We start from the raw sequence: 56,619 nt of genomic DNA, 5'->3' as shown, positions 1-56,619 counted from the left end.
ATCAACCAGAACCACATGGATGACTCCTTACGCTGCGGCTTTGGAGGCGTGCAGACGTTCCTGGTAGCGGGCGACAAAACCGGCGCTCTGCTCTTCCAGCACCTGGATCAGACGACGGCTCTGGGTCTGTACGATGGTGTAGAGGAACAGCATGGGCACGGCGACCACCAGACCCTGCATGGTGGTGACCAGGGCTTCGGAGATACCGCCTGCCATCAGCTTGGGATCGCCGGTACCGAACAGGGTGATGGCCTGGAAGGTGGCGATCATGCCGACCACGGTACCCAGCAGACCCAGCAGCGGCGCGACCGAGGCGATCAGCTTGATGATGCTGATGCCCTTCTCGAACTTGGGCACGTTGCGCAGGATGATCTCGTCGAGCTTGGACTCCAGATCCTCGATGTTGTCGCCACGATGGCTCTGGTAGGCCCCCAGCATCTCGCCGATGGGGTTGCCCTTGATAATCTGATCGGATTTCAGCTGCTTGCGCATGGATCCGCCGATGAGGGAGAGGCGAGCGCCGCAGAACAACGCCAGCAGGGTACCGAGCACACCGAGTACCATGATGACGTAACCCACTTCACCACCCTGATCGATCCGCTCCTTCAGGGTCGGCGACTGCACCAGCAGGGAGAGGATCACGCCGCGGGACGGGTCGACGAAGATCGGCTTGACGCCGCCGCCACCCTGTTCAAAGTAGGCGATGGGTTCCAGCACCCCCTTGTCGGGTTGGCGGGGCAGCTGTTCGAACTTGCCGGTCTCCGGCACGAAGGTCAGGTACTTGCCTTCGGAGACGGTGTTGAACTCGCCGATCTGGGTGACGGTCTTCTCGGCCTGGTTGCCCTCGCCATAGACCACGGTGGCCGGGATCTGGCTGACCTTGCCACCGTCGACCATGCGGCTGAGGGTGGTGGTCCAGAAGGCGGTCAGGTCATCGCTGGAGGGCAGCTCTTTGCTCTCGGCCAGGCGGGTCAGCAGGGCGGTCTGCTCCGGATGCTCGACCCGGCGGGCAGAGGCGTTGAAGATCCCCTTGAACTCGCCGGCGAACTGGCGCAGCACCCCGAACATCTCGCCCATGTTGCCGGCACGCTGGCGCAGGGTCTCTGTCAGCTCGGTCAGCTGCTTGTCGTTGGCATCGAAGGTGGCCTTGAGCCGCTCACCCTTGGCCGTTTCGGCGGCCAGTTCTGCCTTGGCCTTGACCAGCAGGGCGGCCTGCTCGTTCTTGTCGGCCAGGAAGCGGGCTTCCCGCTCCTTGTTGAGCTGGGATTCGGTGGTGCTGGCGGCTTTGACCTGATTGAGCAGGGCGTTCAGGTCCACCGGTTTCTCGGCGGCGGTCACCGGCAGGGTGAGCAGGGTCGCGCCCGCGATCAGCGAGGCGATGGCAAGTTTGATTCCTTTCATGATGCTTTCTCCGCAGTTTGAACCGGCAGCTTGATGAGGGCGGGGGGCGCCTGCTTCTTGGCGATGCGAAGGCCCTGTTCCACTGCACTGCGATACTCCTGGGGCAACTCTTCCCACTGACGGGTCTTCTTGTTCCACATGCCGGTCTCATTGCCGTCCGGGGACTGGTAGAGCAGGGCGATGCGGCCGACGCGCAGGAACTCGTAGGTCTTCTCGCCGCCATCCTTGGCCAGGCTGGCCTTGTAGGATTCGATGGTGCGGCTGAAGCCCTCCTCGATCTGGTAGGCCTCCAGGATCTTGCGGTACTTCTCGGAGATGGTGACGTCGGCCCGGTTCATCAGGTCGGTCAGGGCCGCGACGCGATCCTCCCGCTCGACCTTCTGGAACGGCAGATCCAGCGCCACGAACTGCTCGAGGGAGTCGATCATCTTGAGCATCAGCGGCACCACTTCGGTGCTGGTCTGATCGATCTGGGCGATCTGGCGCTGCATCGAGGCCAGTTCGCTGCTCTGGGAGTCGACCATCTTGCCCACCTGCTCGTTGTAGGTACGCAGGCTGTCGACCTGACGCAGGGCGGCCTTGTACTGGGCGAGGGCGGATTCGGCAGAGTCGGCGTAGCTGTCGATCTTCTGCTGGGACACTTTGGATGCATTGTCGGTGGCGGCTTGAGCGTCCACTGCCTGGCTGGCAGAGGCGGCACTCAGATTGAAGCTGGTCAGCAAGGCAGCAGAAACCAGGCTGCCGAGGAGCGCTTTCTTCATTGTAATTGTCCTTGTTTTCATAGGATTACCCTATCTCCGTAACTTCCTTGGACGTTGGGCAAAGCCGGCCCGACCGGGCCGGCTTGGGTTTATATCTCAACGGGAGTGGATTAAAACTTCTGGGTGTAGTCGAGGTAGTAGATACGACCATCGATGCTGTACACATCTTCGTCGTAGGTGAAACCATCGCTCTCAAGAGACGGACCTACGTTGAACATGTTCTTCACACCGACCTGGATCTTGCCGTCCCAGGGGGCATCCACACCGACGTTCAGGTTCCAGGTGGTCTGGGAGGCGATATGACCCACTTCCTCACCGGTATCGGCAATGTAGTCCTGGCTCTGGGAGTCGATGTAGCTGGCGCTCAGGTAGGTGTCCATGTTCCACCACTGCGGCACATTGACCCCGACACCGGAGTTGAAGCGCAGCTGCGGCTTGCCGTTCTGGCCAATCTTGTCTACAACCGGCCCACCGGCATAAAGACCTTCCTTGTATTCCAGGATGTAGGTACCACCGAAGTCATAACGAATGGTTGCCACGTTCAGGTCGTACTTGTAGTCAGCCTTGAAATCCAGGCCGCTGGTGTTCAGTTCACCCAAGTTGACCATGGGAGCGATAGCGCCCTTGATCTTGCCTTGGCTGTTACGAGTGATGTTGCTGGAGCTGCCGTTGTTCAGTTCGTCATAGATGATGGACTGCAGAGAGTTCAGCTGGATGACGTCGGTGATTTTGACCGTGTAGTAGTCCAGTGACAGGTTCAGGTCATCCAGCGGGCTGTAGGCCACGCCGAAGTTCCAGGTGTCTGCGGTCTCTTCCTTCAGCTTTTCGTTTGAAGTCCGCGTGGTATCGTACTGTTTGTTGGGGCAAGCAGCAGCCGAGATACCGTTTGCTTCGCAATAGACATAGTCCTTGGCCCAGTCGGCCGAGAAGGAGTCTGCAGAGTAGAGATCACTCAGACTGGGAGCCCGGAACGAACGAGACCAGGAAGTGCGCAGCATCAGGTTGTCCAGCGGCTGGTAGCGCAGACTGGTCTTGGGTGAGAAGGCACTGCCGAAGTCGCTGTATTTGTCGAAGCGACCGGCGACGTTGAGCTCAATCTGATCGGTGATGGGTACCAGGGACTCGATGTAGGCAGCAGTCACGTCACGAACACCACCAGAGGAGTTACCGGCGGAGCCTATGATGTTGCCAGCTTCCGATTGGGCATCGTATTTGTCGGCATAGACCCAGTCGTTGTATTCGGCACCTGCGTACCAGCTGACCGGCCCTGCCGGCAGTTCTCCCATGTCCCACTGGACACCGGCATACCACTGGTAGAAGTCCATGGTGGAACGGCGGCTGGTGTCGGCGGCCATGGAGGCCGTGGTGGAGGAATCAAATTCACCACCGACAAACTTGCCATCCTCAATAGCCTTTTGGGCGGCAGACTTCAGCACATAGCCAGTGCCGTTTTCCTTGTTGTCTGTCTTGGAGTACATGTAGCCGGCATTCCACTGCATGTCACCAACGCTTTCAGTTGTGATGGTGCCCTCAAAGCCGAGGTTCATACTGCCAGTAGTGTCTGTGACCAAGTTGTCACGGGTACCGACGTTGTTGAAACGGTAGTAGGCGTAAGCAGCTTCGCCCAGTCCTTGGGTTGCCGCGGCATCCAGGCCGTTGTCGGTGAAAAATTGCGCATTTTTCGGGTTGGCAGGATCTATGGCAAAGGCGCCTGCAGCAGGTGCAAAGCGGCTAAAGCTCTCGACCCGGGAACCAATGATCTGGGGTACGAAATCGACGTTGTCATTGATGTGATAGCGGCCATTTACATAGAGGGTGTCACGGCTGCGGGAGGCAGTCTTGGCAGCAACCTGGCCGTAGTTGAAGTTACAGCCACCATCAGCGTTTACAAAGGGGTCTTTACAGGTGCCATCAGGATTGGTGGAACCTGCCAGCGGGCCATATGTCCAGATAGGATCGCCATTGCCGTCCAGGCCTGTGATGCCTTCCACGTTGCGACCGTAAACGCTGGGTGATTCGTTACCTTGTTTGGCGAGGTAGTCACGGTCACGGCTGTAGATGATGTCCTTCTTGTCGTGCTCATAGACAGTCATCAGGGAGCCTTTTTCACCGGTAATACCGGCTACGATGGAACCGCTCTTTTCGTCACCGCCGTTTTCGCTTGGGCTACCAATTCGCCCTTGGAAGGTCAGACCTTCGTAACCCTCTTTCAGCACCACGTTGATGACGCCACCGATGGCGTCAGAACCATAGATGGCTGAGCCGCCATCCAGGTTCACTTCCACCCGCTCAACAGCCGCCATGGGGATGGTGTTGAGGTTGATGGAGGTACCACCCATGGTAGGAGAACCGGCGACGCGCTTGCCGTTGAGCAACACCAGAGTGCGCTCTGAGCCGAGACCGCGCAGACCAACAGTAGACTGGGACTGGAAGGAGCTGCCGGAGGAGGGGGATACGCCGCCGAAGGAGTTGTAGGAGGCCTGTTTCAGGTAATCTGCCACGGTCTGCTGACCGGATTGTTCGATCTTGGCTTTGGTGACAGAGACAACCGGGGTGGCACCTTCCACGTCGACGCGCGAGATACGGGAGCCGGTGACCTTGATCTTCTGGAGTTTTTCGACGTTTTGACCCTCTTCGGCCAAAACAGGGGTGGCTACTACTGCCGCGCTCGCCAAGGCAAACGCTACGGCAGCAGAGAGTCTGCTTTTCCTAAGCATCGCTTATATCCTTCCTGGTTGTTTTTTTGTTTGCTTCCATACCGCCCTCGTTGGAGCGATGCGTAAGGCTTATCAAGCTTTGACGGTTGACGTCAATTGAGGCGGTGTGGATGGGGAAGGGGGGCGCAATAAGCTGACTATGTTTTAATACTTCCGGTTTCGCAGCGGTTTATTCTGACTTGATGATATTTTACGATGTGAAATCGATGTTAAAATGAGTGGTTTCCATTTTATTGATTAATTTTGAACTTATCGATAAGGGGGATGTCCCGCTAGTTTTTATATTGCTAACCAAGACTTTTTTAGCATTATTTTCTGTTTTGGTAGCGTGTTCGGCTGAGGTTCAGATTGCATTGTCGAGCCGGATTTCAGCTTGCCCATTATAGAGATGGGTGATTTAATTCTGATTTATCATATCCTGTTGTTTTATATGTAAAAGATGTTTTAGTGAGGCTGTTTTTGTAGGTTTGATTGAAAATTTAAACGTTATTTAAATTGTTCATCTCGCAGTTTTTTATCTTGAAGTTGGCTTTTTCATAAAAAACTCACAGTAAATTCCACAGTTTGCCAAAGGGGCATGTCATGCCCTTCGTTCTACTTGATTTTTGTTGCAGAGCTTTTACAGTGACCGAGCGGATAGTCTGTCAATAACTGGCTATCCAGTGAGTAATGCCAGGAAGGACAGGCCTGTCACCGGATGTGACTGGCCATAAAAGAACAACAAGGACGAGGTTCCACCATGCTGTCGTATTTCTTACGTCGGATGCTTTTGATCATCCCGACGTTTCTCGGTATCACCCTGCTCGTCTTCACCATCACCCGTTTCGTGCCGGGCGGCCCGGTCGAACGCATGCTGCTGCAAGCCCAGGTTTCTCAGAACGAATCTGGCCGCTCCAGCGGCAGCAAGGGGGCGCAGGCGCTCTCCGACGAGCAGATCGAGGAGCTCAAGGCCTTTTACGGGCTCGACAAGCCCATGCTGGTCGCCTATTGGGAGTGGCTGCAGAAGCTGGCGGTGCTGGATCTTGGCGAATCGACCCGCTATTACGAACCGGTGTGGGGCCTCATCAAGGACAGGTTGCCGGTGACCGCCTTCTTCGGGCTGGCGACCTTTCTGCTCAGTTATGCCGTTTCCATTCCGCTCGGGGTGGCCAAGGCGCTCAGGCACAACAGCCGCTTCGACTCGCTCAGCTCCATGCTCATCTACATGGCCTATGCGCTGCCCGCCTACGTGGTGGGCATCTTCCTCATCACAGTGTTCGCGTTTCATCTGGAGTGGCTGCCCATGGGGGGCTTCCCAGGGGACGAGTTTGACGGCATGGAGAGCAGCTGGGATCAGATCCGTACCGTGTTCGCCCATGCCCTGCTGCCGCTCATCGCCTACGCCATCGGTGATTTCGCCATCCTCACCATGACCATGAAGAACAGCCTGATGGAGAACCTGTCGGCGGATTACGTGCGCACCGCCGTGGCCAAGGGGCTGCCGTTTCGCAAGGCGGTGACCGATCATGCGATGCGCAACAGCCTGATCCCCATCGCCAGTCACCTAGGGTCGGTGCTCACCGTCTTCTTCGGCGGCTCCTTTCTCATCGAGACCATCTTCAACATCGACGGCATCGGTCTGCTCGGTTACGAGGCCATCGTCGAGCGGGATTACCCCACCGTGATGGGCATTCTGGCCATCACCTCCATGCTGATGCTGGTGGGCAATATCGTCTCCGACATCTGCGTTGCCCTGGTCGATCCCCGCGTGCGGTTCGGAGAGTGAACATGAACCCTGTCACCTTAAAAAAACTCAAGCGTTTCAAATCGATCAAGCGCGGTTACTACTCCTTCATCATCTTCACCACCCTGGTGCTGCTCTCCCTGCTGGCGGAGCTCTTGGTCAACAGTCGGGCACTGATGGTGAGCTATCAGGGGGAGCTCTATTTTCCCACCTATGGCGACGTGATCCCGGGTCAGCAGTTCGGGCTCGATTACGAGTACGAGACCAATTATCGCCAGCTCAAAGACAAATTCGCTGCCGATGGCAAGGGGGATTGGGTGGTGTTGCCGCCGGTGCCCTGGAACCCCTATGAGCAGGATTTCAAGCAGGATGCCTACCCACCCTATGCGCCGAGCCTGGCCGAGCGCCACCTGCTTGGCACCGACACCAGCGGCCGCGACGTGCTGGCGCGTCTGGTCTACGGCTTTCGCATCGCCATCGGCTTTGCCTTCATCGCGCTGGTGGCCAGCTATGCCATCGGGGTCACCATCGGCTGCATGATGGGCTTCCTCGGTGGGCGGTTTGACCTGGTGCTGCAGCGCTTTATCGAGATCTGGTCCCAGGTGCCGTTTCTCTACGTCATCATGATCCTGGTGTCGCTGGCCAAGCCCAACTTCGGCCTGTTCGTGGCCATCAACGTGCTGTTTGGCTGGATGGGCATCACCTGGTACATGCGCACCCTCACCTACAAGGAGCGGGCGCGGGACTACGTGATGGCGGCGCGGGCCCAGGGGGCCGGCACCGGGCGGATCATCTTCCACCACATTCTGCCCAACACCCTGATGATGATCGTCACCCTGGCGCCGTTTGCCGTGGTGGGCAACATCTCCACCCTGACGGCACTGGACTATCTGGGCTTCGGCCTGGCTCCGCCCACCCCGAGCTGGGGGGAGCTGCTCTCCCAGGGCATCAACAACCTGGATGCCATCTGGATCGTGAGCTCTGTGGTGGCAGCGGTGAGTCTGGTGCTGATCATGGTCTCCTTCATCGGCGAGGCGATCCGCGAGGCGTTCGATCCGCGCAAATTTACCCGTTATCAGTGACCTGGGGCGGGCTTGTGGCCCCGGTTGCTCACCCTTGAATCGACAAGCCCCCAGTGCAGGGGTATGACCTGGAAGTCAAACATGAAAAATAAAATGAAATGGATAGGTGCTCTCTTTGTGCTGGTGAACGGATCCTGGGTGTGGGCGGCCAGCCTGCCTGCAGATCTCAAATGGGAGACCAACGACACCGACCCCGTGTTCGCCTCGCCCAAGGCGCTGCCGGGTGGCAGCATCACCATGTTCGTGGACAGTTTCCCACTGACGTTTCGCACTGTGGGGCCGGACTCCAACGGCGCGTTCCGCTCCTTCATCATGGATAACCAGCTGAGGCTCATCAGCTTCCACCCCAATACCGGCAACCCCATTCCGTCGCTCGCGACCCACTGGGCCATCGCGCCGGACAACCAGACCGTCTACTTCAAGCTGGATCCGCGCGCCAAGTGGTCGGACGGCAAGCCGGTGGTTGCCGATGACTACACCTTCGGCTACGAGATGATGCGCTCCAAGGACATCAAGGGGCCCTGGTTCAACAACTACTACACCACCGAAGTGGTGGCAGTGGAGAAGGTTGACGACCACACCATTCTGGTCAAGGCAGGTACCCGCAAGGCCAAGCTGGACCTGCTCAACACCACCGAGCTGTGGCCCCAGCCCAAGCACTACTACAAGCTCACCCCCAACTGGGTGAAGCAGTACAACTGGGCCGTGGTGCCCACCACCGGCCCCTACGTGATGAGCGACGTGAAGAAGGGCAAGTCCATCACCTTCAGCAAGCAGAAGGAGTGGTGGGCAAAGGACGATCGCTACAACCAGCACAGGTTCAACCTCGACACCATCAAGGTGCAGGTGATCCGCGATCACAACATCGCTTTTCGTCACTTCCTGAAAGGGGAGCTGGATACCTTCGAGATGATCCTGCCCAACTGGTGGCATGAAAAAGCGGTTACCCCCGAATACAAGCAGGGATATGTGCAGAAGGTGATGGCCATGACCGACACCAAGCAGGGCGGTCAAGGGCTGCATCTCAATATCGCCACTCCCAAGCTGGCGGACCTCAACGTGCGGCTCGGCATCCAGTATGCCCTCAACATCGACAAGATGATTAAAACCGTGCTGCGTGGCGACTACGACAGAGCCACCACCTTCGGCTCGGGTTTTGGCGAGTTCACCGACATGCAGCTGCCGGAGCGGGCCTACGACATCGCCAAGGCGCGCGACTACTTTGCCAAGGCGGGTTACAGCAAACCGGGGCCGGACGGCATCCTGCAGAACGACAAGGGGGAGCGGCTGACCCTGGCGCTCACCTACACCAGCCAGGAGCACTCCAAGCGGTTGACCGTGCTCAAAGAAGAGGCCAAGAAGGCGGGGCTGGATCTGGAGCTCAACCTGGTGGACGGCGCCACCGGCTTCAAGGCGATGCTGGAGAAGAAACACGAGGCTGCCTGGATGGGCTGGGCCGGCGGCGGCCTCTATCCGCAGTATTGGGAGTCGTTCCACTCGGCCAACGCCAACAAGCCGCAGACCAACAATTTGTTCAACGTGGCTGACAAAGAGCTCGATGGGCTGATCGACGCCTACAACGTCGAGTTCGACATGGCCAAGCGGGCCGAGCTCTCTCGCCAGATCCAGCAGCGTATCTATGATCTCGCCATCTTCGTGCCCGGGGTGCAGCTCAACTACGTGCGGGCCAGCAGCTGGCGCTACGTGATGCTGCCCGAGGTGCCCGCCACCAAGAACACGCCGGATCTGCTCTACTGGCCCATGGATGGCTACCCTCACAGCAGCGGCGGCTTGCTCTGGCTCGATCCCAAGGTGAAGGAAGAGACCCTGAAGGCCAAGGAGGCAGGGGAGGCGCTGACGCCCATCAACCTGCTCGACAAGACTTATGCGCGTCATTGATATGGCACAGAAGGGAGCAGCAGTCATGTCCAACACACAGGCTCCTCACCCCGAAACCCGGGATCATGGGGGCGATGACAAGAGCAAGGCCCCCATTCTGGAGGTGAGCGATCTGGCGGTGGAGTTTGCCGTCGACGACGGCAAGATCAAGGTGCTCGACGGGGTCAGCTTCAAGGTGGCCCCGGGTCAGACACTGGGGGTGGTCGGTGAGTCCGGCTGTGGCAAGAGCGTCACCTCGCTTGCCATCATGGGGCTGTTGCCCAAGCCCCATGGTCAGGTGGTGGCGGGCTCCATCCGCTTTCAGGGGGAGGAGCTGCTGTCGCTTGCGCCGGATCAGATGTACAAGGTGCGCGGCAACCGCATCTCGATGATCTTTCAGGAGCCGATGACGGCGCTCAACCCGGTGCAGACAGTCGGTGATCAGCTGATGGAGGTGTTCCGCCTCCACCGTCCCGACTACAGCAAGGCCCAGCGCAGGGAGGCAGCCATCGCCATGCTGCAGAAGGTGGGGATCCCCGAACCTGCCCAGCGTTTTGCCGTTTATCCCCACAACCTCTCCGGCGGCATGCGCCAGCGGGTGATGATCGCCATGGCGCTTGCCTGCGAGCCGGCGCTGCTCATCTGCGACGAGCCGACCACGGCGCTCGATGTGACCATTCAGGCCCAGATCCTGGAGTTGATGAAGGAGCTGCAGGCCCAGACCGGCATGGCCATCATCTTCATCACCCATGATCTCGGGGTGGTGGCGGAGCTGTGCGACGAGGTGGTGGTGATGTATGCCGGCCGGGCGGTGGAGCAGGCCGACGTGTTCGAGCTGTTTGACCACCCGCGCCATCCCTATACTCATGGTCTGATGAGCTCGATCCCACGGCTCGAAGATGAGCCCAAGAGCCTGCTCAAGACCATCAAGGGGCAGGTGCCCGCCCTGCACGAGATGCCGGCCGGATGCCGTTTCTCCAACCGTTGTCCCCATGCCACCGAGATCTGCGTGAGCGCCATTCCGGCCACCGAGCAGCTCGCCGAGCGGCATGGAGTGGCCTGCCACCACTGGAGGGAGCTAGCCGTATGAAGACGCTTTTATCGGTGCGCGACGTGAAGCAGCACTTCCAGCTGGGCGGCGGCTTGTTGCGCAAGAAGTATCATGTCTACGCGGTGGACGGCATCAGCTTCGATCTCAAGCAGGGGGAGACGCTGGGGCTGGTGGGCGAGTCCGGCTGCGGCAAGTCGACCCTGGGGCGCACCCTGCTCAAGTTGTTCGAGCCGACCGCCGGCACCATCACCTTCGAGGGGCGTGACATCACCCACCTCCCGCCCAAGGAGATGCGATCTTTGCGCCAGGAGATGCAGATCGTGTTTCAGGATCCTGCGGAATCCCTCAACAGCCGCCACACGGTGGGGCAGATCCTGGAGGAGCCCTTCGTCATCCACGGCAAGGGCAACGCCGAACAGCGGCGGGTCTGGGTGCAGGAGCTGCTGGAGAAGGTGGGGCTGCCGGGCAGCGCGGTGGATCGCTATCCCCATGAGTTTTCGGGCGGCCAGCGCCAGCGCATCGGCATTGCCCGGGCCATCGCCCTCAAGCCCAAGCTGCTGGTCTGTGACGAGGCGGTGTCGGCACTGGATGTGTCGGTGCAGTCCCAAATAGTCAACCTGCTGCTCACTCTGCAGCGGGAGATGAACCTCGCCATCATCTTCATCGCCCACGATCTGTCGGTGGTCAAGCACATCTCGGATCGGATTGCGGTCATGTATCTGGGCCGGATCGTCGAGCTGGCCGAGGCCCAGTCGCTCTATCTGGCACCCCGCCACCCCTATACCCAGGCGCTTATTTCGGCCATTCCGGTGCCGGACCCGCGTCGGCGCAGCCAGCGCATCCTGCTGACGGGGGATGTGCCGTCTCCCATCTCGCCGCCGAGCGGCTGCCACTTTCATCAACGCTGCCCTTATGCCGGCGAGCTGTGCCGCACCAAGTCGCCGAGCCTGCAGCCGTGCGACGGGGCCGATCATCAGGTGGCCTGCCACACGCCGTTGCCGCTGGCCGAGGCGATCCCCCTGGGAAAGGCGGTATGATGCCGGTGCCCGCATCGCAGCAAGATGGCACGGGAAACAGCGAATAAAAAATGGGGCCTGCGGGCCCCATCTTCATGGTTGGAGTTCAGGTTTGGCCGTGGAACATCTGGCCAGGGCAGGACAGCTCCCCCGCAAGGGGATGGCTGCTGTGTGGATTGCTGTTTTTGTAATTTTATTACTTAAATGTTCGATCACGCTTTCACGAAATTGCCCGCTGGCGGCATCAGGCGCCATAGCGGAAGTAGTAGTTGCGGGTTGCCGGCGCATAGGTATCTTTCTCTACGACGCCTTTCTTGCTGGTTACACCCTTCAGGTGGAACAGAACTGCCAGATTCTCAAACATATATTCACCTCATTGCTCTGTCGTTGATTTGTTATCTGTGACCTGGGTCACGCTTTGATCCTATGGTCTTCTGTGAGCTGGATCAACTTTTTGTGTTGTAAATTTACATAAATCATAGAAAGGGTTTTCAAATCCAAGGTTGCTTATGGAGACGGTTTCAGCAGGCTCTCAGATTGACACCTGATGGTCTGGCTGACGGGTCTGGATGAGCCACGGATGGGGGCGGCAGAGCCGTCCGGCGGTTTCGAGGGGAAACATGCCAAGGGTGGGAGCAGGCAAAAAAATACCCCGCACCTGGCGGGGTATGTGGTGTGGCCGGTCGGCCTTGGCCTGCGGGTTTATTTGGCCGGGATCTGTTCCAGCACGTGAACCAGCAGTTGCCAGAACCGCTCGACCGCCGGAATGTGCACCTTCTCACCCGGGGCGTGGGCGCCGCGGATGGTCGGGCCGAAGGAGACCATGTCCCACTCCGGGTAGGCGCTCTTGAACAGACCGCACTCGAGGCCGGCGTGGATCACCATGACGTTCGGCATCTTGCCAAACAGGGTCTGGTAGCTGTTGCGTACCAGCGCCATTACCGGGGAGTCCACGTTCGGTGCCCAGCCCGGGTAGGCGCCGGTAAACTCGCAGCTGGCGCCAGCCAGATTGAACAGGGAGCGGGTCATCTGTTCGACGCTCTCGCGACCGGAGTCGATGAGGGAGCGGATCAGGCACTGTACGTACACTTCGCCATCCTGGGTCTTGATGACGCCCAAGTTGGTGGAGGTCTCGGTCACGCCCGGGATGGCATCGCTCATGCGGATGACGCCGTTCGGGCAGGCCATCAGGGAGTCCAGCAGGCGGGCCTGCAGGGACTCGCTCATCAGCTGGGCCGGTTTTTCCTGGGATGTGAGCAGCACGGTCAGGTTGGCTTCGGTGGCGGCCAGCTCGCTCTGGTAGATGCCGGTATAACGGTCAACCAGGGCCTTGAATTCGTTGACGCTGGCGGCGGGCACCAGCAGCTTGGCCCGGGCCTCGCGCGGGATGGCGTTGCGCAGGGTGCCGCCATGGATCTCGGCCAGACGCAGGCCCAGCGGCTCGGCGGCCTTGAGCAGACGCACCAGCAGCTTGTTGGCGTTGCCGCGGCCGCGATGAATGTCGACCCCGGAGTGGCCGCCGCGCAGGCCCTTGACCAGCAGCTCGAAACCTTCACCCTCGGTGGCGGCGACCAGCTCCAGCGGGAAGCGGATATTGGCATCCACCCCGCCGGCGCAGCCCATGTAGACCTCGCCATCCTCTTCGGAGTCGGTGTTGAGCAGGATCTCGCCCTCCAGCCAGCCCGCTTCAAGGCCGAAGGCACCGGTCATGCCGGTCTCTTCGTCGGTGGTCAGCAGCACTTCCAGCGGACCGTGCTTGATGGTCTTGTCGGCCAGCACGGCCAGGCAGCCCGCCATGCCCATGCCGTTGTCGGCGCCCAGGGTGGTGCCGCGGGCAGTGACCCATTCACCGTCGATGTAGGCATCGATGGGATCCTTGGTGAAGTCGTGCTGGGTGTCGGCGTTGGCCTGCGGCACCATGTCGATGTGCGCCTGCAGCACCACGGCCTTGCGGTTTTCCATCCCCGGCGTGGCCGGTTTCTTGATGATGATGTTGCCGACGGCATCTTGCTTGACCGCCAGACCTTCCCCTTGTGCCCATTGGACGATCCAGGCGCTCAGCTGGGCTTCGTGCTTGGAAGGGTGGGGGATGGAGCAGATCTGTTCGAAGAAATGCCAAATCAGTTTGGGAGAGAGAGAACTAAGCTGTGCCACGTCGGGACTCCTTACCAGCACGGAAGATGACAGGGCCCCGGTAGCGGGGCGAGCAAGAGGATAACGATAATACAGTCAATCACACAAAAATGTGAGCGATCAGCGCAAATTGCGGGCGGCTTGTGCTGGCAAGCGGGGGAATGGCAGCGTACAGCTCCGGTATGGACGAAGCGAACCAGCACAAAAGAAAATTTGTGACTCGCATCACAAAAATATTGAGTTTATGGCGCCGGCTGGTAAATTAACGACCGTGGTTCGCCACCCGTCAGGATGACGATGAATGCCTCCAGGGAACCGAAGCAAAGCAAGTGCGCCTCCATGGAACCGAGTGTCCGTTCAAGGATCTGAACCCGCATTAAGGTACGTAACTTGTTAAGCAATCAGGAGTTTATGATGTCAGGCAGCAATTCAACCTATTGGTTCGCCCAGTCTCTTTATACCCAGGGTTTCAACTATCCGAACCCCTACGCCAGCCGCCGTTAAGGCCGGTTGCCGGCCAGGCTGACAGGCGGATCGAAAACAGCAGGCGAGTGAGGAATCCATCCTCCCCCTGCTATTTTTTTATCTGCTGCTCGGCGAGCGTCGCCCGGGAGAGGGAAAAGAGGGAGTCAGCCGGACTTGCTTCGATTTTTTTCCTGCATTTCGCATACGTTTGCCAGTCAATTTATCCGCAAACGATGGTATCATGCCCGCCCAACAGCCTGTCTGCGGTCCTGCCCCCTCTGTGACATGACCGCCAGCTCTGCCCATCCTGCTTCCATTGCATCTGTTTTCGCTGCCGAGGGTCTTCTCCCGAGGCGGTCGTGGTGCAAGCCGAATTTGGGAAAAAGGGCCGTCAGCATTAACGAAATCACGTGCGTCTGCACGGGTTTTCAAGTCTTAAGTGATTGTTTTTATAACTCGTTGAGATCGATTGTATGCCGAAAAAGTTTTATGTGTCGTGGGACAACCTGCAACGTGAAGCGCGCCGTCTGGCCCGTCGTCAACTGCCCGTCAGCCAATGGAAAGGGATCATCGCGGTCAGCCGCGGCGGCTTGGTTCCGGCTGCACTGATGGCGCGTGAACTTGGCATCCGCAACGTCGAAACCCTGTGCATCTCCAGCTATGACCACAACAGCCAGCGTGATCTGGTGGTCGTGAAGGCCGCCACCACCGCGGGTGACGGCGAAGGCTGGCTGGTGGTGGAAGATCTGGTGGACACTGGCACCACCGCCAAGGCGATCCGCGAGCTCTACCCCAAGGCCAAGTTCATCGCGATCTTCGCCAAGCCGATGGGTGAGCAACTGCTGGATGACTTCGAAGTCGCCATCCCGCAAGACACCTGGATCGAACAGCCGTGGGATATGGCGCTGGAGTTTGCCACGCCGATCTGCGACGAAGAGTAAGCAGCGAATCAGCTTCACAGGGCTCCTATATGGAGCCCTGTTTTTTTGTGGTGCAACTGGCTGCCGGGCGGGAAAAGTGGTTAAGATGGAGCCATTGCATGACAGTATGAGTAATAGCTTTGGACTTGAACGACGACCTTAACCTGACCGAGAAGCTCTTTACCCGGGTAAAAAAGGTGCTGGAGACCTCGGAAGTCTCCAACTCCAGCCCGGTCGCGGAGCAGGATGACAATGTCGATGAGACCTTCATCGACGGTTCCATGTCATCGCGCTGGTATCGTCTGCTGCGCCGGCCGACCTGGGCCTGGCAGGGGGCGGACCCGGTCGAGGTGGAGCAGACCCTGGCCTGCATCGCCATGGGAGAGGGCGAGCGTACCCACGAGCGCTTCCTGGATACCATCAAGGGTTATGTGCCCGGCAACTGGGTCTATGAGTGGAGCCAGCTGGCCGGCCGCTACTTCAACCGGGGTCGCGAGCTGGTGGCACAGGGCGAACGAGCCGCGGCCCTGAAAAGTCTGCTCAAGGCGGTGCGCTACTACTCCATCGCCAGCTACCCCCATCTGAAGAATGACGAGCTGGCGGATCAGGCCCAGCTGCTCGGCAACATGGCCTACCGCGAGGCGGGACGCCTGTTCAAGGTGCCGCTCAAGGAGCTGCAGGTGCCGTTTCGCGGCAAGCACATTCAGGGCTACCTGCACCTGCCGACCACCGACAAGCCGGTGCCTCTGGTCATCGTCAGCGGCGGCATCGACTCGCTGCAGGTCGACTTTCTCAATTTCTATCTCAAGTGCCTGGAGCCCAACGGCATCGGCATGTTGTCGCTCGATATGCCGGGCATTGGCTATGCCGAGCATTGGCCGCTGGTGCAGGACACCAGCCGGCTGCACCAGGCGGTATTGAATCATCTGTCTGAAGTGGCCTGGGTCGATCACCAGCGCATCGCCATGGTGGGTTTTCGCCTGGCGGGCAATGTGGCGGCACGGCTCGCCTTCATCGAGCCGTTCAAGCTCAGGACCGTGGTTTGCATCGGCGCTGGCGTCAATCAGGTGTTTACCAATCAAGAGATGTTTGCCCGCTGCCCGCGCATGATGCGGGACGGGCTGGCCAACCGGCTGGGGGCTGATGCGGCCCAGTGGGAGTCGCTGCGTACCAAGTGCCAGGTATTTTCACTCAAGACGCAAGGATTGCTGGGGACTCGCACTTCCGTGCCGATATTGAGTATTGGACACAAGAAAGATTTTATTTGTCCCGAGCAGGATGTCCGGGCATTGGCGTCCGCCAGCCGCAACGGCAAGGCGGTGGTGTTCGACAAACAACCCTTGCTGGAGGTATACGACGAGGCGTTGAAAGAGATGGTCGACTGGCTCAAGAAGCACCTATGTACATGATATAGCGCTAAAATATAACGTCATCCCAGGGTGATGTGGCTTGTTCAACAGGGAGGTTAACATGTCAGAAAGAGTGACCTACAAGCGACTGCTGAGGTAGTTTGCCGCGATTGGCCCCTATTTACGTGAGGACCTGTGTGAAGAGGGGCGTTACCGTTTCGACTGCCTTTCCGTCTGTGTCAGCGCCAAGCCGGCGCCGGACAAACGGGAATTCTGGGGCTGGTGGCTGGTGCTGGAGCAGCAGGATCACAGCTTCAGCTATCACTATCAGGTCGGCTTCTACAACGCCGAAGGGGAGTGGCTCAACAAGCCGCTGCCCAAGAAGCATCAGGCTGAAGTCGAACGTACCCTCAACCACTTCTACAAGCTCATCAGTGACAAGCTGCACCAGCTTGGTTGCCAGCTCGCTCCCGCCGAGCAGGTCACCAACGAGCTGACCGTCACCGCCGCCTGATGACCCGCCGCCCCGCCAGCCACCCATCGGCTGGCGGGGCGTTTCTTTGCCGCTTGCTCCGCTTTGCCTGCACCCGCCGCTGCCCTGGTGTTAATTGCCTTGCAGGGCAACAGGGCCGTGGGTATAAAGGGATTCCTTATATTTCAGCCTTTTTGCTCCCATGGAAAACAGAACCATAGTCGTCAAACTGGGCACCAGCGTGCTCACCGGGGGATCTTCCCAGCTCAATCGTGCCCACATGGTCGAGCTGGTCAGACAGTGTGCAGCCTTGCACCGTCACGGCCACAGGGTCGTGGTGGTCACCTCGGGGGCCATCGCCGCCGGCCGTGAGCATCTGGGCCACCCCCCATTGGCGCCAACCCTGCCCAACAAGCAGATGCTGGCGGCCGTCGGCCAGACCCAGCTGATCCGGGTATGGCAGGATCTGTTCAACCTCTATGGGTTGCACATCGGTCAGATGCTGCTGACCCGCGCCGATCTGGAGGACAGGGAGCGTTACCTCAATGCCCGCGACACCCTGCGCACCCTGCTCGATCACCGCATCATCCCGGTCATCAACGAGAACGACGCGGTGGCGACTGCCGAGATCAAGGTGGGGGACAACGACAACCTCTCCGCTCGCGCCGCCATCCTGGCCGATGCGGATCTGCTGATCCTGCTGACCGATCAGAAGGGGCTGTTTACCGCCGATCCCCGTACCAACCCGGATGCCCAGCTCATCGAAGAGGTGCAGACCATCGACGACACCCTGCGCAAGCTGGCGGGTGACAGCGTCAGCGGGCTCGGTACCGGCGGCATGGCCACCAAGTTGCAGGCCGCTGACGTGGCGCGCCGCGCCGGCGTCAACGTGGTGATCGCCACCGGCCAGATGCCGGAAGTGGTCGGCCGTCTCGCCAAGGGCGAGCGCATCGGCACCCTGTTCCCGGCGCTGGCTTCGCCGCTGGAAGGGCGCAAGAGCTGGATCCTGGCAGGCCCGCCCCCCCACGGCGAAGTGCAGGTGGATCAGGGCGCCGTGGCTGCCATGCAGGAGAAGGGCTCCAGCCTGCTGCCCAAGGGCATAGTGGCGGTGAAGGGCGATTTCGTGCGTGGCGACGTGGTGCGCATTCTCGATCCCAAGGGGGCCGAGCTGGCGCGCGGCATCTGCCGTTACAATCATCTGGAGCTGGACAAGCTGCGCGGCGTCCATTCGGACAACATCGAACAGGTGCTGGGTTACGGCTATGGCGCCGTGGCCATCCACCGCGACGACATGGTGCTGCTGTGAGTCGCCAGCCGCTGCCACGCAAGGGCAGCGACACATCAAGATAAGGGGGGACGCCGCCATCGGGCGGCCCCGCAAGAACCAAAGGGAAGAGAGATGAGTCTGGAGAAAATGGGGCAGGCGGCCCGTGAAGCCGCCTATCAGCTGGCCACCGTCAGCACGGCGCAGAAGAACCGGGCGCTGGCCGCCATCGCCGACGAGCTGGAGGCGCGCAGCCACCAGATCCTGGCCGCCAACGAGAAAGACATCGCCGCCGGCCGTGCGGCGGGCTTGTCAGACGCCATGCTGGATCGGCTGTTGCTCAACCCGGCCCGGCTGGCCGGTATCGTGGCGGACGTGCGCAAGGTGATCTCTCTGGACGATCCGGTCGGGGCCGAAATCGACAGCCGGATGCTGGAGAACGGCCTGCGCCTCTCCCGCCGCCGGGTGCCCATCGGGGTCATCGGCGTCATCTACGAGGCGCGTCCCAACGTCACCATCGATATCGCCAGCCTCTGCCTCAAGACCGGCAACGCCAGCATACTGCGCGGAGGCCGCGAGACCTTCCACTCCAACCTGGAGCTGGTACGGGTGATCCAGAGTGCGCTGGCGGCCTCCGGCCTGCCGCGCGATGCGGTGCAATACATCGACAACCCGGATCGGGCGCTGGTGGGCGAGCTGCTGCGCCTCGACCGCTACGTGGACATGATCATCCCCCGCGGCGGCGCCGGGCTGCACAAGATGTGCAAGGAGAACAGCTCCATTCCGGTGATCATCGGCGGTTTTGGCATCAGCCACATCTTCGTGGACGAGAGCGCCGATCTGGCGCGCTCCCTGGCGGTCATCGACAACGCCAAGGTGCAGCGCCCCTCCGCCTGTAATGCCCTCGACAGCCTGCTGGTGCACGAGAAGGTCGCCGCGACCTTGCTGCCGCAGCTGGTGGACTTAATGAACGAGCGCAAGGTGGCCCTGGTCGCTACTTCCGAAGCCATGCCGCTGCTTACGGGCGCCGACAGCCTGCGTGCCGCCGGCCCGGAAGACTTCGATACCGAGTGGCTCTCGCTGACCCTGGGAGTCAAGCTGGTGGCGGATGTGAACGAGGCACTGGCCCATATGCGCGAGCACAACGCCGGTCACTCCGATGCCATCCTCACCAACGATCTGGCCAATGCCGAGCGTTTCGTCAACGGGGCCGGTTCGGCGGCGGTCTACGTCAACGCCTCCACCCGCTTCACCGACGGTGGCCAGTTCGGGCTGGGCGCCGAGGTGGCGGTCTCGACCCAGATGCTGCATGCCCGTGGCCCCATGGGGCTGACCGAGCTCACCAGCTACAAGTGGGTGGGATTGGCGGACTATCTGAGTCGCGCCTGACGCCTTTTGGGGCCTGTGTGAAGATGCCGACTCAGGTCGGCATTTTTTTGCTTTTTTCTTGCCTGCTATCAGGGGCTTGCATATAACTATCCAGCGAGGTGTGGCGATATTTTGAGCGCTGCGCTAGCCACAAAAACGGGAGCAGATTCAAGGATGAAGCAAACAGATTGGATGAAGCGCTGGGGCGCGCTCTGGCTGGGGTTGCCGCTGCTGCTGGGGGCGCTCTGCTTTAGCAGCAACAGCCACGCCAGCTGGGATCAGGATCTCTACCGCCAGTTGGGGCTGGCCGGCAAGCTCGACAAACAGGTATTTCGCAAGGCCATCACCAGTTACCAGAGCGTGCGCCACAAGCGCAAACCCATTCTCACCATTATCGACTACAGCAAACCCTCGACCATGCGCCGGCTGTTCGTCATCGACGTGAAGCGCCACAAGCTGCTCTACCACACCTGGGTCAGCCATGGTCGCAACTCGGGCGAGTTGGCTGCCAACCAGTTTTCCAACCAGTTCAATTCCATGAAGAGCTCGCTCGGGGTCTATCGCACCGCCGAGACCTATCAGGGCAAGCACGGCTATTCGCTGCGCCTCGACGGCCTGAGCCCAGGCCAGAACAGCAATGCCCGCAAGCGGGCCATCGTGGTGCACGGCGCCGACTATGCCAGCCCGCGCCATTTGCGCAAATATGACAAACTGGGCCGCAGCTGGGGCTGTCCCGCACTGCCCAAGGAGCAGTCCAGGGCCATCATCGACATCATCAAGGGGGGCAGCGTCATCTACGCCCACGGCTGAGGCCGGCCCGCGAGCCCAAATAGAAAAGGCCAGCGAATGCTGGCCTTTTGCAGTGAGTCTAGCGTGGCGGCTACTTGCGTACCACCAGCACGGGGCAGGGGGCATGGCGCACCACGGATTCGGCCACGCTGCCTACCAGCAGATGGCTGATGCCGGAGCGGCCGTGGCTGCCCATCACCACCAGGTCGGCTTTCTCTTCCTTGGCCTGCACGACGATCTCGTCGGCGGCGCGACCGAAGCGCACCTCGAAGGTGGCAGGAATGGGCAGACTGGCGATCAGCTCCTTCATCTGGCTCTTGGCCTGACGCTCCATCTCATGGGTGATCTCGATGGCAGTCATGTGCAGGATCTTGTAGCTGTCGAAGCCATGCAGTTGATCCACCACGTGGACCAGTTTGAGTTCGGCCTTGTGGCTCTGGGCCATGAATACGGCATAGTCGAGCACGGCCTGTGACATCTGGGAAAAATCGACCGGACAGAGCAGGGTTTTAATGGATGGCATATGAAGGCTCCCCTATGTTGGGTTACTAATGAATCTTATTGTCAATAATACCGATTCAGCGGGCAATAACCCTCGACTCGCTCGCAAAACCGGGAAAAAGAGGTGCGTTGCCGGCAGATCTTCATATCATGGGGAATGGCTTGGGCGCGGCTGCAAATGGCATCGCCTGCGGAGAAACGGTAAGACATGATTCGTTTGTTGCTTTCATTGACGTTGCTGATTTGCTGGCCCGGTCGGGCCGATCCCCTCTATGTCTATTGCGATGACTGGCCGGGCTTCTGCCAGCCGGATGGCAGGGGCGTCTATCTGGACATAGTGCGGGCCATCTATCAGCCCAACGGTTACCAGGTCATGCCGCGCATCGTGCCCTACAAGCGGGCCCTGGCGGTGATCGCCCAGAAAGGGGGCGACATGGCGATGGGGGTCTATCGGGATGAGGTGAGCGGCGTGCTGCAACCCCGCCATCCCGCCTCGGCCGATGATCTGACGGTGCTGATGCTCAAGAAGTGGCGGCCCCAGTGGCAAGGGGAGCACAGTCTGAGCGGGCAGGGGGTGGTGTGGTTGCGGGGCTGGGCCTTTGACAAGTACATACCGGTCTCCATGCGCTGGCACGAGATCGACAGCCACGACATGGCGCTGCAGCTGCTGGCCAAGGAGCGCTATCGCTACTATCTGACCGCCGGGGTGCTCTACTCGGCGGATTCCATTCCCGCCAACATGCAGCGCATCTTCCTGCGCTGGGTCCCGACCTATCCCATCTTTGCCGATACCGAGAAGGGGCGCAGCCTGCAACAGCTCTGGGATCAAGGCATGGTCAATCTGGTGCGACACGGTACCCTGGCCGAGATCTACCGGCGCTACCAGCTCTACGACTATTACCGCGATTTCATCAAACAGCAGGAGCAGAGGCTAGCCCCTGGCAACTAAAGCGCCCTGCGCCGGGGGCTGGTTACCTGTTCAGGCGCTTTTTTGTCAGCGTCTCAGCTGCTTGGCCAGCCGGTCATAGAGGATCACGTTGACCGAAGCGGCGAGATTCATGCAACCGTGCGTCGGGACGTAGATCACCTCCTGCACCGCCTTGAAGCGGGCGGGATCCAGGGTACCGTCCTCCGGGCCGAAGATGTAGAAGGCGCGCGCCGGGTGCACATAGTCCGGCAGGGAAGTGGCCCCCTCGATCAGATCCACCAGCACCGGCGTGCAGCCGGCCGGCACCATCTCCATCAGATCGTCGACCCCGAGCAGGGGGATCTTCTCCACCATCTGCTTGGTATCGGTGGCGAAGCGGCGCGCCAGCTCGAAGCGGTTGCCGGTGTAGTAGACCTCGTCCGCCCCGTAGCAGCCGGCGGCCCGCATCACGGCCCCCACGTTCTCCGGTGACTTGGGGTTGACCAGCCCGATGCAGCAATAGCCTGCGTCGCCGTGCGGTGCTGACTCATCCCCCTGTGGTGGCAGGCATTCGTGGTCTGACTCTCTCATCTCGCTCTCCTCTGTGGCGGCCGCATTATACTCCCGCGCCGCCCCTTGCCCAGCCTGGGTATGCACTCCCGCCTGACGGGCCCAACAAGGGGGCGCTTGCACCGTCCCAGCGCAGCCGCTCGGTGCCGATCGCCGTCCAGGCGCACCTTGCATACTGGCGCGGGGTTTGCAGTTATCCCAGGAGAGAGTAAATGCGGCTTATCCGGACAAAGGCGTCCGTCCCCAGCGGGGGCGGGCGCTTTTTTTATGGGCCATGGCAGCGGCGACCCAGGGATGGGGAGTCGGACGACGAGGAGCAAGGGAATGAACACCACCTGTGCCTATTGTGGAGTGGGCTGCGGCATCCGGCTGAGCCGGGAGGGGGATGACTGGCAGTTGCAGGGGGATGAGGGGCACCCGGCCAACGCGGGGGCTCTGTGCGTCAAGGGGGCCAGCCTGCTGGAGAGTCTGGATTTCCCCGATCGCCTGCTCTATCCGCGCTGGCTGGGGCAGCGTATCGGCTGGGAGCAGGCTCTGGATACCCTGGCGGAGCGTTTCACCGCCATTCTGGCCGAATCCGGGCCACAGGCCATCGGCATCTACCTGTCGGGCCAGCTCACCACCGAGGATTACTACGTTGCCAACAAGCTGATGAAGGGGTATCTCGGCAGTGCCAACGTGGATACCAACTCCCGGCTCTGCATGTCGTCGTCGGTGGCGGCCCATCAGCGCGCCTTCGGCGAGGATCTGGTGCCCGCCTGCTACGAGGATCTGGAGCTCGCGGATCTGGTGGTGATCACCGGTGCCAACACCGCCTGGACCCACCCCGTGCTGTTTCGTCGTCTGCAGCAGGCGCGGGCGCGGCGCCCCGAGCTCAGGCTGGTGGTGCTGGACCCGCGCCGCACCATGACGGCGGAGCAGGGGGACCTGCACCTGGCCCTCAGGCCCGGCAGCGACGTGGCGCTGTGGAACGGGCTGTGCCGCTACCTGCTCGATCACGACGGCTGGGACAAGGATTATGTGGCGCGCCATGTGAGCGGCTTCGAGGCGCTGGCGGCGGCGCTGGACGATCCGGCCTGGCAGCTGGAGGCGGTGGCCCAATGTTGCGATCTGGCGCCGGGGGATCTGCTCGGCTTCTACCGGCTGTTTGCCCGCACCCCCAAAACCGTCAGCCTGTTCTGCCAGGGGATCAACCAGTCCAACCAGGGGGTGGACAAGGCCAACGCCATCATCAACGCCCATCTGCTGTGCGGGCGCATCGGCAAGCCGGGGGCGGCCCCCTTCTCCATGACGGGGCAACCCAACGCCATGGGCGGGCGCGAGGTGGGGGGGCTGGCGACCCAGCTGGCGGCCCACATGGGCTTTGGCGAGGCTGAGCGCGATCGGGTGCAGCGTTTCTGGCAGAGCCCGACCATGGTGGGTGGCCCTGGCCACAAGGCGGTCGAGCTGTTCGAGGCGGTGCACCGGGGGGAGATCCGCGCACTCTGGGTGCTCGGCACCAACCCGGCAGTCTCCCTGCCCGACGGCAACCGGGTGCGCGAGGCGCTGGCTCGCTGCGAGCTGCTGGTGGTCTCCGAGGTGACCGCCAACACCGACACGGCGCATCTCGCCCACCTGCTGCTGCCCGCCGCCGCCTGGGGGGAGAAGAGCGGCACCGTCACCAACTCGGAGCGCACCATCAGCCGCCAGCGCGCCTTCCTGCCCCCGCCGGGGGAGGCCAGGCCCGACTGGTGGGCGCTGACCCAGCTGGCTCGCCGGCTCGGCTTCGGCGAAGGGTTTGCCTATGAGCACGAGCACGACATCTTCTGCGAGCACGCAGCCCTGTCGGGTTTCGAGAATCAGGGGCAACGCCAGTTCGACATCTCGGGGCTGGCCCGCCTCAGCCGCGCCGAGTTCGAGGCGCTGGCGCCCCTGAGCTGGCCGGTCAACGCTGCCTGGCCTAGCGGCCGGGCCCGGCTGTTCGAGGATGGGCGCTTCGCCACCCCGGATGGCCGTGCCCGTCTGCTGCCCCTGGCTCAGTTCTTTCCCCCCGAGCCAGAAGCGGTGCAGCCGCCGGCGGGCCTCTCCTTGTTGCTTAACAGCGGTCGGCTGCGGGATCAGTGGCACACCATGACCCGCACCGGCCACGTGCCGCGTCTGCAGGAGGCCGAGCCCTGGCCCAGGGTGCGGCTCGGCGCCGCCAGCCTGCTGGCGCTGGGGCTCAAGGAGGGGGATCTGGTGCGCCTTCACAACGAGCTGGGGGAAGCGCGGCTGCTGGTCGGGCTGGACGAGGGGCTCAGGGAGGGGGAGGCCTTCCTGCCCATGCACTGGACCGACAGCCAGTGCAGTCAGGGGGCGGTCAATCGCCTCATTGCCGCCGTGGTGGATCCCCTTTCCGGCCAGCCCATGTTCAAGCAGGGCCGGGTGCGGGCCGAGCCGCAGCCGACCCGTTGGCAGGGGCTCTGGCTCGGTCGGCGAGACTGGGACGAGCCGCTGGACTGGTGGGCCAGGCGCCCGTTGCCGGAGGGCAGCTGCACCCTGCTGGCCTCCTGGTCAGAGGCGCCCGAAGCCCTGTGGCAGCGGCTGGCAACCCAGGGGCGCTGGCTGCGACTGCCGCTGGCGTCGGGTTGGCTCGCCGTGGCGCTGGCCGGGGATCGCATCGATGGCCTGTTGCTGGTGGGGGAGCGGCGCCCGGACATCAAGGTTGAGCTGCTGGCGAGCCTGCTCGGCACCCCGCTGCAGGCGGGGGCCCTGAGCCAGACCCTGAACGTGGCCCTGCTGGGGGAGAGCCGGCTGATCTGCTCCTGCCTGCGGGTGTCGGAGCAGCGCATCGTCGATGCCATCGTGCGACAGGGGGTGAGCGAGCTGGCGGGGCTGCAGGCCCTGCTCGGCTGCGGCAGCAACTGCGGCACCTGCCTGCCAGAGATCGACAAGCTGTTGATCAAACATGTTTTTATCGCCACCGCTTAAGACGGGATACAAGGAGTCTGTGATGAGCCAAATCAGTCTGGTAGGGGCCGGTCCAGGCCCGCTCGAATTGTTGACCCTGCGTGCGCTGCAGCGGATCGAGGCGGCGGAGGTGGTGGTCTATGACCGCCTGGTGGGGGAGGAGATCCTGGCCCGCATTCCCCAGGGGGCGGCCCGCTTCGACGTGGGCAAGCGCTGTGGCGAGCCGAGCCCGAGTCAGGCGCAGATCAACGCCCTGCTGCTGGCGCTGGCTCGCACCGGTAAGCGGGTGGTGCGGCTCAAGGGGGGCGATCCCCTGGTGTTTGGCCGTGGTGGCGAGGAGGCACTGCACCTGGCGCGCCACGGCATCGCCGCCGAGCTGGTGCCCGGCATAACGGCTGCGCTTGGCTGCGCCGCCAGCAGCCTGATCCCGTTGACCCACAGGGGGCTGGCCCGCTCCCTGACCCTGGTCACCGGCCACCTGATGGACGAGGGCGACTATCAGGGCTGGCAGGGGCTGACCCGGGCCGGTCACACCCTGGTGTTCTACATGGGGCTGGAGCGGGCGGCCGAGATCCGGCAGGGGTTGCTGGCGGCCGGTGCCTCACCGGATCTGCCGGTGGCGCTGGTGGTGGCCGGTTGCAGCGCCCGCCAGCAAGTCCATGAGACCCGGCTGGACGGGCTGGCGCAGGCCGCCTTGGCCCTGCTCGGCCAGAGCCCGGTGCTGATGATCATGGGGGAGGTGGTGCGCCTGCGGGCCGAGCTGCAGGGCCTGCTGGGACAGGCGCTGGAGCGGGTGGCCTGAGCCGCCGTTCCCTCTCTACCTCTACTACCTCCAGAGGAATAAAAAGGGGGTATATTCAAACAGTTGGCGCTCATGTTGCCTCTGTGGTGACAGACCACAGTGGTGGCAGACCAATCGAATGCCGTTGGCAAGGAGCGCCATGACCATTCTCACTTCAGGGGGCCCCGCTGGCCCCGTTTCCCGCCTGCTGATCCACGCCGACGAACCGGGTCAGGCCAACCGGCTGGCCCTCTTGGTCAGCCAGTATGGCCATCAGCCCAGGATCCTCGACGCTCGCCAGCTACTGAGCCCGGACGGGCAGGGAGATGCCCTGCTCATCAGCAGTCGCCAGTTCGGTGCCGAGGTGCGGCTCGGCCTCTCTCTCTGGCCCGGGGTACCGCGCCTGCTGTTTTGCGAGCGGATCGGCACCGAGCCCCAGATCGCCCTGTTGCAGCAGGGGGTGCTGCTGGTGCCCCATCCGTGTGGCGAGCGGGAGCCGGTCGAGCAGTGGCTGCGCCTCGCCCGCAGCCAGCTGGCCATGGTGCAGGCGCTGGCGCAGACCGAGAGCGAACTGCGTCGGCAGCTGGTGGAGCGGCGGCTGATCGAGCAGGCCAAGGGGCGGCTGATGCGCCATCAGGGGCTGGACGAGGAGCAGGCCTACCGGCTGATGCGCAGCACCGCCATGAGCCGCCACCTGAGCCTAGGGGAGCTGGCACGGCAACTGCTGTTGGCACTGCCCGCCTGAGAACCGGGTCCACGCTCCTACTGCGAGGCCGTGATCAAGGCTCATGTGCTGCTCGGAATCCTCATTTATGTCTATAAACTCCGGTTCCTGCGCTGCTCTTTACCTTGCTGACGACCTCTCGTGACAGATCGCGAACCGGTTCTGAAGGGACTGGCAAACCGTTTTGGTGCAACTGCGCCTCATTGAGGCGCATAAACGGGCAGAGGATGCGCCCCGAGCCGCTCAGGGCCCGCCAGCGGTGGTTCGGCCAGATTGGCACGGAAAGTGAATTAACGAACAGACAGAACAAGACGCAGTGGTGAGGCCGCAAGGCTTCACCGGCAACAGGGCAAAGAGGCCTCACCGATCCCGGATCGGTGGGGCTTTTTTTTGGTCGTCATCCTGCAACGAGGCAGGCGGGCGAGAGCCCGGAACAGGAACCGAGCGAGGGAATGGCATGAACAGACGACAAGGATGTGCGGGGATGCTGCTGGCGGTGCTGTCACTGCCGGCGCTGGCCGCGGTGGGGGCGCCCGAGCAGGAGGAGATCAAGCTCGGCTTCATCAAGCTGACCGACATGGCGCCACTGGCGGTGGCCTATGAGCGCGGCTACTTCGAGGACGAGGGGCTCTATGTCACCCTCGAGGCCCAGGCGAACTGGAAGATCCTGCTGGATCGGGTGATCGACGGCGAGCTGGACGGTGCCCAGATGCTGGCGGGCCAGCCCCTGGCGGCCCATATCGGCATCGGCACCCAGGCAGAACTGGTGACGGCGTTTGCCATGGATCTCAACGGCAACGCCATCACGGTGGCCAAGCCGGTGTGGGCAGCCATGGCGGCCCAACTGCCCAAGCCGGTGGCAGGCAAGGTGCCGGCGCCGGTGAGCGCCGCCGCCCTCAAGCCGGTGGTGGAGCAATACCGGCAGGCGGGCAAGCCGTTCAACATGGGGATGGTGTTCCCCGTCTCCCCCCACAACTACGAGCTCAGGTACTGGCTTGCGGCTGGCGGCCTCAACCCCGGTTTCTACGCACCCAAGCTCGGGGACAACTCGGGCCAGCGCCAGGCGGACGTGCTGCTGTCAGTCACCCCGCCACCGCAGATGCCCGCCACCCTGGAGGCGGGCACCATCGCCGGCTACAGCGTGGGGGAGCCCTGGAACCAGCAGGCGCTCGCCAAGGGGATCGGGGTACCGGTCATCACCGATCAGGAGATCTGGCGCAACAACCCGGAGAAGGTGTTTGGCGTCACCCGGGAGTGGGCAGAGCGCCACCCCAACACCCATGTCCGGCTGGTGAAGGCGCTGCTGCGGGCCGCCTGGTGGCTGGATGCAGAACAGAACGGCAACCGGCGCGAGGCGGCCAAGATGCTGGCGAGACCCGAGTACGTGGGGGCCGACGAGCAGGTGATCGCCAGCTCCATGACCGGCACCTTCGAGTACGCCAAGGGGGACAAACGCCAGCTGCCTGACTTCAACGTCTTCTTTCGCCACCACGCCACCTATCCCTACTACTCGGACGCCATCTGGTACCTGACCCAGATGCGGCGCTGGGGCCAGATCCCCGAGGCCAAGCCGGACGCCTGGTTCGAGCAGGTGGCCAAGGCGGTGTATCAACCCGAGGTCTATCGCCAGGCCGCCGAGGTGCTGATCGCCGAGGGCAAGCTCAAGGCGCAGGACTTCCCCGATTTTGCCAGCGAGCAGGGCTATCGCGGCCCTCAGGATGGCTTCATCGACGGCCTCATCTACGACGGCCGCCACCCCAACGCCTATCTGCAGCAGTTCGCCATCGGCCTCAAGGGCGATGAGCGGGTGCAATGAGCGAGGAACGCGCAATGAAACGACATCAGTGGAAAATCATGGATTGGAAAACCCTGGTGCAGCCCCTGCTGGGCGTGCTGCTGTTCCTCGGCCTCTGGCAGTGGGGGGCGAGCCAGGTGCAGACCAGCCTGGGCACTTTGCCGGGGCCGCTCGCTACCGCCAGTCAGCTCTGGTCGCTGGGTCAGGATCACCTGGCCGAGCGGGAGAAGGCGAGCGCCTTCCTCGAGCGCCAGCGGGTGCGCAACGCCGAGCGGCTGGCCGCGGATCCGGCGGCCGAGGTGAAGCTGCGCCCCTACACAGGGCGCCCCACCTTCTTCGATCAGATAGGGACCAGTCTGCTCACCGTGCTGTGCGGCTTTGGCCTCGCGACCCTGATCGCCATCCCGTGCGGGGTACTGCTCGGCATGAATCAGGGACTCTATCGCGCCGCCAACCCTGTGATCCAGCTGCTCAAACCGGTGTCGCCGCTGGCCTGGCTGCCGCTCATCACCCTGGTGGTGAGCGCACTCTACGCCAACCCCACTCCCTGGCTTGCCAAGTCCTTCCTCACCTCGGCGCTGACGGTGACCCTCTGCTCCCTCTGGCCAACCCTGATCAACACCGCGGTCGGGGTGGCGGGGCTGGACCGGGATCTGCACAACGTCAGCCGGGTGCTGCGGCTCTCTTTCCTGACCCACGTGCGGCGCATCGTGCTGCCCGGCGCCCTGCCCATGATCTTCACCGGCCTTCGCCTGTCCCTGGGGGTGGCCTGGATGGTGCTGATCGCGGCGGAGATGCTGGCCCAGAACCCGGGGCTCGGCAAGTTCGTGTGGGACGAGTTCCAGAGCGGCGGCTCGACCTCGCTGGCCCGCATCATGGTGGCGGTGATCACCATTGGCCTCATCGGCTGCGCCCTGGACAGGGGCATGCTGGCCCTGCAGCAGTGGTTGTCCTGGGACAAGCGCCAGGTGCTGCGTTAACAACAAATTCCATATTCAGGCGGGAGAAGAGCCAATGAAGAGTTATCTGCAGTTAAGCGACGTCGGCATCTCGTTCGAGACGGAGCAGGGGCGCTTCGAGGCCCTCAGCCGGGTCAACCTGCGCATCGAGCGGGGGGAGTTCGTCTCCCTCATCGGTCACTCCGGCTGCGGCAAGAGCACCGTGCTCAACCTGGTGGCCGGGCTGCTGGAGCCCACCACGGGGGGCATCATTCTCGACGGGCGCGAGGTGGCGGGGCCGGGCCCGGAGCGAGCCATGGTGTTCCAGAACCATGCCCTGCTGCCCTGGCTCAGCGTCCAGCAGAACGTGGCGCTGGCGGTGGGGCAGGTGGAGCCGAACCGGCGGGCGGCTTCGGAGCGGGTGGACTATTACCTCTCCCTGGTGCAGATGGAGCACGCCAGCCAGAAGATGCCTCATGAGCTGTCGGGGGGGATGAAGCAGCGGGTCGGCATCGCCCGTGCCCTGTCGCTCTCCCCCAAGGTGCTGCTGATGGACGAGCCGTTCGGTGCCCTCGATGCCCTGACCCGTGCCCATCTGCAAGATGCGCTGATGGCGATCCAGGCGGAGCTTGGCAACACCGTCATCATGATCACCCACGACGTGGACGAGGCGGTGCTGCTCTCCGATCGCATCGTCATGATGACCAATGGCCCCAGTGCCACTGTCGGGGAGATCCTGACCGTGGACCTGCCGAGGCCCAGAGACAGGGTGGCTCTGGCGGACGATGGTCACTATCACAAGCTGCGCCAGCAGGTGCTGCGCTTCCTCTACGAGAAGCAGCGCAAGGTGACTCCCCTCAAGGTGGCCGAGCCAGTTCGCAGTCAGCGCCGGGCCTGAGCCCATCGATTCAAGGAAGAGAAATATGGACAACAAGCAGAGAGTGCAGGTGGTGGGTAACGGGGGTAACGGCATGGATTTGCTCGATCATCACTTCGTCGAATCGTCCGAGAGGATTGAGAAACAGCGGTTGCTGGTGGTGGGCAATGGCATGGTGGGTCATCACTTTGTCGAGCAGCTGGTGGCAGCCGGCGGCCTCGAGCGCTTCGAGGTGACGGTATTCGGCGCCGAGCCGGACTCCGCCTACGACAGGGTGCACCTCTCCGAGGTATTCGGCGGCAAGGCGCCGGAGGCGCTGCGGATGGCGGATCCCGCCTGGTACGAGGCGCAGGGCATAGCGTTGCGGCTGGGGGCCGAGGTGGAGGTGCTGGACAGAGACACCCGCACCCTGACCCTGGCCTGTGGCGAGCAGTTCGGTTACGACCGACTGGTGCTGGCGACCGGCTCGGTCCCCTTCGTGCCCCCCATTCCCGGCCATCGGCGGGAAGGCTGCTTCGTCTACCGTACCCTGGGAGATCTCGCCGCCATTCGCGATGCCTGCGCCGGCGCGCGCAGCGGCGTGGTGATCGGCGGTGGCCTGCTCGGGCTGGAGGCGGCCAACGCACTGCGGCTGCTCGGGCTCAGCACCCGGGTGGTGGAGTTCGCCCCCAGGCTGATGCCGGTGCAGCTCGACGAGAGCGGCGGCGCCGTGCTGCGGGACAAGATCCGGGCGCTCGGGGTCGAGGTGCTGGTGGAGAAGGCCACCGAGTGCATCGAGGATGGGGAGCAGGCCCGCCACCGGCTGCGTTTCAAGGATGGCTCTCATCTGGAGACCGACGTGCTGCTGTTCTCGGCCGGCATCCGCCCCGCTGACGGCCTGGCCCGGCAATCGGGGCTGGCGGTCGGGGAGCGCGGCGGCATCTGCATCGACGACGGCTGCCACAGCTCGGATCCCGCCATCCTCGCCATCGGCGAATGCGCGCTCTGGCAGGGGCGCATCTTCGGGCTGGTGGCCCCCGGCTACCAGATGGCCCGGGCCGCCGTGGCCAGCCTGTGCGGCGGCGAGAGCCGCTTCGCGGGGGCGGACATGTCCACCAAGCTCAAGCTGATGGGGGTGGACGTGGGTTCCATCGGCGATGCCCACGCCAGCACCGCCGGCGCCCAGGAGCTGCTGTTGCTGGACAGGGTCAACGGCATCTACAAGAAGCTGGTGACCGACGGCGAGGGGAGCCGGCTGCTCGGCGCCATCCTGGTGGGGGACGGCGCCGATTATGAGCGGCTGCTGCAGTACTACCAGAACGGGGTGGCACTGCCCCAGCCGCCGCTCTCCCTGCTGGTGGGGGAGGCGGGCGGCGCGGCGGCGCCCCTGGTGCTGCCGGACAGCGCCATCCTCTGCTCCTGCCACAACGTCAGCAAGGGGGCCGTGGTGGCCGCGGTCAAGGCGGGCAATCACGAGCTGGCGGCGGTGAAGAGCTGCACCAAAGCGGGCACTGGCTGCGGCGGCTGCGGCAACCTGCTCAAGCAGGTGGTGGAGCAGACCCTGGAGGATCTCGGGGTCGAGGCGGACAAGGGGCTGTGCGAGCACTTCGCCCACAGCCGCCAGGAGCTCTATCACCTGGCCAGGGTCGGCGAGCTGAAGAGCTTCGAGGCGCTGCGCGACAAGCACGGCAAGGGGCTGGGTTGCGACATCTGCAAACCGACGGTCGCCTCCATCCTGGCGTCGCTGTGGAACGAGCACGTGCTGGCGCAGCCCCACCGCGCCCTGCAAGACAGCAACGATGCCTTCCTGGCGAACCTGCAAAAGGATGGCACCTACTCGGTGGTGCCGCGTATTCCGGGCGGGGAGATCACCCCGGACGGTCTCATCACCATCGGCGAGGTGGCGCGCAAGTACGGCCTCTACACCAAGATCACCGGCGGCCAGCGCATCGACCTGTTCGGTGCCAGGGTCGATCAGCTACCCGCCATCTGGGGCGAGCTGGTGGCGGCGGGGTTCGAGACCGGCCAGGCCTACGGCAAGTCGGTACGCACCGTGAAATCCTGCGTGGGCTCGACCTGGTGCCGCTACGGGGTGCAGGACTCCATGACCCTGACCCAGACTCTGGAGCACCGCTACAAGGGGCTGCGGGCCCCTCACAAGCTGAAGTTTGCGGTCTCCGGCTGTACCCGGGAGTGCGCCGAGGCCCAGAGCAAGGACATAGGCGTCATCGCCACTGAGCGCGGCTGGAACCTCTATGTATGCGGCAACGGCGGCATGCGGCCGCGCCACGCCGACCTGTTCGCCACCGATCTCGATGAGCAGACCCTGATCCGCTACATCGACCGGCTGCTGATGTTCTACGTGCGCACCGGCGATCGGCTACAACGCACCTCGGTCTGGATGGAGAGCATGGAGGGGGGACTCGACTACCTCAAGTCGGTGATCATCGAGGACCGGCTCGGCATCGGCGCCGAGCTGGAGGCCATGATGGAGGGGATAGTCGGCAGCTGGCAGTGCGAGTGGAAGAGCACCCTGGCGGATCCGGACAAGCTCAAACTGTTCGAGGCCTTCGTCAACCGGCCCGAGGACCAGACGCCGCCACGGCGGGAGGAGCGGGGTCAGTGGGTGCCGGATATCGCTGTCAAGGCGGTGGTATGAACCGGGTCAGTGGGTTGCACACCAGCCATCGGCATCAAGGAGAGGGTATGAGTGGGGCCAGCGGGTTGCAAGCCAGTCATCACTATCAAGGAGAGGGTATGAACGGGAGCTGTGAGTTGGGCAGCAGCCATAAAGAGCAGGAGGTTGAGATGAACAGACTCAAGGACGATATGTTGCCATCGGAGCATGGTGAATGGTTGCGGGCATGCGAGCTGGCGGCCCTGCCGGAGCAGGCGGGGCGTAGCGCCTGGCTAGGGGGCAGGGCGCTGGCGTTGTTCCGGCTCGGCGAGCGGGTCTATGCGCTGGACGCGGTGGATCCCCTGACCGGAGTAGCGGTGCTGGGCCGCGGCCTGGTGGGGGATTGCGATGGCGAGCCGGTAGTGGCCTCGCCGCTCTACAAGCAGCGTTACGCCCTGGCGGATGGTCGCTGTCTGGACGACCCGGCATTGCGGGTCGCCTGCTGGCCGGTGATGCACAGTGCCGGCGAGGTCTGGGTGTTGCTGGGGTGAATGGCACCATCTGAAAACCGTTTTCCTGTCACCGGGTTTTGCCCGGTGATTTTTTGTGCGCAAGCCGACAATTTTTGCACGAGGCGATGGCGGGTAAACGTTTTTCGGAAATAATGGACAAACGTTTGTAACTGGATGTTTGTCTATGACGGAACGTGAGCAAGAGATCCTCGCCCTGCTGCGCCAGGACCCCATGATTGCCCAGCAGGAGCTGGCAGACAGGCTCGGCATCAGCCGTTCGGCGCTGGCGAGCCATATCTCCAGCCTGATGCGCCAGGGCTATGTGCAGGGGCGCGGTTATGTGCTGCGGGAAGGGCCCTACGCCGTGGTGATCGGCGGCGCCAACATGGATATCTGCGGCTGCAGCCACGACAACCTGCGCATCGGTGACTCCAACCCCGGCAAGGTACGTACCTCGGCCGGCGGGGTGGGGCGCAACATCGCCGAGAACCTGGCGCGGCTTGGCACCGACACCCGGCTGCTGAGCGCGGTGGGCAATGATCAATACGGCCATCACCTGCTGGACGTGACCCAGCGCGCCGGCGTCGACGTGCGCCAGGTGCTGATGCTGGATGGCCAGGCGACCTCCTGTTACTTGAGCCTGCACGATGGCAGCGGCGAGATGAGCTGCGCCGTCAACGACATGGCGATCATCGAGCAGCTCACCCCGGCCCGGCTCACCCCCTTGAGCGGTTTTCTCGGCGCGGCCCGGCTCTGGGTGCTCGACACCAACCTCGCCACTCACACCCTCGACTGGCTGTTCGAGCGCCAGGGGGAGCACATCATCTTCGTCGACACCGTCTCGGTGGCCAAGGTGGAGAAGATCCGCCCCTGGCTGCACCGCATCCACACCCTCAAACCCAACCGCAGCGAGGCGGAGCAGCTGTGCGGCTTCACCATAGCGGGGCCCGACACCTGGCCCATGGCGGCGGCCTGGTTCCACCGCGCCGGGGTGCAGCGGCTGTTCCTGAGCCTCGGCGATCAGGGAATTTTCTATAGCGACGGGGAGTGCCAGGGCCATCTGCCCGTGCTTGGTAGCCCGGTCGTCAACGTGACCGGCGGCGGCGATGCCTTCATGGCAGGGCTGGCCCACGCCTGGTTGCAGGAGCAGGGCATCATGGAGACAACCCGGTTCGCCCTCGGTTGCGCCGCCCTCACCGTCAATTGTTCCGATACCGTCTTTTCCGGCCTATCCAAGGCCGCCGTTGAACGCATGCTGGAGGAGTACCCATGTTGAACGCTTACCTCGATATCCAACCGGTCGTCGCTGAAGCCCTTGCTGCCGGCAAGCCGGTGGTGGCCCTGGAGTCCACCATCATCTCCCACGGCATGCCCTATCCGCAGAACGTGGAGACGGCGCGCCAGGTCGAACAGGTGGTGCGCGACAACGGCGCCGTGCCGGCCACCATCGCCATCATCGATGGCCGCCTCAAGGTGGGTCTGGATGAGGGGGCGCTGGAGGCGCTGGGCCGGGCCGGTCATGCCGCCACCAAGTGCAGCCGCCGCGACATTCCCTTCGTGCTGGCCAACAAGGGGCTGGGGGCGACCACGGTGGCCTCCACCATGATCATCGCTGCCATGGCCGGGATCCGGGTGTTCGCCACCGGCGGCATCGGCGGCGTGCACCGCGGCGCCCAGGAGACCTTCGACATCTCGGCCGACCTGCAGGAATTTGCCCAGACCCCGGTGGCCGTGGTCTGCGCCGGCGCCAAGTCGATCCTCGACATCGGTCTGACCCTGGAGTACCTGGAGACCCAGGGTGTGCCGGTGATCGGCTACCAGACCGAAGAGCTGCCCGCCTTCTACACCCGCGAGAGTGGCTTCAAGGTGGATTACCGCCTCGAGAGCCCGGCGGCGATCGCGCAGGCGCTGCGCCTCAAGTGGGAGCTGGGGCTGGCGGGTGGCGCCGTGGTGGCCAACCCGATCCCGACCCAGTTTGCCATGCCCAAGGCCGACATCGATGCCGCCATTGCCCAGGCACTGCGAGAGGCGGACGAGCAGGGAGTGAAGGGCAAGGAGTCCACCCCCTTCCTGCTGGCCCGGGTGTGCGAACTGACCGGCGGCAACTCGCTGGCGGCCAACATCCAGCTGGTGTTGAACAATGCCGCGCTGGGGGCGCGCATCGCCGCCAGCCTTTGATCCGCTGTTGCAACAAAAAAAGAGGGCCCGTGGGCCCTCTTTTTTTCATCTCGGCTTTGTGAGTGGCCGGGGGCGTTATTGCAGTACCAGCCGACCGTGCAGCGGCTGCACGGGTCTGTTGTTGGGGTGGTGCATCACCGCCTTGAAGGCGTCGATCTGGCCCTGACTCACCTGCACCGGCTGCTTCATCACCAGCCAGCGCACCCCTTCCGAGCAGGGTGGGGTGGTCAGCGAGCCGCTGAAGCGGTAGTAGTCGCGTTTAGCGGGCAGCAGTTGTTCGGCCGAGATCGGTTCCTTGAAGGCGTGACTCTCTCCCGCCTTGGCTGGCAGCAGCTGCCAGGCCTGGCTCAGGGCAGCATTGGCCTGGCCCGGCTCGAACATCACCGCCACCACCGCCAGCTCACCCTTGGCGTTGGCATGCACCAGGTGCCCCTCCAGCGGATAGGAGTGGCCCTTGATGAGGTTTTCGCTGGGGGCGTGGAAGTGGAACTGCTTGAGCTCAAAGCGCATGCCGTCGAGCTCAAGGCTGCTGCCCAGGGCATAGTCGACCTGCACCGTGTGGCCGTTGTTGGTGACACTGCGGCCCCCCGCCAGGTAGTGAAACTGCAGCGGGGCCAGCTCGGCCTCGACCAAACCGTCGAGGTTGACCGGCGACTGGTTGCTGCCCGCGCACTGGCCAAATTCCGGGGTCAGTCTGGCCCACTGCGCCGGGCCGGCCTCACCGCTGTATTCCCAATGGGGGGTGGCGGCGAAGGCGGCGGGGCAGAGCAACAGGGCGGCGGCCAACAGGGACTTTCTCATCATGCATCCTTATCTTGATTGAAAAGCACGGCGATCCGTTTCCTGCATTGACGAGGAAATAACGGAAGGCATCATCTGAATTGCGGGATACAGAAGGTCAGACGGTATTTTTATTATTGGTTGGGTGATCGCCGACGATATTTATGATGTATTTAATATGAATCTAAATAATGGGCGGTCACGCCTGCATATTGAATAATCGCTTTATTCAATGACAGCAATCTAATTAATTGGCTGTTATCGCAGATGAATTTGCTCATAATTCACTCATCGGAATTCAGCTCTTTTTTGCCGCGCAAGTCCCCGCCACCAGTCCGTCTGTAATATATTAATTCATTGTTTTTAATGTGGTTTTTGTTGGTCTCATTTGATCTTGAGCAAATAACGCACAGACTTTCCCGGGCAGGCTGAGGCTGCTGTTATGCACAGCCACAAGGGAGAGAGAAAAAATGAATAAATATTGTCTGTTGCTGGCGCTGGGCCTGCCAGGGATGGGGTGGGCGAACGAGCCGATCCAGCCGGTGGAAGCGGCCAAGGTGAGCGCACCGGAAAAAGTCGAGCTGGGCAAGATGCTGTTCTTCGAGCCGCGGCTCTCGAAATCCAACGCCATCTCCTGCAACTCCTGCCACAACCTGGCGACCGGCGGGGTAGACAACCAGGTCAGTTCCCTCGGCCACAAGTGGAAGGAGGGGCCGATCAACTCGCCCACCGTGCTCAACTCCAGCCTCAACTTCGTGCAGTTCTGGGATGGGCGCGCCAAGGATCTGCAGGCGCAGGCAGCGGGCCCCATCGAGAACCCGCTGGAGATGGCCTTCACCCACAAGCTGGCGGTGGAAACCCTGCACACCCTGCCCGAGTACCGGACCCGGTTCAGCGCCGTGTACGGCAAGGCAGACTTCGGCATCGACGAGGTGACCGATGCCATCGCCGCCTTCGAGGAGACCCTGGTAACCCCCAATGCGCCGTTCGATCGCTGGCTGAAGGGGGATGCCAAGGCGCTGACCGCGCAGCAGCTGAAGGGCTATCAGCTGTTCAAGGAGAAGGGCTGCACCGCCTGCCACAACGGGGTGGCCATCGGCGGCAACTCCTACCAGAAGATGGGGCTGGTCAAGCCGTTCAAGACCGACAACCCGGCCCAGGGACGCGGCGCCGTGACCGGCGAGAAGCAGTTCATCGGCTGGTTCAAGGTGCCGACCCTGCGCAACATCGAGCTGACCTACCCCTACTTCCACGACGGCTCGGTGTGGGATCTGAAGGAGGCGGTGCAGATCATGGCTGACATCCAGCTCGGCCAGACCCTGAGCGAGCAGGAGGCGGACGACATGACCGCCTACCTCAAGAGCCTGACCGGCGAGCAGCCGCAGATAGTGTTGCCTATTCTGCCGCCCTCCCAACCCGATACCCCCAGGCCTCAGGTCAAGAGCTGAGCGGGAGTGATGATTGCAGCGGAGCCACCGGCTCCGCTTTTTTGTTCCTATCTATCTGATAAGCCTCTCGAAGTTACTGCACTACACAATGACAAAGGGATGACAATCCCCCAGCTGGCGGCGGCGATTTTACCGATTTGCAGCCCTCTTCACATTTCCGACACGCTCACAATTTGTTCGATTGCCTTACTCATCCGACCTGGTGTCAAATCACTCCGCCTAATACAAGGAGTGGCATAATAATGAACAATATCAATAAATTAGTTCTGGCTATCGGATTCACTCTCACCACCTTCCCGAGCCTGGCGGCGGGCTTCCAATGCAAGGATCACGTCAAGCTCGGGGTGCCCAGCCAATCCAGTCAACTGCTGTGCCGTGACGGCTATGCCGCCGGTTACAACTACGACACCAAGGTCTCTGACTGGGTCTCTTACCGGATGACGGCCGCCAGCGCCCAGGGCCAGGTGCCGCGCAAGGATGCCTTTGCCGAGGACAAGGAGGTGCCGGTGCAGTTCCGCGCCACCCTGGCCGACTACAAGGGCTCTGGCTATGACCGTGGCCACCAGGCGCCGGCGGCGGACATGCGCTCCACCGCCACCACCATGAAGCAGAGCTTTCTGCTGACCAACATGACCCCGCAGCTGCCGGCGCTCAACCAGGGGGCCTGGCGCATCCTGGAGGAGAAGACCCGGCAGTGGGCCATCGCCTATCAGGATGTCTATGTGATCACCGGCCCCATCTTCACCAACTCCGATGCCTCCATCGGCAACGGCGTGACCGTGCCCCACGCCTATTACCGGGTGGTGATGGATGTGGCCAACAAGGAGGCGATCGCCTTCATCTTGCCGCAGCAGAACGTGTCGGCCAGCAAGCTGGCAGACTACATAGTGACGGTGGATGCGGTGGAGGAGCAGACTGGACTGGACTTCTTCGCCGAGCTGCCGGATGAGCAGGAAGAGGCCATGGAGTCTCAGCTGATGGCCATGTGGGGCAACTGAGCCAGGTCATGAGCACCATGAAAACAGGGGCCGCGGCCCCTGTTTTCATTTGCTCAGTTCATCCCCGACCTTCTTGACGGTATCCCGGGTGCCGTGGCCGATCTCCCGGGTCACGTCGCGGGTGGTGTGGCCAATCTCGCGGGTCACGTTGCGAGTGGTGTGCCCCACGGTTCTGCCCGCCTCCTTGATGTCGGCGCAGCCGCCGAGCAGGCTGCCCAGGGTCAAGCCGAGGGCCATCAGGGTCATGCAGTCACGCCTCATGCCGTGCTCCTTCTCGTTTCATCATCATCTCCATGCCGATGGCGGCATTATGGCCTCGTGTGCAACGGGCGGGCAACCAGCAGGGTGTGGCCCGGCCCCGGGATCTCGTGCTCGGCCTCCACGTGAAAGTGGGCCTCGCGCAGGCACTGGTACAGCTGTTTGGAGTGGTAGAAGCGGCTGTTGCCGTTGGCCAGACAGGTGAAGTAGAGGGAGGTGGCGTTGAGACTGAAACTGGCGGCTTCAAAGGATTGTCTGTCCCAGAACAGCTCCAGGATGCAGACCCGGGCGTCCGGTTTCATGGCCAGCCGGACCCGGTTCAGGATGGCGACGATCTGCGCGTGGCTGAAGCAGTCGAGAAACTGGCTCATCCACCAGATATCCGCCTCGCCGGGCAGGGGGCCTGCCTGCAGCAGATCCACCGGGTGGCCATGCACCCGCGTCGCCAGCCCCGCCTCCTCGATGTTGCAGCGGGCCAGCGCCAGCTGCTCGGGCAAATCCAGGATGGTGACCTGCAGCGCCGGATCCCGCCTGGCGCAGGCGATGGCCCACTTGCCGGTGTTGCCGCCCAGATCGTAGAGGTGGCGCGGCTCGTAGCCGAACACCTTGTCCTGGGCCTGCTGGAAGGCCCAGTCGGAGTAGAAGTGATCGAAGGCGAACCAGCTGCGGCGGGCCGGTTCGGGCAGCTCGCTCAGGTGCGGATAGAGGGTCTGCCAGGGGCCGAACTCCTGCAGACCGGCCGGGGTGCCGTCACGGATGGCGTCGAGCAGGTGGGCGAGGGGCTGATAGCAGACGTGCTGGGTGAAGTCGAGATTGACCCGGCTCATGGCGTCGTGCAGCAGGTATTTGCCGACCCGGCCCAGCACATAGTGCTCCTCGCTCAGATAGCAGAGCCCGCCGCCGAGCCCCATGTCCAGCAGCACGCCGGCGCCGTATTCGCTGAGCTGACACGCCTGGGCGATGTCGGCCAGCGCGGCACCCTGCGAGCCGCGGGTCTCGAGATAAGCCAGCACCCCGGTTTCACGCAGGCACCAGCTGGCCTGAAACAGCATGGGCCCGAAGGCAATTTTCTGGGCCTCGCTGATGGCTTCCAGCGCGTTGTAGGGATCCGCCTGATAGTGATTCACGGGGTGGCTCCTGCCGGATCAGCGGCTCTGGGTGCGGGCGAGTTCCGCCTGAATGGCCTGGTTCAGACCCAGTACCCAGCGGTTATAACTGCGGTGGATGCTGCCCTTGCCTTTGTCGTCCAGATTGACGCTGCTCACATAATTAATGGAATAATCGCGAGCGCTATAAGGAATATTGATCACCGCCTGATGCTGGCGCACATTGACCTGGCCTCGAATTAGTCCTGGCTGCTCCTGGCGCATTACCCAGCTCTTGCTGATGCCGGCCGTAATAATGGCATTGGCTACCTGTTCTTCGGTCAGATTGAAGGGCACCGGATTGGCTGCCATATTGCGAATTGGCTGGCTGGTGGAGCAGGCGGCAAGCAGGGCACAGGCCAGCAGCAGGGATATTTTATTAATGAGTTTCATAATATTTTCCTTGGGAAGGATATTCATCAATTTGGGCGTGGCAATGAGACAACACAAATAGTTTATTTTCAATCACCAAGGCGGTTGATAATCTGCGCTGGCTATTATTTTTGATGAATAATGGTATTATCCGCCGGTATTAAGCCGATGACGCCATTCAATGTCGTGGAGCAGGCACTGCCCGCCGGGTGAGTGCCTTTTATCGTCTTCGCGTCCACCCATCGATGTAAGGACAGGTTGCCCGAAACATGCTCTCTTTCTCGCTGCTGGATAGTCAGGCCCTGTCACCCGGTCTGGCCGATGAGGCTGCCTGGCAGGCGTGGGCGCAGCAGGGCCGCTGGCCGGTCGACCCGCCGTTTCCCGCCACCCCCTTGCTGCCGATGATGATGGCGCGCCGCCTGAGTCAGGGGGCCCGGCTGGCGGTGCAGGTGGGGCTGAGCCTGCTGGCCCGCCACCAGACAGACAGTGCCGTCTTCGTCAGCCGCCACGGCGAGCTGGCCCGCTCCATGACCCTGCTGCAGGCGTTGGCGGACGGGCAGGCGTTGTCGCCCACCGATTTCTCCATGTCGGTGCACAACACTGCCGCCGGACTCTGCTCCATTCAGGGCAAGGCCGCCATCCCCATGACCTCGCTGGCCGCGGGGGAGAACAGCCTGATGGCGGGTCTGACCGAAGCGGTCTGCGCCCTGCAGGCCGGTGCCCGTCGGGTGTTGCTGGTGGCCTTCGAGGGGCCGGTGCCCGCGTTTCACCGCCCTTGGCTGGCGGAGGAGGCGCCACCCCATGCGCTGGGGCTGGTGCTGACGGCGGGCGACCAGTGGCACTGTGCGGGGGCACGTCGCACCGCCGCGTCGGCCGCCCGCCCGCTGCCGCAGAGTCTGGCCTGCTGGCGTGCCCTGCTGCGAGGCGAGCCGACCCTGATCCTCGCTGATGACCGTCAGGAGTGGAGATGGCAGCGTTGCTGAACCGGGGCTGGCGACTTATCGGCACGGCTCTGGGCTTCACCCTGTTCGGGGTGGGGGGCTTGCTGCTCTCCCTGTTCTGGTTTCCGCTGCTGGCGCTCTGTCTGCGCGGCGAGCGGCGCCGTACCCTGGCCCAGCTCACCATTCGCCACAGCTTTCGGCTGTTTCTCGGCGTGCTGCGCGGCTGGGGAGTGCTCGATTACCGCGTGAGCGGCATGCCCACCCACTTGCGCGGCGCCCTGGTGGTGGCCAATCACCCCAGCCTGCTCGATTACGTCATGCTGGCGGCCGAGATGCCGGTGTGCGACTGCATCGTCAAGCAGTCCCTCTGGCGCAACCCCTTCATCGGCGGCGTGGTGCGGGCCGCCGACTACCTGCCCAACGTGGCAGGGGAGGATCTGCTGGCCCTGTGCCAGGCGCGGATCCGGGTGGGCGGCCTGCTCTTGGTGTTCCCGGAAGGAACCCGCACCACCCCGGGCGAACCCATCAAGCTGCAGCGCGGTGCGGCCCAGCTGGCGGTGCGCAGCCAGGTGCCGTTGCAACTGGTGCGGATCCACTGCAGCACCCGATTTCTTACCAAGCAGGACAAATGGTTCAAGATCCCGGAAAATAAGCCGATTTTCACCATAGAATTCCTGCAGCAAGTGGCGGCGGACGAGGTGGTCGCCACCGGCCAGAGCAGTGCGCTGGCCGCCCGCCAGTTGACCCGGTTTCTCACCCAGGCCCTGCAACCGGGGCCCCAATGACAGTATGTGGAACAGTTATGCAAGACCTGCATCTAGAGATAAAACAACTCATCATCGACAGCCTCAACCTCGAGGGGCTCACCCCTGACGACATCGACAGTCAGGCGCCGCTGTTCGGTGACGGCCTGGGGCTGGACTCCATCGATGCGCTGGAGCTGGGCCTTGCCATCAAGGGCCGCTACGGCATCGTGCTCTCCGCCGAGGATGAAAACACCCGTCGTCATTTTGCCTCCGTCACGGCCCTGGTCGCCCTGGTGCAGGCCCAGTCGAAAGGGGAGGCCTGAGCCATGACCCGTGACGACATCTTTGCCCAGATCAAGGCTGCCCTCGTCGAGCTGTTCGAGGTCGACGAAGAGGCCATCACCCCCGAGGCCCGTCTCTATCAGGATCTCGAGCTCGACAGCATCGACGCCATCGATCTGGTGGTGCACCTGCAGAAGTTGACCGGCAAGAAGATCAAGCCGGAAGAGTTCAAGTCGGTGCGCAGCGTAAACGACGTGGTGGATGCGGTCGAGCGTCTGCTGGCCGACGCCTGATGCCGGTGCGTGCCCTGCCATGATGCGCTGGCTCTCCTGGCTGGCCGGTGGTGCCCTGCTGCTCTACCCGCTGGCGGTCTACTGGGGGCTGACCCACGCCGGTCAGACCCCGCTGCTGCTCGGTCTGCTGCTTATCTTCTCGCTGCGGCTCTTGCCCGGCCTGCTCAAGGGGCGGGTTCGGCTCGGCCCCTTGCCGGAGTGGCTCTGGCTGGGCCGCCTGCTGGCCTGCATCGGCTTGGGGCTGACCCTGCTGTCGGCCCTGTTCAGTGCCCGGCACTGGCTGCTCTACTACCCGCTGGCGGTGAGCCTGGCGCTGCTCTGCCTGTTCGGCTGGAGCCTGACCCGTCCCATGAGCTTGGTGGAGCGGCTGGCCCGCCTGCAGGATCCCGCTTTGCCGCCGGCAGCCATCGGTTATACCCGGCGGGTGACCCAGGTCTGGTGCGGTTTCTTCGTCATCAACGGCGCGCTGGCGGCCTTCACCATCTGGCACGGGGATCTGGCGCTCTGGAGCCTCTACAACGGCCTCATCAGCTACGCCCTGATGGGCGGTCTGATGGGCGCTGAGTATCTGGTGCGCCGCCGCCTGCTCAAGAGGCAGGCCCCATGACCCTGCTGCAAACTATCTGGCAGCGGGACGGCGAAAGCGTGGTGGCGTTCGGCCCGGATGGCGAGGTGACCCTGGCCGAGCTGCGCCGCGGCAGCCAGCAACTGGCGTGGGCCATGGCCCGTCTGGCCGGCCCAGAGCGGCCAAGCATGCGCTGGGCGCTCTGTTTCGATGACAGCCTGCTGTTTGCCCAGGCATTGCTTGCCTGCGCCCTCGGCGGGCACCAGGCCATCCTGCCGGGTCATCAGCGGCTGGCCGGTCTGCAGGCGCTGCAGAGTCAGTTCGACGGCCTGCTCACCGACGGCGAGCTGCCGGGGACGGCGCTCACGGCGGCGCAGCTCAGGCTGCCGCTGCTGGTGGCGGATGACGAACCGGAGGCAGACGGGGCGGTCCAGCCGCCCGAGCTCCTCGAGCTCACCCTGTTCAGCTCCGGCTCCACTGGCGAGCCCAAGGCGATCCCCAAGGCCTGGCCCCAGCTGGAGGCGGAGTTGCGGGTGCAGATGGCGTTGTGGGGCGAGCGGCTGGCGGGCACCCGGGTGCTGGCCAGCGTCAGTCACCAGCACATCTACGGCCTGCTGTTTCGCATTCTGTTGCCGCTCAGCCTCGGTCTCCCCTTTGATCGCCGCAGCATCGACTACCCGGAGCAGCTGGCGCTGCAAACGGCCCCCTGGTGCCTGATCGCCTCGCCAGCGTTTCTGAGCCGGCTCGACCCGGCCATTGCTGCCGCGGGCTGCCGGCTGATCGTCTCCTCCGGCGGTCCCCTGCAGCCGGGCGATGCCCAGCAGGCCAGACAGCTGCTCGGTCAGCTGCCGGTGGAGATCTTCGGCAGCAGCGAGACCGGCGGCATCGGCTGGCGCCAGCGCCACCTGGTACATACCCCCTGGACGACGCTACCCGGAGTCGAGGTGCGGGTCGGCCCGGATCAGAGCCTGCTGCTGCGCTCCCCCTTCCTGCCGACGGCGGAGTGGCTGGCCTGCGCCGATCGCATCGCCTTGCACGAGGGCGGTTTCGAGCTGCTGGGCCGCCAGGATCGGGTGGTCAAGCTGGAGGAGAAGCGCATCTCCCTCGACGAGGTGGAGGCGCGCCTGCAGGCACTGGCGGAGGTGGAGGCAGCCGCCGTGCTGCCGCTGCAACAGGGCCAGCGCCAGATCCTCGGCGCCGTGCTGGTGCTGAGCGAATTGGGCGCCGCCCGCTGGGCTGAGCTGGGGCCCGGGCGTTTCCTGCTGGCCCTGCGCCAGCAGCTGCGTCCCTGGCTCGAGCCGGTCGCCCTGCCGCGCAGCGTGCGCCGGGTCGAGCAGATGCCCGTCAACACCCAGGGCAAGCGCCCCTGGCCACAACTCAAGGAGCTGTTCGATGCGCCTCTCGGTTGACTCTCTGCCAGCGAACACCTTGCCCACCGTGCTGGCCTGCGAGACGCTGGCCGACGGGGTGCGCCTGCAACTGCGGCTCGATCCCGATTTGCCCTGGTTTGCAGGCCATTTTCCCGGTGCGCCCCTGCTGCCCGGGGTGACCCAGATCCACTGGGTGATGCACTATGCCGCCAGCCTGCTCAAGCTGGCGCAGCCGTTTCACGGGGTGGATCAGCTCAAGTTCCAGCGCCCCCTGCGCCCCGGGGCCGAGTGCAGCTTGCACCTGCAGTGGCAGGCGGACAAGGGCCAGCTTCTCTTTCATTATCTGCTCGGCGATGAGCCGGCGAGCAGCGGACGGGTGCGACTGATCCCATGACGCCCTGCATTCTCATCCCCTGTTACAACCACGCCGGGCCGTTGGCCGCCGTGCTGGCACGGCTGGCCGAATACGGGCTGCCCTGCCTGCTGATCGACGATGGCAGCGAGCCGGTCGCCGCCGCCGAGCTGGCTGCGCTGGCTGCGCGTTACCCCTGGGTCACCCTGCTGCGCCACCCCCACAACCAGGGCAAGGGCGGCGCCGTGATGACGGGGCTGCGCCGCGCCCATGCACTCGGCTTCAGCCACGCCCTGCAGGTGGATGCCGACGGCCAGCACGATCTGGCGGACATTCCGGCCCTGCTGGCCGAGGCGGGCAAGCACCCGGCGGCGCTTGTCTCCGGCCGCCCGCTCTACGATGATTCCGTGCCCAAGGGGCGCCTCTACGGCCGCTACATCACCCATGTCTGGGTCTGGATCGAGACGCTGTCGTTCGCCATCAAGGACAGCATGTGCGGCTTTCGGGTCTATCCGCTGGCGGCCACCTGCGCGCTGCTCGATCGGGTGGCGCTGGGTCGGCGGATGGATTTCGACACCGAGGTGATGGTGCGCCTCTACTGGGCCGGGGTGGCGGTGCGTTTCGTACCGACCCGGGTCATCTATCCCGCCGATGGCAGCTCCCACTTCCAGCTCTGGCGCGACAACCGCGACATCTCCTGGATGCACACCCGGCTGGTGTGCCGCCTGCTGTGGGATCAGCTGCTGCGCATCGGCCGCTGGCCCCGCCGCCTCTGCGCCCGGGCGGCGCAGCTGTGGCGCGAGCGGCGCACCCACTGGTCGCGCACCCCGGAGCGGGGATCGCTGCTCGGCATGCAGATCATGCTGACCAGCTATCGCCTGCTGGGGCGGCGCGGCTTCTCCCTGCTGCTTTACCCGGTCATCGGCTACTTCTGGCTGACCGGTCGGGCCCAGCGCCAGGCATCCCAAGCCTATCTGACCCGCCTCGAGTCCTTCGCCGATGCGAGCGGTGTGACGTTGCCCCCTGAGCCGAGATCGAGCTTTCGCCACTTCCTGCGCTTTGGCGAGGCGGCGCTCGACAAGCTGGCGGGCTGGCGCGGCGACATCACCGAGCAAGAGGTGGAACTGGTGGGGGCGGAGCACTACCAGGCGGCCATCAACAGCGGTCAGGGGGTTTTGCTGCTGGGCTCCCACCTCGGCGATCTGGAGCTGTGCCGCGCCCTGGGCAGCCGCAAGCAGGGGCTGCGCATCAATGCGCTGGTGTTCACCCGCCATGCGGCCCGCTTCAACGCCCTGCTCAAACAGATCAATCCGGATTCGCACCTTAATCTCATCCAGGTGCAGGAGCTGGGGGCCGATACCGCCATCCTGCTCAAGGAGAAACTGGAGCGGGGGGAGTGGGTGGTGATCGTCGGCGATCGCACCTCGGTGACCCGGGAGAAACGGGTGATCTGGGCCGACTTTCTCGGCGCGCCGGCGCCCTTTCCGCTCGGGCCCTTCGTGCTCAGCAGCGTGCTGGGCTGCCCGGTCTACCTGATGTTCGGCCTCAAGGAGCAGGGCCGCTTTCGGGTACATTTCGAGCCCTTTGCCGACGGCCAACCCCTGCCACGGCAGGGGCGCCAGCAGATTCTTGCGTCCCGCGTGCAGGCCTATGCCGATCGCCTGCAGCATCACTGCCTGCAGGCCCCGCTGGACTGGTTCAACTTTTTTGATTTCTGGCAGCTGACCGATGAACAAGAGTGAGATGAGAAGGGTCACCTTCGGCGCCGAGCCGCTGACCATAGAGGACGTGGTGGCGCTGGCCGAAGGGCGCGCCACCCCCGCACTGAATCCGGATCCCGCCTTCATGGCCCGCATCCAGCGGGGCGCCGACTTTCTCGACCGGCTGCTGGCCGAGGAGGGGGTCATCTACGGGGTGACCACCGGCTACGGCGACTCGGTGACCCGGCCAGTGCCAACCGAGCTGGTGCCTGAGCTGCCGCTGCACCTGACCCGTTTTCACGGCTGCGGGCTGGGAGCGGATCTCGAGCTCGATGCCGCGCGCGCCGTGCTGGCGACCCGGCTCTGCTCGTTGGCGCAGGGGGTCTCCGGGGTCAGCCCGGCCTTGCTCGAGCGGCTCTGCTGGCTGCTGGAGCAGGATCTGGTGCCGCGCATTCCCGAAGAGGGGTCGGTGGGCGCCAGCGGCGATCTGACGCCGCTCTCCTACGTCGCCGCCGTGCTGGTGGGGGAGCGCGAGCTCCATCAGCAGGGCCGCCTGCGCCCCGCCGCCGAGGTCTATCAGGAGCTGGGGGTCACCCCCCTTACCCTGCGACCGAAAGAGGGGCTGGCGCTGATGAACGGCACCTCGGTGATGACGGCGCTGGCCTGCCTCGCCTATGCCCGCACCGATTACCTGATGCGGCTGGCGACCCGGATCACCGCCCTGGTGAGCGTCGCCATGGGTGGCAACGCCTTCCACTTCGACGAGCGGCTGTTTGCCGCCAAGCCGCATCCCGGCATGCAGGGGATCGCGGCCTGGTTGAGGGAAGACTTGGTGGCCGGCGAGCTGCCGCGCCACAGCAACCGGCTGCAGGACAGATACTCGTTGCGCTGCGCCCCCCATGTCATCGGGGTGGTGGCCGACAGCCTGCCCTGGTGGCGTCAGCTCATCGAAAACGAGCTCAACAGCGCCAACGACAACCCGCTGATCGACGGCGAGGAGGAGCACGTGATGCACGGCGGCCACTTCTACGGCGGCCACATTGCCATGGCGATGGACAGCATGAAGGCGGCCGTCGCCAACCTGGCTGACCTGCTGGATCGCCAGCTGGCCCAGCTGGTGGACAGCAAGTTCAACGGCGGCCTGCCGAGCAACCTCTCCGGCGCGCCGGATGAGCGGCAGATGATCAACCACGGCTTCAAGGCGGTGCAGATCGGTGTCTCGGCCTGGACTGCGGAGGCGCTCAAGCAGACCATGCCTGCCAGTGTCTTCTCCCGCTCCACCGAGTGCCACAACCAGGACAAGGTGAGCATGGGCACCATAGCGGCGCGTGATGCGCTGCGGGTGCTGACCCTGACCGAGCAGGTGGCGGCCGCCTGCCTGCTGGCGGCGGTGCAGGGTGTCGAGCTGCGTCTCGCCCGGCCTACCCCCTTCACCCGCCCGCTCGGTACGGCGCTGGCCGCCATGGTCGCGCAGGTGCGGGCCGAGTTTGCCCCGCTGCTGGAAGATCGGGGGCTCGAGCCCGAGCTGAGGGCGCTGATCGCCCGCATTCGCCAGCGTCACTATCCCCTCTATCAGGAATCTTCACTATGAGCCGTATCCAGACTACGCCTGAACCCTGGCAGATCAGCGCCGAAGTCGAGGTGACCATCCCATTCCACGATGTGGACATGATGGCGGTTGCCTGGCACGGCCACTACTTTCGCTACATCGAGCTGGCCCGCTGCGCCCTGCTCGATCTCATCGACTACAACTACCCGCAAATGGAGGCCTCCGGCTACCTCTGGCCCATCATCGACACCCGGATGAAGTACCTGGCGCCGCTGCGCTTCGGCCAGCGGGTACGGGTGCGCGCCACCCTGACCGAGTACCAGAATCGCCTGAAGATCGACTACCTGCTGAGCGACGCCGCGAGCGGCACCCGCACCAGCAAGGGTTACAGCATCCAGGTGGCGGTCAGCAAGGCGAGCGGCGAGATGTGTCTGGCCTCGCCCCAGGTGCTGCTGGACAAGCTGGGGGTGAGCCAATGAGCCGGCTGACAAGGCCGCTGCTGGCCAGTCTGATCCTGCTGCTGACATGGCCGCTGCTGGCGGCGCCCCTGAGCCGGGCCGAGGTGCAGCAGCTGCTCGCCCTGAACCAGGCCAAGCAGGCCAGTTTCGAGCAGGAGAAGCAGGTGGCGGGGCTGAGCCAGCCGCTCAAAGCCTCCGGCGAGCTGCTGCTGGTGCGCGATCAGGGGCTCTGGTGGCAGCAGCAGAAACCCTTCCCGCTGACCCTGGTCCTGACGCCGACGCGCATGGTGCAGCAGATGGCGGGCCAGCCCGCCACCGTCATCGACAACCCCCAGCTGCTGGAGTTCAGCCAGATGCTGCTGGCGTTGTTCGGCTCGGACGAGGCGACTCTGAGCCGCTACTTCAGCATCGATTTTGACAGCACGGAGGCGGGCTGGCAGCTGGTGCTGGTGCCGACCCTGGCACCGCTCGACAAGGTGTTTGCCAGCCTCACCCTGAGCGGGCAGGGGCAGCTGGATCAGCTGCTCATCGCCGACAAGCAGGGTGACAGCACCCGCATCCGCTTCACGGCCTGGCAAGATCGCTCCCTGCCATTAACCCCTGAGGAGCAGGCCCGCTTTGCTGCCCACTAGCACGATGACGCGCCAGCGCGGCGCCCCCGCCGGGACGAGGAGAGCCCCTCTTGCTGCAAGCTGAAACCACCTGGCGCTGGCTCTCCTGGCTCTGGCTGCTGCTCAGCGCGTTGGCGCTGGCGCTGCTCGGTTGGCAACTCTCCCACAGCCGCATCAACACCAGCCTGATGGATCTGCTGCCCCACGAGGAGCGATCCGCGCTGGATCCCGCCTTGCGTGAGGGTTTGTTGCGTCAGGTCGATAGGCAGCTGGTCTGGATGCTGAGCCTGCCGGCAGGGCAGGATGGGCTGGCCGCGGCGCAGGCGTGGGCAAAAGACCTGCAGTCCCTGCCCGAGCTCAGCGCGGTGCGCGCCGCCCAGCCGGAGCTGGCCGCCGCCTGGCAAGGTTTCATCTATGACTATGGCTGGCAGCGCCTCGACGAGGGCAGCCGGGCGCGCCTGGCCGCGGGGCCAGAGGCCTGGAGCCAGTGGGTGCTCGGCCAGATCTACAGCCCCTTTGGCGGCGTCTCCCGCACCGAGTGGCAGGCCGATCCCCTGCTGCTGACCCGGGCCGCGGTGCAGGGGCAGATGGCCAGCCCCCTGCGCCTCGATCACGGCTGGCTGATCAGCCGGGACGAGGCCGGGCGGCAGTGGTACCTGCTGCGCGCCGAGCTGGACTTGTCGGCCTTCGACCTTGCCCGCAACAGCGAGCTGCTGAGCCGGCTCAACGAGGCGGAACAACGCCTCAAGACCGAGTTTCCGGGGGTGGAGCTGCTGCGCCGTGGCACCCTCTTCTACAGCCAGCATGCCAGCGAGCTGGCCCAGCAGGACATCTCCACCATAGGGCTCGGCTCCACGGTCGGGGTCTTGCTGCTGATGTGGCTGGCGTTTCGCTCGTTGCGGGCGCTCTGGATCTCCCTGCTGCCCATCGCCGTCGGCCTCGCCTGGGGGGTATTGGCGGTGCTGCTGTGGTTTGGCGAGGTGCACATGTTTACCCTGGTTATCAGCTCCAGCCTGGTCGGCATCATAGATTACGGGATCCACTTCCTGACCGAGCGGCGCCTGCATGGCCGGCGGGAGAGCCCGCACCAGACCCGTGTCCGCCTGCTGCCCAGCCTCTCGATGGCGCTGTTCGCCACCCTGGTCGGCTATGGCCTGCTCTGGCTTGCCCCCTTCCCCGGCCTGCAGCAGATGGCCCTGTGCGCCCTGGTGGGGCTGACGGCGTCGTTCATCACCGTGCTCTGCCTGTACCCGCTCTGGCTCGGGGAGTTGCCCCAGCGGGAGGCCCGTGTGCTGGTGCCGATGGCGCTCTGGCTCAGATGGTGGCGCGAGTGGCGTCTCTTGCGCTGGGGCGTGCCCCTGCTCTGGCTGACCCTGATCGGCGCGGGCTTGAGCCGGCTGGCCGTCGATGACGACATCGCCCGCCTGCAACCGCTGCCCGTCGAGCTGCAGGCCCAGGAGCGGCAGATCCAGCGCCTCACCGGCCAGCAGGGGGGCATGACCGGCTTCCTGGTGACGGCGGCCGACGGTGAAACGGCGTTGCAGCGGCTCGAGACCATGAGCCGCAAACTGGCCGAGGCCAAGGCAGAGGGTCAGTTGACGGGCTTCGTGTCACTGGCCCAGTGGCTACCCTCGCTGGCGCGGCAGCAGGCGGATCACGCCGCCCTCACGGGCCTGTTGCCGGAGGTGGTGACGCGGCTCAACCAGGCCGGGGTGCCGGTCAAGGCCGAGCCTCGCCCCTGGCATCCTCTGACCCCGCAGCAGTGGCTGGCCAGCCCGGTCAGCGAGGGCAGCCGGCTGCTGTGGCATACCATGGCCGATGGCCGGGTGGCGCTCTGGCTGCCGGTCAACGGCGTGACCGATGCAGTTGCCGTGGCGGCCCTGGCCGAGGGGCAGGAGGGGGTGTTCTGGCAGGATCCGCGCAATCAGTGGAGCCAGCTGTTCGCCCACTACCGGGTCAAACTGACCGAACTGCTGCTGGTGGCGATCGCCCTGGTGGGGGGGCTGCTGTGGGCCCGCTTCGGTTGGCGCAAGGGGGGGCGGATCCTGCTGATCAGCGGGTTCTCGCTGGGGTCGGGGTTGGCCCTGCTGGCTGCCTGCGGCCAGCCGCTCACCCTGTTCGGCGTGCTGGCCATGAGCCTCATCTTCGGCATCGGCATCGACTACAGCCTCTTCTTCGCTTACAGCGGTGGGGATCCCCTGCGCCAGCGTTCGACCATGTTCGCCATCCTGCTGGCCAACCTGACCACCCAGCTCTCGTTCGGTTTGTTGGCGCTGAGCCACACCTCTGCCATCGCGGGCTTTGGTCTGGTGCTGAGTGGCGGTATCTTTACCGCCTTCCTGTTGTCGCCTCTGGTGCTGGATAAACAGGGATTGGACAAGCCGGCATGCCAGGGCCACCGGGAGCAGGAGCAACCATGAGACCACTGTTCGCCTTTATCATTCTCTTGCTGGCAGGCTGCAGCAGCCAGCCGACCCCCACCGCCTATCTCGACAAGGGGACCGTCATGACGCTGCCGGCCCCCGTGCTGGCCGCCCCCTTCTATCGCCAGCAGCTGTTGACCGCCAGCGTGGGGGAGAGCACTCACCAGCTGATGACGGTGCTGGAGGCCGACGGCCGCCAGCTGACCCTGGTGGGGCTGACCCCGAGCGGGGTGCGGCTGTTCCTGGTGCGCTATGACCAGCAGGGGATTTCAACTCGCCAGCTCAGCCCGCTGCTCACTACCGGCATGCCGCCTGTGAGCCAGGTGCTGGCGGACGTGATGCTCTGCTACTGGCCGCTCGCCAGCTGGCAGCCACAGCTGCCACCGGGCTGGACGCTGCGCGACGAAGGGCCGCTGCGCCGGCTGCGCGCCCCCGACGGCACTCTGGTCACCGAGATCCGCTACCGCGACGTCGACGGCGTGCGCGAGCCGGTCGGCCTGCAGCAGCACGTATTCCACTATCGCCTGCAACTGGAGACCCTGAGCCAATGAGCTGTTATATCGCCGCCTATGGCCTCGTCTCGGCATTGGGAATCGGGCGTGATGCCAGCGCCGAGGCGCTGCTGGCCTGGCAGCTGTCGGGCGTGAGCCCGCTGGATCGCCACCGGGCGCCGCTGCTGGATGGCCGCCAGACCCCGGTGGGACGGGTGGAGGGCGAGTTGCCGGCCATACCGGCGGCGCTGGCCCCCTACGCCTCGCGCAACAACCAGCTGCTGCTGGCGGCGCTGGCCCAGGTGCGGCCCGCCCTCGACGAGGCGCTGGCGGCACATGGCCCTGCGCGGGTGGGGCTGGTGCTTGGCACCAGCACCGCCGGGATCGGTGAGGCCGAGCTGGCGGTGGCGGCTGCCCGGCGCGGGGAGGCCGTGCCGCCCGCCTTTGACTATCGCCAGCAGGAGCTGGGCTCGCCGTCGGAATTTTTGGCCCGCCACCTCGGCCTGACCGGGCCGGCCTGGACTATCTCCACCGCCTGCTCCTCCAGCGCGCGCGCCTTCATCAGCGGCCAGCGGCTGCTGGCGGCCGGGCTGGTGGACGCCGTGCTGGTGGGCGGCGCCGACAGCCTGTGCGGGCTCACGCTCAACGGCTTCGACAGCCTGGAGTCCCTCAGCTGTGCGCGCTGCCAGCCGTTTGATGAGGTGCGCCAGGGGATCAACATCGGCGAGGGGGCCGCACTGTTCCTGCTGAGCCGCATGCCTGCGCCGCTGGCGCTGCTGGGAGCCGGGGAGTCCTCCGATGCCTGGCACATCTCGGCGCCCCATCCAGACGGTATCGGCGCCGAGGCGGCCATGCAGATGGCGCTGGCCCAGGCGGGCCTGACGCCGGCGCAGGTGGGCTACGTCAACCTGCACGGCACCGCCACCCGTCTCAACGACGCCATGGAGAGTCAGGCGGTGCATCGGCTGTTTGGTGCCGAGGTGCCCTGCAGCTCCACCAAGCCGCTCACCGGCCATGCCCTGGGGGCGGCGGGGTGCATCGAGGCGGCACTCGCCTGCCTGCTGCTGGAGCGCGCTCTGCCGCTGCCGCCCCAGCGGGTGACGACGCCGGATCCGGCGCTGGCGCCCATCCGGCTGGTGAACGGCGAGGTGCCGCTGGCGGCGCCCCGGGTGCTCTCCAACTCCTTTGCCTTCGGTGGCAACAATGTCAGCCTGCTGCTTGGGAGCGTCCACCATGAATGAGCCAAGTTCACTGCCCGCCATCGAGACCCTGTTGCCCCACCAGGCCCCCATGTTGCTGCTGGACCGGCTCTGCGCGGCGGATGCCCAGCAGGCGCGCTGCGAGACCCGCATCGGTGCCCGTCATGCCCTGCTGCTGGATGGCGAGGGCAACCTGCCCGGCTGGGTCGGCATCGAGCTGATGGCCCAGACCATCGCCGCCTGGGCCGGCATGCAGGGGCGGCTGCGCGGCGAGCCGGTGCGTATCGGCATGCTGCTCGGCAGTCGCAAATATCGCTGCCTGCGCCCCGCCTTTGCGGCCGGTAGCCTGCTCACCATCGAGGCGTGCTGCCTGTTGCAAGACGGCGGCATGGCCAGTTTTGATTGCCGGATCCTGCTGGCGGGGGAGGAGTGCGCCCAGGCGCGACTCTCCACCTACCAGCCGAGCCCCGGCGAATTGTCCGATTTGTTAGCCTGAGGAAGCTTCATGATCTCTAGCGTATTGGTCACGGGCGCCAGCAAGGGGATAGGCCGCGCCATCTCCCTCAAGCTGGCGGCCGACGGTTTTTCCATCGTGGTGCACTACCACAGCGATCGGGCCGGGGCCGAAGCCACCCTGGCCAGCCTGCAGGCGGCCGGTGGGCAGGGGCGCCTGCTCCAGTTCGACATCGCCGATCGGCAGGGCTGCCGCGCGCAACTGGAGGCCGACATGGCCGAGCACGGCGCCTATTACGGCGTGGTCTGCAACGCCGGCATCATCCGTGACGGCGCCTTCCCCGCCCTCACCGACGAGGAGTGGGACGGGGTGCTGCACACCAATCTGGACGGCTTCTACAACCTGCTCAAGCCCTGCATCATGCCGATGATCGGCCTGCGCCGTGGCGGGCGCATCGTGACCATCTCCTCGGTGTCCGGGCTGATGGGCAACCGGGGCCAGGTCAACTACAGCGCCGCCAAGGCGGGCATCATGGGCGCCACCAAGGCGCTGGCGCTGGAGCTCGCCAAGCGCAAGATCACGGTCAACTGCGTGGCCCCCGGTCTCATCGACACCGGCATGGTGGACGAAGAGGTGAAGGCGGAGGCGCTGAAGCTGATCCCGCTCAAGCGGATGGGGCAGGCCGACGAGGTGGCCGGGCTGGTCTCCTACCTGATGTCCGACATTGCCGGCTATGTCACGCGCCAGGTCATCTCCATCAACGGAGGCATGGTATGAAGCGGGTCGTGGTGACCGGCATGGCCGGGGTGACCGCCTTCGGGCAGGATTGGCCGAGCGTGCGGGCCCGCCTGCAGGCGGGGCGCAACGCCGTGGTGAACATGCCGGAGTGGGCCATCTACGACGGCCTCAACACCCGGCTGGCGGCCCCCATTCCGGACTTCACGCTGCCGGCCCACTATCCGCGCAAGAAGACCCGCGCCATGGGGCGGGTGTCCCAGCTGGCGACCGTCGCTACCGAGCTGGCGCTGGCGCAGGCGGGGCTGCTGGACAACCCGGCGCTCACTGACGGGCGCACCGGCATCGCCTATGGCTCTTCCACCGGCAGCACGGACCCCATCCGCGCCTTCGGGGTCATGCTCAACGACAAGAGCACCGCCAGCATCACGGCCACCACCTATGTGCAGATGATGCCGCACACGGCGGCGGTCAACACCGGGCTGTTCTTCGGCCTGCGCGGGCGGGTCATCCCCACCTCCAGCGCCTGCACCTCCGGCAGCCAGGGCATCGGCTACGCCTATGAGGCGATCAAGCACGGCTACCAGACCCTGATGGTGGCCGGCGGGGCGGAGGAGCTCTGCCCGTCGGAGGCCGTGGTGTTCGATACCCTGTTTGCCACCAGCCAGATGAACGACAACCCCGAACTGGCACCGCGTCCGTTTGACCGGCAGCGGGACGGGCTGGTGATAGGCGAGGGGGCCGGTACCCTGGTGCTGGAGGAGCTGGAACATGCGCAGGCGCGCGGCGCCACCATCCTCGCCGAGCTGGTGGGCTTTGCCACCAACTGCGATGCTGCCCACGTGACCCAGCCCCAGCAGGAGACCATGCAGCTCTGCATGGAGATGGCGCTGGCCCAGGCCGGGCTCACGGCCGCCGACATCGGCTACATCAGCGCCCACGGCACCGCCACCGAGCGCGGTGACATCGCCGAGAGCCACGCCACCGCCGCCATCTTCGGTGACCGTACCCCCATCTCGTCGCTCAAGAGCTACTTCGGCCACACCCTGGGGGCCTGCGGTGCCATCGAGGCCTGGCTGGCGCTCGAGATGATGCAGGAGGGGTGGTTTGCCCCCACCATCAACCTGACCGAGCCGGACCCGGCCTGCGCCCCGCTCGATCACGTGGTGGGCAGCGGCCGCACGCTGGCGGTGGAGTACCTGATGTCCAACAACTTCGCCTTCGGCGGCATCAACACCTCCCTCATCTTCAAACGCTGGTCCTGAGTATCGGTGCCCTGCCTGGCAGGGCGCCGGTACAGGCTGGGTTTAGCCTTGATGAATTAATATGTCCCCCGTTTTTTTCGGGAGGCATCATGTCTTTGTTATCTGGTTTTTCTTGTGCCGCCGCGCGGCTGCGCGTTCTGCAGGGCGTTCTGTTATCCGGCTTGTTGTGGGCGCTGGCCGCCCCCGCCATGGCCGATGATGAATTTCGGCTGGGCAAGACCATTCTGCTCGGGGTCGGCGATCATCCCGCCATCATTCCCATGCTCGCCTGCCGGCCGACCAAATCCATCATGGTCAAGGCAGGGCGGGAATTGACCCTGGAGCGGGTCAAGGTGTTTTATGGCAATGATCGCAGCAAGACCCTCTATTTCGACAAGGATCTGAAAGAGGATCAGGAGTCGGGGTGGAAATGGCGTTGTTGCCCAAATAAGCCATTAGGCCACAACTTCCCCAGCCCCAGGTGATAGTTACACTTGGGGCTTTCTAAC

The 56,619-nt window shown here is 64.0% G+C and carries 52 protein-coding genes and 1 pseudogene (1 of these 53 only partly in view); 42 read left to right on the top strand and 11 right to left on the bottom strand.

The features are described 5' to 3' along the window. The 4 genes from PG899_RS06990 to PG899_RS06975 all read right to left on the bottom strand — a co-directional run. On the bottom strand, positions 1-17 hold the start of the coding sequence (locus tag PG899_RS06990; protein WP_010633019.1) for a MotA/TolQ/ExbB proton channel family protein. It extends 511 nt beyond the left edge of the window; the window shows 17 of its 528 coding nt (coding positions 1-17); the start codon lies at positions 15-17; its stop codon lies off the left edge, out of view. Between the two features lie 10 nt (positions 18-27). Next, positions 28-1,401 (bottom strand): MotA/TolQ/ExbB proton channel family protein, encoded by a 1,374-nt coding sequence (locus tag PG899_RS06985; protein ID WP_190283861.1) that lies wholly within the window; start codon positions 1,399-1,401, stop codon positions 28-30. Beyond that, positions 1,398-2,162, bottom strand: a complete 765-nt coding sequence (locus tag PG899_RS06980; protein WP_011707199.1) for a DUF3450 domain-containing protein — start codon at positions 2,160-2,162, stop codon at positions 1,398-1,400. Before PG899_RS06980 ends, PG899_RS06985 begins: the two co-directional genes overlap by 4 nt. Before the next feature lie 110 nt (positions 2,163-2,272). Next, on the bottom strand, positions 2,273-4,879 hold the full coding sequence (locus tag PG899_RS06975) for a TonB-dependent receptor plug domain-containing protein (RefSeq protein WP_077095680.1): 2,607 nt from the start codon (positions 4,877-4,879) through the stop codon (positions 2,273-2,275). 739 nt (positions 4,880-5,618) lie between these two features. On the opposite strand from PG899_RS06975, the gene PG899_RS06970 reads away from it, so the two are divergent. The 5 genes from PG899_RS06970 to PG899_RS06950 all read left to right on the top strand — a co-directional run bounded on the left by PG899_RS06970 (position 5,619) and on the right by PG899_RS06950 (position 11,650). Then, positions 5,619-6,644 (top strand): ABC transporter permease subunit, encoded by a 1,026-nt coding sequence (locus tag PG899_RS06970; protein ID WP_011707197.1) that lies wholly within the window; start codon positions 5,619-5,621, stop codon positions 6,642-6,644. After that, on the top strand, positions 6,641-7,684 hold the full coding sequence (locus PG899_RS06965; RefSeq protein WP_026080473.1) for an ABC transporter permease: 1,044 nt from the start codon (positions 6,641-6,643) through the stop codon (positions 7,682-7,684). Before PG899_RS06970 ends, PG899_RS06965 begins: the two co-directional genes overlap by 4 nt. A gap of 81 nt (positions 7,685-7,765) precedes the next feature. Beyond that, positions 7,766-9,583 carry an extracellular solute-binding protein gene (locus tag PG899_RS06960; RefSeq protein ID WP_077095679.1) on the top strand — a complete coding sequence of 606 codons (1,818 nt, stop codon included), beginning with the start codon at positions 7,766-7,768 and terminating at the stop codon, positions 9,581-9,583. 25 nt (positions 9,584-9,608) lie between these two features. Further along, positions 9,609-10,652 (top strand): ABC transporter ATP-binding protein, encoded by a 1,044-nt coding sequence (locus tag PG899_RS06955; protein ID WP_077095678.1) that lies wholly within the window; start codon positions 9,609-9,611, stop codon positions 10,650-10,652. Next, entirely contained in the window at positions 10,649-11,650 is a 1,002-nt protein-coding gene (locus PG899_RS06950) for an ABC transporter ATP-binding protein (RefSeq protein ID WP_077095677.1), read from the top strand. The genes PG899_RS06955 and PG899_RS06950 overlap by 4 nt, the downstream gene beginning before the upstream one ends. A 681-nt stretch (positions 11,651-12,331) precedes the next feature. Here PG899_RS06950 and PG899_RS06945 read toward each other — a convergent pair. Beyond that, positions 12,332-13,783, bottom strand: a complete 1,452-nt coding sequence (locus tag PG899_RS06945) for an aminoacyl-histidine dipeptidase (RefSeq protein WP_270697295.1) — start codon at positions 13,781-13,783, stop codon at positions 12,332-12,334. 917 nt (positions 13,784-14,700) lie between these two features. Between PG899_RS06945 and gpt the strand changes: the two genes are divergently transcribed. The 6 genes and pseudogenes from gpt (at position 14,701) to PG899_RS06915 (ending at position 20,410) form a co-directional block, all read left to right on the top strand. Then, positions 14,701-15,168: a xanthine phosphoribosyltransferase gene (gpt, locus tag PG899_RS06940; RefSeq protein ID WP_016351815.1), complete on the top strand. Its 468-nt coding sequence runs from the start codon at positions 14,701-14,703 to the stop codon at positions 15,166-15,168. A 119-nt stretch (positions 15,169-15,287) separates the two neighbouring features. Next, the gene (gene frsA / locus PG899_RS06935; RefSeq protein WP_011707188.1) at positions 15,288-16,556 is read left to right on the top strand and encodes an esterase FrsA; all 1,269 of its coding nucleotides are present in this window, start codon (positions 15,288-15,290) and stop codon (positions 16,554-16,556) included. Between the two features lie 109 nt (positions 16,557-16,665). After that, positions 16,666-17,010 carry a sigma factor-binding protein Crl gene (gene crl / locus PG899_RS06930; RefSeq protein WP_270697298.1) on the top strand — a complete coding sequence of 115 codons (345 nt, stop codon included), beginning with the start codon at positions 16,666-16,668 and terminating at the stop codon, positions 17,008-17,010. 160 nt (positions 17,011-17,170) lie between these two features. After that, on the top strand, positions 17,171-18,274 hold the full coding sequence (proB, locus tag PG899_RS06925; protein WP_011707186.1) for a glutamate 5-kinase: 1,104 nt from the start codon (positions 17,171-17,173) through the stop codon (positions 18,272-18,274). Positions 18,275-18,355: 81 nt separating this feature from the next. Then, positions 18,356-19,621: pseudogene (locus PG899_RS06920) on the top strand (glutamate-5-semialdehyde dehydrogenase); the annotation flags it as partial. Between the two features lie 153 nt (positions 19,622-19,774). Beyond that, the gene (locus PG899_RS06915) at positions 19,775-20,410 is read left to right on the top strand and encodes a murein L,D-transpeptidase catalytic domain family protein (RefSeq protein ID WP_076360490.1); all 636 of its coding nucleotides are present in this window, start codon (positions 19,775-19,777) and stop codon (positions 20,408-20,410) included. A 70-nt stretch (positions 20,411-20,480) separates the two neighbouring features. Here the strand turns inward: PG899_RS06915 and PG899_RS06910 are convergent, their stop codons facing one another. Further along, positions 20,481-20,912 (bottom strand): universal stress protein, encoded by a 432-nt coding sequence (locus tag PG899_RS06910; protein WP_011707183.1) that lies wholly within the window; start codon positions 20,910-20,912, stop codon positions 20,481-20,483. Positions 20,913-21,098: 186 nt separating this feature from the next. On the opposite strand from PG899_RS06910, the gene PG899_RS06905 reads away from it, so the two are divergent. Beyond that, entirely contained in the window at positions 21,099-21,839 is a 741-nt protein-coding gene (locus PG899_RS06905) for a hypothetical protein (RefSeq protein WP_077095674.1), read from the top strand. A gap of 45 nt (positions 21,840-21,884) precedes the next feature. On the opposite strand, the gene PG899_RS06900 is transcribed toward PG899_RS06905, so the two are convergent. After that, entirely contained in the window at positions 21,885-22,388 is a 504-nt protein-coding gene (locus PG899_RS06900; RefSeq protein WP_016351811.1) for an RNA methyltransferase, read from the bottom strand. 303 nt (positions 22,389-22,691) lie between these two features. On the opposite strand from PG899_RS06900, the gene PG899_RS06895 reads away from it, so the two are divergent. The 10 genes from PG899_RS06895 to PG899_RS06850 all read left to right on the top strand — a co-directional run bounded on the left by PG899_RS06895 (position 22,692) and on the right by PG899_RS06850 (position 35,696). After that, on the top strand, positions 22,692-25,316 hold the full coding sequence (locus PG899_RS06895) for a nitrate reductase (RefSeq protein ID WP_077095673.1): 2,625 nt from the start codon (positions 22,692-22,694) through the stop codon (positions 25,314-25,316). A gap of 22 nt (positions 25,317-25,338) precedes the next feature. Then, on the top strand, positions 25,339-26,097 hold the full coding sequence (gene cobA / locus PG899_RS06890; protein WP_077095672.1) for a uroporphyrinogen-III C-methyltransferase: 759 nt from the start codon (positions 25,339-25,341) through the stop codon (positions 26,095-26,097). Between the two features lie 139 nt (positions 26,098-26,236). Next, on the top strand, positions 26,237-26,821 hold the full coding sequence (locus PG899_RS06885) for an ANTAR domain-containing response regulator (protein WP_077095671.1): 585 nt from the start codon (positions 26,237-26,239) through the stop codon (positions 26,819-26,821). A 436-nt stretch (positions 26,822-27,257) separates the two neighbouring features. Further along, a complete protein-coding gene (locus PG899_RS06880; protein ID WP_232105282.1) occupies positions 27,258-28,616 on the top strand; it encodes a CmpA/NrtA family ABC transporter substrate-binding protein in 1,359 nt (452 codons plus the stop codon). 38 nt (positions 28,617-28,654) lie between these two features. Then, positions 28,655-29,575 carry an ABC transporter permease gene (locus PG899_RS06875; protein ID WP_252411279.1) on the top strand — a complete coding sequence of 307 codons (921 nt, stop codon included), beginning with the start codon at positions 28,655-28,657 and terminating at the stop codon, positions 29,573-29,575. 34 nt (positions 29,576-29,609) lie between these two features. Beyond that, on the top strand, positions 29,610-30,431 hold the full coding sequence (locus PG899_RS06870) for an ABC transporter ATP-binding protein (protein WP_077095668.1): 822 nt from the start codon (positions 29,610-29,612) through the stop codon (positions 30,429-30,431). Between the two features lie 25 nt (positions 30,432-30,456). Next, positions 30,457-33,048 (top strand): nitrite reductase large subunit NirB, encoded by a 2,592-nt coding sequence (gene nirB / locus PG899_RS06865; protein WP_077095667.1) that lies wholly within the window; start codon positions 30,457-30,459, stop codon positions 33,046-33,048. A gap of 149 nt (positions 33,049-33,197) precedes the next feature. After that, positions 33,198-33,557 carry a nitrite reductase small subunit NirD gene (nirD, locus tag PG899_RS06860; protein WP_024943588.1) on the top strand — a complete coding sequence of 120 codons (360 nt, stop codon included), beginning with the start codon at positions 33,198-33,200 and terminating at the stop codon, positions 33,555-33,557. 145 nt (positions 33,558-33,702) lie between these two features. Next, a complete protein-coding gene (locus PG899_RS06855; protein WP_024943589.1) occupies positions 33,703-34,794 on the top strand; it encodes a PfkB family carbohydrate kinase in 1,092 nt (363 codons plus the stop codon). Beyond that, positions 34,788-35,696 carry a pseudouridine-5'-phosphate glycosidase gene (locus tag PG899_RS06850; protein WP_077095665.1) on the top strand — a complete coding sequence of 303 codons (909 nt, stop codon included), beginning with the start codon at positions 34,788-34,790 and terminating at the stop codon, positions 35,694-35,696. The genes PG899_RS06855 and PG899_RS06850 overlap by 7 nt, the downstream gene beginning before the upstream one ends. 75 nt (positions 35,697-35,771) lie before the next feature. On the opposite strand, the gene PG899_RS06845 is transcribed toward PG899_RS06850, so the two are convergent. After that, a complete protein-coding gene (locus PG899_RS06845) occupies positions 35,772-36,497 on the bottom strand; it encodes a carbonic anhydrase (RefSeq protein WP_103828069.1) in 726 nt (241 codons plus the stop codon). A 449-nt stretch (positions 36,498-36,946) separates the two neighbouring features. On the opposite strand from PG899_RS06845, the gene PG899_RS06840 reads away from it, so the two are divergent. Both PG899_RS06840 and PG899_RS06835 read left to right on the top strand, forming a co-directional pair. Then, on the top strand, positions 36,947-37,924 hold the full coding sequence (locus PG899_RS06840; RefSeq protein WP_077095664.1) for a cytochrome-c peroxidase: 978 nt from the start codon (positions 36,947-36,949) through the stop codon (positions 37,922-37,924). A 242-nt stretch (positions 37,925-38,166) separates the two neighbouring features. Then, entirely contained in the window at positions 38,167-38,922 is a 756-nt protein-coding gene (locus PG899_RS06835; RefSeq protein WP_011707167.1) for a DNA/RNA non-specific endonuclease, read from the top strand. Between the two features lie 45 nt (positions 38,923-38,967). On the opposite strand, the gene PG899_RS06830 is transcribed toward PG899_RS06835, so the two are convergent. From PG899_RS06830 to PG899_RS06820, 3 genes are read right to left on the bottom strand one after another with little or no spacing between them, the layout of a single operon-like run. Then, positions 38,968-39,183, bottom strand: a complete 216-nt coding sequence (locus PG899_RS06830; protein WP_017409353.1) for a hypothetical protein — start codon at positions 39,181-39,183, stop codon at positions 38,968-38,970. A gap of 47 nt (positions 39,184-39,230) precedes the next feature. Beyond that, positions 39,231-40,307 (bottom strand): methyltransferase, encoded by a 1,077-nt coding sequence (locus PG899_RS06825; protein WP_077095663.1) that lies wholly within the window; start codon positions 40,305-40,307, stop codon positions 39,231-39,233. 18 nt (positions 40,308-40,325) lie between these two features. Next, a complete protein-coding gene (locus PG899_RS06820) occupies positions 40,326-40,790 on the bottom strand; it encodes a hypothetical protein (protein WP_011707164.1) in 465 nt (154 codons plus the stop codon). A 176-nt stretch (positions 40,791-40,966) separates the two neighbouring features. Between PG899_RS06820 and PG899_RS06815 the strand changes: the two genes are divergently transcribed. The 18 genes from PG899_RS06815 (at position 40,967) to PG899_RS06730 (ending at position 56,595) form a co-directional block, all read left to right on the top strand. Continuing rightward, entirely contained in the window at positions 40,967-41,680 is a 714-nt protein-coding gene (locus PG899_RS06815) for a beta-ketoacyl synthase chain length factor (RefSeq protein ID WP_077095662.1), read from the top strand. Continuing rightward, positions 41,665-42,423 (top strand): lysophospholipid acyltransferase family protein, encoded by a 759-nt coding sequence (locus PG899_RS06810; protein WP_077095661.1) that lies wholly within the window; start codon positions 41,665-41,667, stop codon positions 42,421-42,423. Before PG899_RS06815 ends, PG899_RS06810 begins: the two co-directional genes overlap by 16 nt. 17 nt (positions 42,424-42,440) lie before the next feature. After that, positions 42,441-42,707 (top strand): phosphopantetheine-binding protein, encoded by a 267-nt coding sequence (locus tag PG899_RS06805; protein WP_029299230.1) that lies wholly within the window; start codon positions 42,441-42,443, stop codon positions 42,705-42,707. Positions 42,708-42,710: 3 nt separating this feature from the next. After that, positions 42,711-42,959 (top strand): acyl carrier protein, encoded by a 249-nt coding sequence (locus PG899_RS06800; protein ID WP_011707160.1) that lies wholly within the window; start codon positions 42,711-42,713, stop codon positions 42,957-42,959. 19 nt (positions 42,960-42,978) lie between these two features. Next, on the top strand, positions 42,979-43,566 hold the full coding sequence (locus tag PG899_RS06795; protein WP_179101339.1) for a hypothetical protein: 588 nt from the start codon (positions 42,979-42,981) through the stop codon (positions 43,564-43,566). Next, entirely contained in the window at positions 43,563-44,933 is a 1,371-nt protein-coding gene (locus PG899_RS06790; RefSeq protein ID WP_077095658.1) for an AMP-binding protein, read from the top strand. The genes PG899_RS06795 and PG899_RS06790 overlap by 4 nt, the downstream gene beginning before the upstream one ends. Next, positions 44,917-45,288: a 3-hydroxyacyl-ACP dehydratase FabZ family protein gene (locus tag PG899_RS06785; RefSeq protein ID WP_077095657.1), complete on the top strand. Its 372-nt coding sequence runs from the start codon at positions 44,917-44,919 to the stop codon at positions 45,286-45,288. Before PG899_RS06790 ends, PG899_RS06785 begins: the two co-directional genes overlap by 17 nt. Further along, positions 45,285-46,988 carry a glycosyltransferase family 2 protein gene (locus PG899_RS06780; RefSeq protein WP_077095656.1) on the top strand — a complete coding sequence of 568 codons (1,704 nt, stop codon included), beginning with the start codon at positions 45,285-45,287 and terminating at the stop codon, positions 46,986-46,988. The genes PG899_RS06785 and PG899_RS06780 overlap by 4 nt, the downstream gene beginning before the upstream one ends. After that, a complete protein-coding gene (locus PG899_RS06775; RefSeq protein ID WP_077095655.1) occupies positions 46,975-48,537 on the top strand; it encodes an HAL/PAL/TAL family ammonia-lyase in 1,563 nt (520 codons plus the stop codon). The genes PG899_RS06780 and PG899_RS06775 overlap by 14 nt, the downstream gene beginning before the upstream one ends. Further along, entirely contained in the window at positions 48,534-48,974 is a 441-nt protein-coding gene (locus tag PG899_RS06770) for an acyl-CoA thioesterase (protein ID WP_016351786.1), read from the top strand. The genes PG899_RS06775 and PG899_RS06770 overlap by 4 nt, the downstream gene beginning before the upstream one ends. Next, positions 48,971-49,585: an outer membrane lipoprotein carrier protein LolA gene (locus tag PG899_RS06765; RefSeq protein ID WP_077095654.1), complete on the top strand. Its 615-nt coding sequence runs from the start codon at positions 48,971-48,973 to the stop codon at positions 49,583-49,585. The genes PG899_RS06770 and PG899_RS06765 overlap by 4 nt, the downstream gene beginning before the upstream one ends. A gap of 50 nt (positions 49,586-49,635) precedes the next feature. Further along, entirely contained in the window at positions 49,636-51,984 is a 2,349-nt protein-coding gene (locus tag PG899_RS06760) for an MMPL family transporter (RefSeq protein ID WP_077095653.1), read from the top strand. Further along, positions 51,981-52,538, top strand: a complete 558-nt coding sequence (locus PG899_RS06755) for a DUF3261 domain-containing protein (protein WP_077095652.1) — start codon at positions 51,981-51,983, stop codon at positions 52,536-52,538. Before PG899_RS06760 ends, PG899_RS06755 begins: the two co-directional genes overlap by 4 nt. Further along, positions 52,535-53,719 carry a beta-ketoacyl-[acyl-carrier-protein] synthase family protein gene (locus tag PG899_RS06750; protein ID WP_077095651.1) on the top strand — a complete coding sequence of 395 codons (1,185 nt, stop codon included), beginning with the start codon at positions 52,535-52,537 and terminating at the stop codon, positions 53,717-53,719. The genes PG899_RS06755 and PG899_RS06750 overlap by 4 nt, the downstream gene beginning before the upstream one ends. Continuing rightward, the gene (locus PG899_RS06745; protein WP_029304317.1) at positions 53,712-54,173 is read left to right on the top strand and encodes an ApeP family dehydratase; all 462 of its coding nucleotides are present in this window, start codon (positions 53,712-53,714) and stop codon (positions 54,171-54,173) included. Before PG899_RS06750 ends, PG899_RS06745 begins: the two co-directional genes overlap by 8 nt. Positions 54,174-54,182: 9 nt before the next feature. Then, on the top strand, positions 54,183-54,908 hold the full coding sequence (locus PG899_RS06740) for a 3-ketoacyl-ACP reductase FabG2 (RefSeq protein ID WP_077095650.1): 726 nt from the start codon (positions 54,183-54,185) through the stop codon (positions 54,906-54,908). Next, positions 54,905-56,131 (top strand): beta-ketoacyl-ACP synthase, encoded by a 1,227-nt coding sequence (locus tag PG899_RS06735; RefSeq protein ID WP_029299249.1) that lies wholly within the window; start codon positions 54,905-54,907, stop codon positions 56,129-56,131. The genes PG899_RS06740 and PG899_RS06735 overlap by 4 nt, the downstream gene beginning before the upstream one ends. Before the next feature lie 164 nt (positions 56,132-56,295). Next, positions 56,296-56,595: a DUF2541 family protein gene (locus PG899_RS06730; RefSeq protein WP_333563630.1), complete on the top strand. Its 300-nt coding sequence runs from the start codon at positions 56,296-56,298 to the stop codon at positions 56,593-56,595. Positions 56,596-56,619: the final 24 nt, after the last annotated feature.

This window comes from Aeromonas sp. QDB39, assembly GCF_027707585.1.
In the GTDB taxonomy this organism is placed as follows: domain Bacteria; phylum Pseudomonadota; class Gammaproteobacteria; order Enterobacterales; family Aeromonadaceae; genus Aeromonas; species Aeromonas hydrophila.
Note: the sequence above shows the minus strand (reverse complement) of the source record. Positions and strands in the feature narration are given on the sequence as shown.

Bases quoted from the DNA above. Each gene is read 5' to 3' on its own strand.
- PG899_RS06985 (WP_190283861.1), bottom strand. From the start codon at position 1,401: ATGAAAGGAATCAAACTTGCCATCGCCTCGCTGATCGCGGGCGCGACC.
- PG899_RS06980 (WP_011707199.1), bottom strand. From the start codon at position 2,162: ATGAAGAAAGCGCTCCTCGGCAGCCTGGTTTCTGCTGCCTTGCTGACC.
- PG899_RS06975 (WP_077095680.1), bottom strand. From the start codon at position 4,879: ATGCTTAGGAAAAGCAGACTCTCTGCTGCCGTAGCGTTTGCCTTGGCG.
- PG899_RS06970 (WP_011707197.1), top strand. From the start codon at position 5,619: ATGCTGTCGTATTTCTTACGTCGGATGCTTTTGATCATCCCGACGTTT.
- PG899_RS06960 (WP_077095679.1), top strand. From the start codon at position 7,766: ATGAAAAATAAAATGAAATGGATAGGTGCTCTCTTTGTGCTGGTGAAC.
- PG899_RS06955 (WP_077095678.1), top strand. From the start codon at position 9,609: ATGTCCAACACACAGGCTCCTCACCCCGAAACCCGGGATCATGGGGGC.
- PG899_RS06950 (WP_077095677.1), top strand. From the start codon at position 10,649: ATGAAGACGCTTTTATCGGTGCGCGACGTGAAGCAGCACTTCCAGCTG.
- gpt (WP_016351815.1), top strand. From the start codon at position 14,701: ATGCCGAAAAAGTTTTATGTGTCGTGGGACAACCTGCAACGTGAAGCG.
- proB (WP_011707186.1), top strand. From the start codon at position 17,171: ATGGAAAACAGAACCATAGTCGTCAAACTGGGCACCAGCGTGCTCACC.
- PG899_RS06915 (WP_076360490.1), top strand. From the start codon at position 19,775: ATGAAGCAAACAGATTGGATGAAGCGCTGGGGCGCGCTCTGGCTGGGG.
- PG899_RS06910 (WP_011707183.1), bottom strand. From the start codon at position 20,912: ATGCCATCCATTAAAACCCTGCTCTGTCCGGTCGATTTTTCCCAGATG.
- PG899_RS06905 (WP_077095674.1), top strand. From the start codon at position 21,099: ATGATTCGTTTGTTGCTTTCATTGACGTTGCTGATTTGCTGGCCCGGT.
- PG899_RS06900 (WP_016351811.1), bottom strand. From the start codon at position 22,388: ATGAGAGAGTCAGACCACGAATGCCTGCCACCACAGGGGGATGAGTCA.
- PG899_RS06895 (WP_077095673.1), top strand. From the start codon at position 22,692: ATGAACACCACCTGTGCCTATTGTGGAGTGGGCTGCGGCATCCGGCTG.
- cobA (WP_077095672.1), top strand. From the start codon at position 25,339: ATGAGCCAAATCAGTCTGGTAGGGGCCGGTCCAGGCCCGCTCGAATTG.
- PG899_RS06885 (WP_077095671.1), top strand. From the start codon at position 26,237: ATGACCATTCTCACTTCAGGGGGCCCCGCTGGCCCCGTTTCCCGCCTG.
- PG899_RS06880 (WP_232105282.1), top strand. From the start codon at position 27,258: ATGAACAGACGACAAGGATGTGCGGGGATGCTGCTGGCGGTGCTGTCA.
- PG899_RS06875 (WP_252411279.1), top strand. From the start codon at position 28,655: ATGGATTGGAAAACCCTGGTGCAGCCCCTGCTGGGCGTGCTGCTGTTC.
- PG899_RS06870 (WP_077095668.1), top strand. From the start codon at position 29,610: ATGAAGAGTTATCTGCAGTTAAGCGACGTCGGCATCTCGTTCGAGACG.
- nirB (WP_077095667.1), top strand. From the start codon at position 30,457: ATGGACAACAAGCAGAGAGTGCAGGTGGTGGGTAACGGGGGTAACGGC.
- nirD (WP_024943588.1), top strand. From the start codon at position 33,198: ATGAACAGACTCAAGGACGATATGTTGCCATCGGAGCATGGTGAATGG.
- PG899_RS06855 (WP_024943589.1), top strand. From the start codon at position 33,703: ATGACGGAACGTGAGCAAGAGATCCTCGCCCTGCTGCGCCAGGACCCC.
- PG899_RS06850 (WP_077095665.1), top strand. From the start codon at position 34,788: ATGTTGAACGCTTACCTCGATATCCAACCGGTCGTCGCTGAAGCCCTT.
- PG899_RS06845 (WP_103828069.1), bottom strand. From the start codon at position 36,497: ATGAGAAAGTCCCTGTTGGCCGCCGCCCTGTTGCTCTGCCCCGCCGCC.
- PG899_RS06840 (WP_077095664.1), top strand. From the start codon at position 36,947: ATGAATAAATATTGTCTGTTGCTGGCGCTGGGCCTGCCAGGGATGGGG.
- PG899_RS06835 (WP_011707167.1), top strand. From the start codon at position 38,167: ATGAACAATATCAATAAATTAGTTCTGGCTATCGGATTCACTCTCACC.
- PG899_RS06830 (WP_017409353.1), bottom strand. From the start codon at position 39,183: ATGAGGCGTGACTGCATGACCCTGATGGCCCTCGGCTTGACCCTGGGC.
- PG899_RS06815 (WP_077095662.1), top strand. From the start codon at position 40,967: ATGCTCTCTTTCTCGCTGCTGGATAGTCAGGCCCTGTCACCCGGTCTG.
- PG899_RS06810 (WP_077095661.1), top strand. From the start codon at position 41,665: ATGGCAGCGTTGCTGAACCGGGGCTGGCGACTTATCGGCACGGCTCTG.
- PG899_RS06805 (WP_029299230.1), top strand. From the start codon at position 42,441: ATGCAAGACCTGCATCTAGAGATAAAACAACTCATCATCGACAGCCTC.
- PG899_RS06800 (WP_011707160.1), top strand. From the start codon at position 42,711: ATGACCCGTGACGACATCTTTGCCCAGATCAAGGCTGCCCTCGTCGAG.
- PG899_RS06795 (WP_179101339.1), top strand. From the start codon at position 42,979: ATGATGCGCTGGCTCTCCTGGCTGGCCGGTGGTGCCCTGCTGCTCTAC.
- PG899_RS06790 (WP_077095658.1), top strand. From the start codon at position 43,563: ATGACCCTGCTGCAAACTATCTGGCAGCGGGACGGCGAAAGCGTGGTG.
- PG899_RS06785 (WP_077095657.1), top strand. From the start codon at position 44,917: ATGCGCCTCTCGGTTGACTCTCTGCCAGCGAACACCTTGCCCACCGTG.
- PG899_RS06780 (WP_077095656.1), top strand. From the start codon at position 45,285: ATGACGCCCTGCATTCTCATCCCCTGTTACAACCACGCCGGGCCGTTG.
- PG899_RS06775 (WP_077095655.1), top strand. From the start codon at position 46,975: ATGAACAAGAGTGAGATGAGAAGGGTCACCTTCGGCGCCGAGCCGCTG.
- PG899_RS06770 (WP_016351786.1), top strand. From the start codon at position 48,534: ATGAGCCGTATCCAGACTACGCCTGAACCCTGGCAGATCAGCGCCGAA.
- PG899_RS06765 (WP_077095654.1), top strand. From the start codon at position 48,971: ATGAGCCGGCTGACAAGGCCGCTGCTGGCCAGTCTGATCCTGCTGCTG.
- PG899_RS06755 (WP_077095652.1), top strand. From the start codon at position 51,981: ATGAGACCACTGTTCGCCTTTATCATTCTCTTGCTGGCAGGCTGCAGC.
- PG899_RS06750 (WP_077095651.1), top strand. From the start codon at position 52,535: ATGAGCTGTTATATCGCCGCCTATGGCCTCGTCTCGGCATTGGGAATC.
- PG899_RS06745 (WP_029304317.1), top strand. From the start codon at position 53,712: ATGAATGAGCCAAGTTCACTGCCCGCCATCGAGACCCTGTTGCCCCAC.
- PG899_RS06740 (WP_077095650.1), top strand. From the start codon at position 54,183: ATGATCTCTAGCGTATTGGTCACGGGCGCCAGCAAGGGGATAGGCCGC.
- PG899_RS06735 (WP_029299249.1), top strand. From the start codon at position 54,905: ATGAAGCGGGTCGTGGTGACCGGCATGGCCGGGGTGACCGCCTTCGGG.